At 69.8% G+C, this 55508-nt stretch carries 54 protein-coding genes (2 of these 54 running past the window's edge); 39 read left to right on the plus strand and 15 right to left on the minus strand.

Features of this window, described 5'->3' with window-relative positions; translation table 11 throughout:
- From ASF44_RS03820 to ASF44_RS03885, 14 genes are all read left to right on the plus strand, one after another.
- A protein-coding gene (locus ASF44_RS03820) for an ABC transporter substrate-binding protein (protein ID WP_056898199.1) crosses the window boundary here: on the plus strand, positions 1-139 show its end. The gene continues 869 nt to the left of window position 1, outside the view; 139 of the gene's 1008 nt are visible here — the last part of the coding sequence; its start codon lies beyond the left edge, outside the window; the stop codon is at positions 137-139.
- 5 nt (positions 140-144) lie between these two features.
- The gene (locus ASF44_RS03825; RefSeq protein ID WP_056897799.1) at positions 145-972 is read left to right on the plus strand and encodes an ABC transporter permease; all 828 of its coding nucleotides are present in this window, start codon (positions 145-147) and stop codon (positions 970-972) included.
- A gap of 82 nt (positions 973-1054) precedes the next feature.
- On the plus strand, positions 1055-1876 hold the full coding sequence (locus ASF44_RS03830; protein WP_056897800.1) for an ABC transporter ATP-binding protein: 822 nt from the start codon (positions 1055-1057) through the stop codon (positions 1874-1876).
- A gap of 19 nt (positions 1877-1895) precedes the next feature.
- Positions 1896-2099 (plus strand): DUF4089 domain-containing protein, encoded by a 204-nt coding sequence (locus ASF44_RS03835; RefSeq protein WP_056897801.1) that lies wholly within the window; start codon positions 1896-1898, stop codon positions 2097-2099.
- Positions 2100-2197: 98 nt separating this feature from the next.
- On the plus strand, positions 2198-3580 hold the full coding sequence (locus ASF44_RS03840; RefSeq protein WP_056898200.1) for an AtzE family amidohydrolase: 1383 nt from the start codon (positions 2198-2200) through the stop codon (positions 3578-3580).
- A 349-nt stretch (positions 3581-3929) separates the two neighbouring features.
- Positions 3930-4310: an oxalurate catabolism protein HpxZ gene (gene hpxZ / locus ASF44_RS03845; protein ID WP_056897802.1), complete on the plus strand. Its 381-nt coding sequence runs from the start codon at positions 3930-3932 to the stop codon at positions 4308-4310.
- Between the two features lie 126 nt (positions 4311-4436).
- Positions 4437-5540: a BMP family ABC transporter substrate-binding protein gene (locus ASF44_RS03850; RefSeq protein WP_369820900.1), complete on the plus strand. Its 1104-nt coding sequence runs from the start codon at positions 4437-4439 to the stop codon at positions 5538-5540.
- A gap of 16 nt (positions 5541-5556) precedes the next feature.
- Positions 5557-6657, plus strand: a complete 1101-nt coding sequence (locus ASF44_RS03855) for an ABC transporter permease (RefSeq protein ID WP_056898201.1) — start codon at positions 5557-5559, stop codon at positions 6655-6657.
- Complete coding sequence (locus ASF44_RS03860) at positions 6654-7574, plus strand: ABC transporter permease (protein ID WP_056897804.1); 921 nt, start codon at positions 6654-6656, stop codon at positions 7572-7574. The genes ASF44_RS03855 and ASF44_RS03860 overlap by 4 nt, the downstream gene beginning before the upstream one ends.
- A 14-nt stretch (positions 7575-7588) precedes the next feature.
- On the plus strand, positions 7589-8617 hold the full coding sequence (locus tag ASF44_RS03865; RefSeq protein ID WP_056897805.1) for a formamidase: 1029 nt from the start codon (positions 7589-7591) through the stop codon (positions 8615-8617).
- 2 nt (positions 8618-8619) lie between these two features.
- Positions 8620-9312, plus strand: coding sequence for a cysteine hydrolase family protein (locus ASF44_RS03870; protein ID WP_056897806.1), 693 nt, complete (start codon positions 8620-8622; stop codon positions 9310-9312).
- A 79-nt stretch (positions 9313-9391) separates the two neighbouring features.
- A complete protein-coding gene (locus tag ASF44_RS03875; RefSeq protein WP_056897807.1) occupies positions 9392-10972 on the plus strand; it encodes an ABC transporter ATP-binding protein in 1581 nt (526 codons plus the stop codon).
- A complete protein-coding gene (locus ASF44_RS03880; protein WP_200930550.1) occupies positions 10972-11667 on the plus strand; it encodes a cysteine hydrolase family protein in 696 nt (231 codons plus the stop codon). Before ASF44_RS03875 ends, ASF44_RS03880 begins: the two co-directional genes overlap by 1 nt.
- Positions 11668-11707: 40 nt before the next feature.
- The gene (locus tag ASF44_RS03885; protein ID WP_056897808.1) at positions 11708-12436 is read left to right on the plus strand and encodes a GntR family transcriptional regulator; all 729 of its coding nucleotides are present in this window, start codon (positions 11708-11710) and stop codon (positions 12434-12436) included.
- Here the strand turns inward: ASF44_RS03885 and ASF44_RS03890 are convergent.
- On the minus strand, positions 12421-14232 hold the full coding sequence (locus tag ASF44_RS03890) for a diguanylate cyclase domain-containing protein (protein ID WP_056897809.1): 1812 nt from the start codon (positions 14230-14232) through the stop codon (positions 12421-12423). The two genes, ASF44_RS03885 and ASF44_RS03890, sit on opposite strands and share 16 nt — an antisense overlap.
- Positions 14233-14388: 156 nt before the next feature.
- The gene (locus ASF44_RS03895) at positions 14389-15273 is read right to left on the minus strand and encodes a LysR family transcriptional regulator (protein ID WP_056897810.1); all 885 of its coding nucleotides are present in this window, start codon (positions 15271-15273) and stop codon (positions 14389-14391) included.
- Between the two features lie 77 nt (positions 15274-15350).
- Between ASF44_RS03895 and ASF44_RS03900 the strand changes: the two genes are divergently transcribed.
- On the plus strand, positions 15351-16604 hold the full coding sequence (locus ASF44_RS03900; protein ID WP_056897811.1) for an SGNH/GDSL hydrolase family protein: 1254 nt from the start codon (positions 15351-15353) through the stop codon (positions 16602-16604).
- Positions 16605-16688: 84 nt separating this feature from the next.
- Positions 16689-16841, plus strand: coding sequence for a hypothetical protein (locus tag ASF44_RS31500; RefSeq protein WP_156374338.1), 153 nt, complete (start codon positions 16689-16691; stop codon positions 16839-16841).
- 55 nt (positions 16842-16896) lie between these two features.
- Here ASF44_RS31500 and ASF44_RS03905 read toward each other — a convergent pair whose 3' ends face one another.
- Entirely contained in the window at positions 16897-17688 is a 792-nt protein-coding gene (locus tag ASF44_RS03905) for an exodeoxyribonuclease III (protein WP_056897812.1), read from the minus strand.
- 10 nt (positions 17689-17698) lie between these two features.
- Between ASF44_RS03905 and pyrE the strand changes: the two genes are divergently transcribed.
- Both pyrE and ASF44_RS03915 read left to right on the plus strand, forming a co-directional pair.
- Entirely contained in the window at positions 17699-18415 is a 717-nt protein-coding gene (gene pyrE, locus ASF44_RS03910; protein WP_056897813.1) for an orotate phosphoribosyltransferase, read from the plus strand.
- Positions 18412-19044 carry a DUF4124 domain-containing protein gene (locus ASF44_RS03915; protein WP_235579115.1) on the plus strand — a complete coding sequence of 211 codons (633 nt, stop codon included), beginning with the start codon at positions 18412-18414 and terminating at the stop codon, positions 19042-19044. The genes pyrE and ASF44_RS03915 overlap by 4 nt, the downstream gene beginning before the upstream one ends.
- 15 nt (positions 19045-19059) lie before the next feature.
- On the opposite strand, the gene gatB is transcribed toward ASF44_RS03915, so the two are convergent.
- Genes gatB through gatC form a run of 3 tightly spaced genes read right to left on the minus strand, consistent with a single transcriptional unit; the run spans position 19060 to position 22326 of the window.
- Positions 19060-20550, minus strand: coding sequence for an Asp-tRNA(Asn)/Glu-tRNA(Gln) amidotransferase subunit GatB (gene gatB / locus ASF44_RS03920; protein ID WP_056897814.1), 1491 nt, complete (start codon positions 20548-20550; stop codon positions 19060-19062).
- Between the two features lie 2 nt (positions 20551-20552).
- Positions 20553-22019, minus strand: a complete 1467-nt coding sequence (gene gatA, locus ASF44_RS03925; protein ID WP_056897815.1) for an Asp-tRNA(Asn)/Glu-tRNA(Gln) amidotransferase subunit GatA — start codon at positions 22017-22019, stop codon at positions 20553-20555.
- A 7-nt stretch (positions 22020-22026) separates the two neighbouring features.
- A complete protein-coding gene (gatC, locus tag ASF44_RS03930; RefSeq protein ID WP_056897816.1) occupies positions 22027-22326 on the minus strand; it encodes an Asp-tRNA(Asn)/Glu-tRNA(Gln) amidotransferase subunit GatC in 300 nt (99 codons plus the stop codon).
- Between the two features lie 204 nt (positions 22327-22530).
- Between gatC and ASF44_RS03935 the strand changes: the two genes are divergently transcribed.
- From ASF44_RS03935 to mrdA, 4 genes are read left to right on the plus strand one after another with little or no spacing between them, the layout of a single operon-like run.
- Positions 22531-23574, plus strand: a complete 1044-nt coding sequence (locus tag ASF44_RS03935) for a rod shape-determining protein (protein WP_056897817.1) — start codon at positions 22531-22533, stop codon at positions 23572-23574.
- A 16-nt stretch (positions 23575-23590) separates the two neighbouring features.
- Entirely contained in the window at positions 23591-24535 is a 945-nt protein-coding gene (gene mreC / locus ASF44_RS03940; protein ID WP_056897818.1) for a rod shape-determining protein MreC, read from the plus strand.
- Entirely contained in the window at positions 24532-25062 is a 531-nt protein-coding gene (gene mreD, locus ASF44_RS03945; protein ID WP_056897819.1) for a rod shape-determining protein MreD, read from the plus strand. The genes mreC and mreD overlap by 4 nt, the downstream gene beginning before the upstream one ends.
- A gap of 25 nt (positions 25063-25087) precedes the next feature.
- Positions 25088-27133 (plus strand): penicillin-binding protein 2, encoded by a 2046-nt coding sequence (gene mrdA / locus ASF44_RS03950; protein ID WP_056897820.1) that lies wholly within the window; start codon positions 25088-25090, stop codon positions 27131-27133.
- A gap of 195 nt (positions 27134-27328) precedes the next feature.
- Here mrdA and ASF44_RS03955 read toward each other — a convergent pair whose 3' ends face one another.
- Positions 27329-27784: a hypothetical protein gene (locus ASF44_RS03955; RefSeq protein WP_056897821.1), complete on the minus strand. Its 456-nt coding sequence runs from the start codon at positions 27782-27784 to the stop codon at positions 27329-27331.
- A gap of 80 nt (positions 27785-27864) precedes the next feature.
- A complete protein-coding gene (locus ASF44_RS03960) occupies positions 27865-28344 on the minus strand; it encodes an Lrp/AsnC family transcriptional regulator (RefSeq protein WP_056897822.1) in 480 nt (159 codons plus the stop codon).
- 150 nt (positions 28345-28494) lie between these two features.
- On the opposite strand from ASF44_RS03960, the gene ASF44_RS03965 reads away from it, so the two are divergent.
- The 5 genes from ASF44_RS03965 (at position 28495) to ASF44_RS03985 (ending at position 37874) form a co-directional block, all read left to right on the plus strand.
- Complete coding sequence (locus ASF44_RS03965; protein ID WP_056897823.1) at positions 28495-32103, plus strand: indolepyruvate ferredoxin oxidoreductase family protein; 3609 nt, start codon at positions 28495-28497, stop codon at positions 32101-32103.
- Between the two features lie 176 nt (positions 32104-32279).
- Positions 32280-32615 (plus strand): preprotein translocase subunit YajC, encoded by a 336-nt coding sequence (gene yajC, locus ASF44_RS03970; RefSeq protein ID WP_056897824.1) that lies wholly within the window; start codon positions 32280-32282, stop codon positions 32613-32615.
- A 42-nt stretch (positions 32616-32657) separates the two neighbouring features.
- On the plus strand, positions 32658-34541 hold the full coding sequence (gene secD / locus ASF44_RS03975) for a protein translocase subunit SecD (protein ID WP_056897825.1): 1884 nt from the start codon (positions 32658-32660) through the stop codon (positions 34539-34541).
- Positions 34542-34556: 15 nt separating this feature from the next.
- Positions 34557-35507, plus strand: coding sequence for a protein translocase subunit SecF (secF, locus tag ASF44_RS03980; RefSeq protein ID WP_056897826.1), 951 nt, complete (start codon positions 34557-34559; stop codon positions 35505-35507).
- Positions 35508-35528: 21 nt separating this feature from the next.
- Positions 35529-37874 carry a DUF1631 family protein gene (locus tag ASF44_RS03985; RefSeq protein ID WP_056897827.1) on the plus strand — a complete coding sequence of 782 codons (2346 nt, stop codon included), beginning with the start codon at positions 35529-35531 and terminating at the stop codon, positions 37872-37874.
- A 9-nt stretch (positions 37875-37883) separates the two neighbouring features.
- On the opposite strand, the gene ASF44_RS03990 is transcribed toward ASF44_RS03985, so the two are convergent.
- Genes ASF44_RS03990 through ASF44_RS04000 form a run of 3 tightly spaced genes read right to left on the minus strand, consistent with a single transcriptional unit; the run spans position 37884 to position 40731 of the window.
- Positions 37884-38333 carry a DUF494 family protein gene (locus tag ASF44_RS03990; protein ID WP_056897828.1) on the minus strand — a complete coding sequence of 150 codons (450 nt, stop codon included), beginning with the start codon at positions 38331-38333 and terminating at the stop codon, positions 37884-37886.
- Between the two features lie 30 nt (positions 38334-38363).
- Positions 38364-39506, minus strand: a complete 1143-nt coding sequence (gene dprA, locus ASF44_RS03995) for a DNA-processing protein DprA (protein ID WP_056897829.1) — start codon at positions 39504-39506, stop codon at positions 38364-38366.
- A gap of 25 nt (positions 39507-39531) precedes the next feature.
- A complete protein-coding gene (locus ASF44_RS04000) occupies positions 39532-40731 on the minus strand; it encodes a LysM peptidoglycan-binding domain-containing protein (RefSeq protein WP_200930567.1) in 1200 nt (399 codons plus the stop codon).
- A 183-nt stretch (positions 40732-40914) separates the two neighbouring features.
- Between ASF44_RS04000 and def the strand changes: the two genes are divergently transcribed.
- The 6 genes from def (at position 40915) to ASF44_RS04030 (ending at position 45229) form a co-directional block, all read left to right on the plus strand.
- Complete coding sequence (gene def, locus ASF44_RS04005) at positions 40915-41433, plus strand: peptide deformylase (RefSeq protein WP_056897831.1); 519 nt, start codon at positions 40915-40917, stop codon at positions 41431-41433.
- A gap of 5 nt (positions 41434-41438) precedes the next feature.
- Positions 41439-41909, plus strand: a complete 471-nt coding sequence (locus ASF44_RS04010; RefSeq protein WP_056897832.1) for a hypothetical protein — start codon at positions 41439-41441, stop codon at positions 41907-41909.
- 3 nt (positions 41910-41912) lie between these two features.
- On the plus strand, positions 41913-42875 hold the full coding sequence (gene fmt / locus ASF44_RS04015; RefSeq protein ID WP_056897833.1) for a methionyl-tRNA formyltransferase: 963 nt from the start codon (positions 41913-41915) through the stop codon (positions 42873-42875).
- Positions 42875-43615: an AzlC family ABC transporter permease gene (locus ASF44_RS04020; protein WP_056897834.1), complete on the plus strand. Its 741-nt coding sequence runs from the start codon at positions 42875-42877 to the stop codon at positions 43613-43615. Before fmt ends, ASF44_RS04020 begins: the two co-directional genes overlap by 1 nt.
- Positions 43612-43950 (plus strand): AzlD domain-containing protein, encoded by a 339-nt coding sequence (locus ASF44_RS04025; protein WP_056897835.1) that lies wholly within the window; start codon positions 43612-43614, stop codon positions 43948-43950. The genes ASF44_RS04020 and ASF44_RS04025 overlap by 4 nt, the downstream gene beginning before the upstream one ends.
- Before the next feature lie 85 nt (positions 43951-44035).
- On the plus strand, positions 44036-45229 hold the full coding sequence (locus tag ASF44_RS04030; protein ID WP_056897836.1) for a phosphoglycerate kinase: 1194 nt from the start codon (positions 44036-44038) through the stop codon (positions 45227-45229).
- Here ASF44_RS04030 and ASF44_RS04035 read toward each other — a convergent pair whose 3' ends face one another.
- Positions 45230-46150, minus strand: a complete 921-nt coding sequence (locus tag ASF44_RS04035; protein WP_056897837.1) for a DUF3014 domain-containing protein — start codon at positions 46148-46150, stop codon at positions 45230-45232.
- A 70-nt stretch (positions 46151-46220) separates the two neighbouring features.
- Complete coding sequence (locus ASF44_RS04040; RefSeq protein WP_056897838.1) at positions 46221-47312, minus strand: fatty acid desaturase; 1092 nt, start codon at positions 47310-47312, stop codon at positions 46221-46223.
- Between the two features lie 133 nt (positions 47313-47445).
- Between ASF44_RS04040 and pyk the strand changes: the two genes are divergently transcribed.
- Positions 47446-48894 (plus strand): pyruvate kinase, encoded by a 1449-nt coding sequence (gene pyk / locus ASF44_RS04045; protein WP_056897839.1) that lies wholly within the window; start codon positions 47446-47448, stop codon positions 48892-48894.
- Positions 48895-48907: 13 nt separating this feature from the next.
- Here the strand turns inward: pyk and ASF44_RS04050 are convergent, their stop codons facing one another.
- Positions 48908-49678, minus strand: a complete 771-nt coding sequence (locus ASF44_RS04050) for a YdiY family protein (protein WP_056897840.1) — start codon at positions 49676-49678, stop codon at positions 48908-48910.
- A 295-nt stretch (positions 49679-49973) separates the two neighbouring features.
- On the opposite strand from ASF44_RS04050, the gene ASF44_RS04055 reads away from it, so the two are divergent.
- Both ASF44_RS04055 and ASF44_RS04060 read left to right on the plus strand, forming a co-directional pair.
- On the plus strand, positions 49974-50861 hold the full coding sequence (locus ASF44_RS04055; protein ID WP_056897841.1) for a fructose bisphosphate aldolase: 888 nt from the start codon (positions 49974-49976) through the stop codon (positions 50859-50861).
- 125 nt (positions 50862-50986) lie between these two features.
- Positions 50987-51892, plus strand: coding sequence for a phosphoribosylaminoimidazolesuccinocarboxamide synthase (locus ASF44_RS04060; protein WP_056897842.1), 906 nt, complete (start codon positions 50987-50989; stop codon positions 51890-51892).
- Positions 51893-51905: 13 nt separating this feature from the next.
- Here the strand turns inward: ASF44_RS04060 and ASF44_RS04065 are convergent, their stop codons facing one another.
- The gene (locus ASF44_RS04065) at positions 51906-52874 is read right to left on the minus strand and encodes a tetratricopeptide repeat protein (RefSeq protein WP_056897843.1); all 969 of its coding nucleotides are present in this window, start codon (positions 52872-52874) and stop codon (positions 51906-51908) included.
- Between the two features lie 35 nt (positions 52875-52909).
- Between ASF44_RS04065 and purE the strand changes: the two genes are divergently transcribed.
- The 3 genes in view from purE to ASF44_RS04080 are tightly spaced (at most 2 nt apart) and all read left to right on the plus strand, a layout consistent with a single transcriptional unit that may run on beyond the window.
- Positions 52910-53401: a 5-(carboxyamino)imidazole ribonucleotide mutase gene (purE, locus tag ASF44_RS04070; protein WP_056897844.1), complete on the plus strand. Its 492-nt coding sequence runs from the start codon at positions 52910-52912 to the stop codon at positions 53399-53401.
- On the plus strand, positions 53398-54582 hold the full coding sequence (locus ASF44_RS04075; protein WP_056897845.1) for a 5-(carboxyamino)imidazole ribonucleotide synthase: 1185 nt from the start codon (positions 53398-53400) through the stop codon (positions 54580-54582). Before purE ends, ASF44_RS04075 begins: the two co-directional genes overlap by 4 nt.
- Before the next feature lie 2 nt (positions 54583-54584).
- A protein-coding gene (locus tag ASF44_RS04080) for an L-threonylcarbamoyladenylate synthase (RefSeq protein WP_056897846.1) crosses the window boundary here: on the plus strand, positions 54585-55508 show its 5' portion. The gene runs 102 nt beyond the window's last position; only the first 924 of its 1026 coding nucleotides appear in the window; the start codon lies at positions 54585-54587; its stop codon lies off the right edge, out of view.

The raw sequence follows: 55508 nt of genomic DNA on the forward strand, positions 1-55508 counted from the left end.
GCCGCTGGCCGCCTACATGATGTACGACGAATTCAAGCCGGCCGACATCGCGCACTTCCAGAAGTTCTTCGACCTGTTCAGCGAGAAGGGCATCTTCTCGTCGCGGCTCATGGTCGAGACCATGCTCTACAAGGGTTGACCGCGATGTCGGCCACCCCCTCCACCGCCAAGCCCTGGACGCCGCCGGCGGCCCAGGCCACGGCCAGCGCGCCCAGGCCTGCGGCCTGGAACAAGGCGCTGCCCTTCATCGGCCCGGTCGTGCTGTTCATCCTATGGGACCTCGCGGTGCGCACCGGCATGATCAAGGCGCTGCTGCTGCCGCCGCCGCTCGACGCGCTCGGCACGCTGGCCAAGGGCCTGTGGGGCGGGCCGCTGTTGACGGACTTCGCCGTCACCGTGTGGCGCACGTTGCAGGCCTTCCTGATCGCCGCCGTGGTCGGCATGCCGCTGGGCGTGCTGCTGGGCAGCAACGAGAAGGCCTACCGCAGCGTGGAGTTCCTGATCGACTTCTTCCGCTCCACGCCCAGCTCGGCGCTGATCCCGCTGTTCCTCATGATCTTCGGCGTCTCCGACGTCAACAAGATCGCCATCGCGGCCTTCGGCGCCTTCCTGATCGTGGTGTTCAACAGCGCCTACGGCGTGATCAACGCGCGCAAGCAGCGCGTGATGGCGGCCAAGGTCATGGGTGCCACGCGCTGGCAGGTGTTCAAGGACGTGCTGCTCTGGGAAAGCCTGCAGCCCAGCTTCGTCGGCCTGCGCTCGGCCGTGTCGATGGCGCTGGTCATCGTGATCGTGGCCGAGATGTTCATCGGCGCCGACTCGGGCCTGGGCAACCGCATCATCAACTCGCAGCAGGTCATGAACGTGCGCGACATGTACGCGTCCATCCTCGCGGCGGGTGCCCTGGGCTACGCGCTGAACATCCTGTTCCTGGTGCTGGAACGCAAGATCGTGCATTGGAGCGGACGATGACCCCCACGCTTGTCATTACGTGTACTGCGCTGCCCCCCGAGGGGCCCCAAGCCTTCTTGGGGCGGCCCGGCGGAGGCTTGTCATGAGCGCAGTCCTGAACGCCCCGGTGTTTGCCGACGTCCCCAAGCCGGCTTTCCAGCCCGGGCCGGCCGGCACCCACATCACGATCCGCGGCCTGACCAAGTACTTCGCGGGCTGGCCGCTGTACGAGAACTTCGACCTCGACATCCCCAAGCACAAGATCGTCTCGGTGTTCGGCCCCAACGGCTGCGGCAAGAGCACGCTGATCAACATGATCGCCGGGCTGATTCCCATCGATGCAGGCGAGATCCTGTTCGACGGCAAGAGCCTCAAGGACACGAAGATCGGCTACGTGTTCCAGAACTACCGCGAGGCCATGTTCCCGTGGATGCGCACCATCGACAACATCGCCTACCCGCTCAAGCTGGCCGGCAAGAGCAAGGTCGAGGTGGACCGGCGCATGGCCGAGCTGGTGGCCAGCTTCGATGTGAAGTTCGACCTGAACCGCTACCCCTACGAGATGTCGGGCGGGCAGCAGCAGACGGCCTCGATCATGCGGGCGCTGGCGCCCAACCCCGAGGTGCTGTTCCTGGACGAGCCGTTCTCGGCCCTGGACTTCGAAATGACGCTGTTCATCCGCGAGAAGCTGCAGGAGGTGTTCATGCAGACCGGCACCACCATGCTGCTGGTCTCGCACGATCTGGAAGAGGCCGTGTACCTGGCCGACGAGGTGCTGCTGCTGACCAAGCGGCCGACCAAGGTGGCAGAGATCTTGCCTTACACCGACCCGCGACCGCGCACCGTGGCCACGCTGTCGGAGCCCAGCTTCATCAGTGCCAAGAAGCTCAGTCTGGAGATTTTCCAGCGGGAAGTGCGGCGTTGATGTTGGCAAGGAGAGTTCGTTGACCCCACAGCAGATCGAAGCCTATGTGGACGCCGTGGCGCCCGCCCTGGGCCTGACCCTGGACCCCGCGCACCGCCCCGGCGTGCTGCAGTTCATGGCGCTGGCGGCCGGCATGGCCGACACCGTGGCGCGCGTGCCGCTCGCGCCGCACGACGAGACGGCGGTGCATTTCACGCCCATCGCGCCCGAGGACCTGGCATGAGCACCGCCGGGCCGCCCCAAGGTGCTCAGCACCGCAGCGCGCAGCGCGAAGCAACTCCAGTGGATGCCGCGGAATTGCTGCTGGCCGACGGCGCCACCATGGCCGCGGCCGTGCGCGCGCGCCAGGTCGGCGCTGTGGCCCTGGCCGAGGCCAGCCTCGCCCGCATCGCGGCGACCGACGGCCGCGTCAACGCCTTCACCGATCTGGTGCGCGGGCGTGCACTGGCCCGCGCTGCCGAACTCGACGCGCGCGTGGCGGCCGGCGCCGACCTGTCGGCGCTGCCGCTGCTGGGCGTGCCCTTCGCCGTCAAGAACCTGTTCGACATCGCCGGGCTGTGCACGCTCGCCGGCTCGAAGATCGAGCGCGACAGCGCACCGGCCAGTGCCGACGGCGTGCTCGTGCAGCGGCTGGAGGCGGCCGGTGCCGTGCTGGTCGGCGCGCTCAACATGGACGAGTACGCATACGGTTTCACGACCGAGAACAGCCACGAGGGGCCGTGCCGCAACCCGCACGATCTGGACTGCGTGGCCGGCGGTTCCTCGGGCGGCTCCGGCGCGGCCGTGGCGGCCGGCCAGGTGCCGATCACGCTGGGCTCGGACACGAATGGCTCGATCCGCGTGCCCGCGTCGCTGTGCGGCGTGTTCGGCTTGAAACCCACCTTCGGCCGGCTGCCACGCAGCGGCAGCTACCCCTTCATCTCCAGCCTGGACCACCTGGGCCCGTTCGCACGCTCGGCACGCGACCTGGCGCTGAGCTATGACGCCATGCAGGGCCCCGAGTCGGGCGCGCTGCGCGACCCCGGCTGCGCGCAGCGCGCGGCCGAGCCCGTCATGCTGCTGCTGGGCAAGGGTGTGGCGGGATTGCGCATCGGCGTGCTGGATGGCTGGTTCCGCGACAACGCATTGCCCGAGGCGCTGGCAGCCGTCGACCGCGTGGCCGAGGCGCTGGGCGCCAGCGCGCGCGTCGAACTGCCGCTGGTCGAGGAGGGCCGTGCGGCCGCGTTCCTGATCACCAACGCCGAGGCCGGCTCGCTGCACCTGGAAGACCTGCGTCGCCGCGCGGGCGATTTCGAGCCCCATTCGCGCGACCGTTTCCTGGCTGGCGCGCTGCTGCCGGCTGCCTGGGTGGCGCGCGCCCAGCGCGTGCGCCGGCTCTACGCCGAGGCGGTGGCGCAGGTGTTCACGCAGTACGACCTGCTGCTGGCGCCGTCCACGCCCTGTGCTGCCACGCCCGTCGGCACCGAATGGCTCACGCTGGGCGAACGCCGGCTACCGCTGCGCCCCAGCATGGGCCTGCTCACGCAACCGATCTCGTGCATCGGCCTGCCGGTGTGTGGCGTGCCGGTCTGGGACGCGCACCCGCGCATGCCCATCGGCGTGCAGCTGATCGCGGCGCCCTGGCGTGAAGACATCACGCTGCGTGCCGCTGCTGTGTTGGAAGGCCTCGGCGTGGTGCGGGCGCCTGTGGCCTCGTTGCCATGACGCTGTGTACATCTTTGGGCGCATCGGTGTGGGTGCGGGACCACGCCGACGGCGTGCTCTCCTCCGCGAATGTCCCCCGCCCCGGGCCGCAGGCGGCCCGGGGCTCCTCCTTTATTTCGCTGCGGAGAACACACCATCGACTTGGTCCATCAACGTCGCGTCACACGACCACGCACGACGCGACGTGTCCAAGGTCGAGGGTACTGGGTGGCCCCTGCAGCGAAATCAAGGAGGAGCCTGGGCCGCCTGCGGCCCTGGCGGGGGACATTCGCGGAAGGGGCCGCCCGGTGGCCTCGGCCAGGCCGCAACCGAAGCACGCACCGCCAGCAAAACACAGCCGAACAGAAACATGACCCAAGACATCAACCTCCCCGACGTACTCGCAGAAGTCACCGCCGCATTCGCGCAATACGAAGACGCCCTCGTGCACAACAAGGTCGAGGTGCTGGACGCACTGTTCTGGAACAGCCCGCACACCTTGCGCTACGGCGCGGGCGAGAACCTGTACGGGTACGACGCCATCCAGGCCTTCCGTGCCAGCCGCCCGTCGCAGGGCCTGGCCCGCACCGTCACGCGCACCGCCATCACCACCTATGGGCGTGATTTCGCCACCACCAACATCGAGTTCCAGCGTGAAGGCAGCCCGCGCATCGGCCGCCAGAGCCAGACCTGGCTGCGCCTGCCCGAGGGCTGGCGCGTGGTGTCCGCGCATGTGAGCCTGATGGCCTGACGCCCCGACCTCGCGCAGGCACGCTACTTGCACGCTTTCATGTATCCAAGTTGAAGTTCAAGACCACCGCACTGCTTTGATGCAGCCCCAGCCCCGATCGCAAATGGAGTCAGCCCCATGGACAAGATGAACCGCCGTACTTCGCTCAAGACCCTGGCCGCCGTCGGCGCCACCGGTGCACTGGGAGGCCTGCACGGCCTGGCGGCAGCGCAGGCGCCGCTCACCATCGGCGTGATCTACGTCGGCCCGCGCGACGACTACGGCTACAACCAGGCGCACGCCCAGGCAGCCGCCGAGGTCAAGAAGATGCCCGGCATCAAGGTGGTCGAGGAAGAGAACGTGCCCGAGACCGCGGCCGTGCAGAAGAGCATGACCGGCATGATTGCGCAGGACGGCGCCAAGCTGCTGTTCCCCACGTCCTTCGGCTACTACGACCCGCACCTGCTGGCGCTGGCCGCCAAGTACCCCGACGTGCGCTTCTCGCACTGCGGTGGCATGTGGACCGAAGGCAAGCACCCCAAGAACGCGGGCAGCTTCTTCGGCTACATCGACGAGGCCCAGTTTCTCAACGGCGTGGTGGCCGGCCACCTGAGCAAGAGCGGCAAGATCGCCTTCGTCGCGGCCAAGCCCATCCCGCAGGTGCTGCGTAACATCAACGCCTTCACGCTGGGTGCGCGCTCGGTCAAGCCCGGCATCACCTGCAGCGTGATCTTCACGGGGGACTGGTCCATGGCCGTCAAGGAGGCCGAGGCCACCAACAGCCTGGCCGACCAGGGCTGCGACGTGTTCACCATGCACGTGGACGGCCCCAAGGTCATCGTCGAGACCGCCGCCAAGCGCGGCAAGATGGTCTGTGGCTACCACGCCAGCCAGGCCAAGCTGGCGCCGCAGGCCTACCTCACGGGCGCCGAGTGGAACTGGATCACGGCCTACAAGACCATCATCGACGCGGCCCGCACCGGCAAGCCGCACCCGAACTTCCTGCGCGGCGGCATGAAGGAAGGCTTCGTGAAGATGTCGGCCTACGGCCCGGCGGTGACGGACGCGGCGAAGAAGCAGGCCGACGAGACCAAGGCCAGGATGCTGGCTGGCACCTTCGACATCTTCAAGGGTCCGCTCAAGGACAACAAGGGCAAGGAAGTGCTGGCCGCCGGCCAGGTGCAGAAGCAGACCGACCTGGCGTTGGAAGGCATGAACTACCTGGTCGAAGGGGTCCAGGGCTCGTTCTGAGCACCGGGGCATGGGCATGGACTCGCTAGCCAAGGACATCGGCCTGCCGGTGGCCGCCATCGCCGCGGCGCTGCTGCTGTTCGGCCTGTTCGTCGCGTTCGCCGGTGTCGACCCGGTGGAGGTCTGGACGCTGCTCTTCAAGGGCGCGTTCGGCGACTGGTTCTCGTGGCAGAACACGCTGCAGCGCGCCGCGCCGCTGATGCTCACGGCCCTGTGCGTGGCCATTCCCGCGCGCGCCGGCCTGGTCGTCATCGGCGGCGAGGGTGCCCTGGTGCTCGGCGGCCTGGGCTGCGCCGCGCTGCCCTACCTGGTGCCGTTGCCGGCCAACGCGGTCGGCACGGTGCTGGTGTGCGCGGCCGGCGCCGTCTGCGGTGCGCTGTGGATCGCGCTGGCCGGCTGGCTGCGCCAATACCGCGGCATCAACGAGACCATCAGCAGCCTGCTGCTGGCCTACGTGGCCATCGGGCTGTTCAAGCACCTCGTGGAAGGCGCGCTGCGCGATCCGGCCAGCCTGAACAAGCCATCGACCCTGCCGCTGGACGAGGGCATCCGCATCACCGGCATGCTGGGCTCGGACGTGCACTGGGGCCTGGCCATCGGCGTGGTGGCCTGCCTGGGCTTCTGGGTCTGGCTGCGCAGCACGGCCTCGGGCTTCTCGGTGCGCGTGGTGGGCGGCAACCCACGCACGGCGCAGCTGGTGGGCCTGCCGGCCTCCAGGCTGATCATCGTGGCCTGTGCGTTGGGCGGCGCCTGCGCCGGCCTGGCCGGTGCGGTGGAGGTGGCGGCCGTGCACACCAATGCCAACGCCTCCATCATCGCGGGCTACGGCTACGCCGGCATCCTGGTGGCCTTCATGGCGCGGCACAACCCGCTGGCCATCGTGCCCGTGGCCATCCTGTTCGGCGGCTTCGGCGCGGCCGGCAGCCTGCTGCAGCGCCGCGTGGGCCTGCCCGACGCCTCGGTGCTGGTGCTGCAGGGCATCGCCTTCGTGCTGATCCTGGCCAGCGAGGCGCTGCGCCATGTGGACGGCAAGGTGCTGCTGGGCAAGCTGTTCTCGCGGCCTTACGAAGAACTGGAGCCGCAGCCCGCTCCGACGCTCAGGAGTGCCAGCGCATGACCGCAGACCAATGGCTTGCCCTGTTCGCCGCCATCGTCGGCGGCGCGCTGCGGGTGGGCGTGCCGTTCCTGTTCGTGAGCCTGGGCGAATGCCTGACCGAGAAGGCCGGCCGCATCAACCTGGGGCTGGAAGGCGTGCTGGTGCTGTCGGCCATGGCGGCGTTCGGCGGCGCGTACTGGAGCGGCTCGCCCTGGGTCGGCGTGGCCATCGGCGCGTTGACGGGCGCGCTGCTGGCCACCCTGCACGGCATCCTGTGCTCGCTGCAGGGCGTCAACGACGTGGCCACCGGCATCGCGCTGATGCTGCTGGGCATGGGCCTGGCGTTCTACCTGGGCAAGCCGCTGATCCAGCCGCAGGCGCCGCAGCTGCCGGCGATCCCGCTGGGCGGCTGGAGCGACTCGCCCGTGGTGCAGGCGGCGCTGCAGATCAATGCCCTGCTGCCCATCGGCATCGCGCTGGCCGTCGTGCTGTGGTGGGCCTTCGGCCGCACGCGTGCCGGCCTCTTGGTGCGGCTGGCCGGCGATTCGGCCAACGCCACGCGGGCGCTGGGCTACTCGGTCAACGGCATCCGCATCGCGGCCACGGCCACGGGCGGCGCCATCGCCGGCCTGGGCGGCGCCTCGCTGACGCTGTTCTACCCGGGCAGCTGGAACGAGGGCATCTCCAGCGGCCAGGGCCTGATCGCCGTGGCGCTGGTGATCTTCGCGCGGTGGAGCCCGCTGCGCTGCGTGGGCGCGGCGCTGCTGTTCGGCGGGGCCGGCGCCATCGGCCCGGCCATGCAGTCCATCGGCGTGAGTTACGGCTACCACCTGTTCAACACCGTGCCCTATGTGCTGACGCTGCTCATCCTGGTGCTGACCTGCAAGCCCGGCGCGGTGGCGACGGGCAGCCCGGGCGAACTGTCGTCGGCGCGCTGAACGAAGGAGAAGACATGAGTGGTCTGGGCGGATTGAACAAGTCGAAGGCCGGCGTGGTGCTGGGCCTGGTGCAGCTGCAGCTGCCCGTGGTCGCGACGCCGGCCGACCTGGCGGCGCAGACGCGCCGCATCTGCGACATGGTGGGCAAGGCGCGGCGCAACATGGCGACCATGGACCTCGTGGTGTTCCCCGAGTACGCGCTGCACGGCCTGTCGATGGACACCAACCCCGCGATCATGTGCTCGCTGGACGGGCCCGAGGTGGCGGCCTTCCAGGCGGCCTGCGTGGAGCACCGCATCTGGGGCTGCTTCTCCATCATGGAGGCCAACCCCGGTGGCAACCCCTACAACAGCGGGATCATCATCGACGACCACGGGGCCATCCAGCTCTACTACCGCAAGCTGCACCCCTGGGTGCCGGTGGAGCCCTGGGAGCCGGGCAACCTGGGCGTGCCGGTGTGCGAGGGCCCCAACGGGGTGAAGCTGTCGCTGATCATCTGCCACGACGGCATGTTCCCCGAGATGGCGCGCGAGGCCGCGTACAAGGGGGCCGAGGTGATCCTGCGCACGGCCGGCTACACCGCCCCGATCCGCCACGCCTGGCGCATCACGAACCAGAGCAACGCCTTCCAGAACCTGGCCTACACCGCCAGCGTGTGCATGTGCGGCAGCGACGGCAGCTTCGACTCCATGGGCCAGGGCATGTTCTGCAGCTTCGACGGCACCGTCATGGTGGAGGGCGGCGGACGGCCCGACGAGATCGTCACGGCCGAGCTGCGGCCCGACCTCGTGCGCGAGGCGCGCGCCGGATGGGGTGTCGAGAACAACCCCTACCAGCTCTGGCACCGGGGCTACGTGGCGGTGCAGGGCGGCGCGCAGGACTGCCCTTACACGTTCATGCAGGACATGGTGGCGGGGCGCTACCGGCTGCCGTGGACCGACACCGTGCAAGTGACCGATGGCACATCCTGCGGCTTTGCGCCGCCCACGCGCCAGTATGGGGGCGCCGAGTCCGATCCCCTGACCCTGAGAAAGGTGGCCTAGGCATGACACCGCGCCATGTGAACGCCAACCCCTACGCCTGGCCCTACGACGGCAGCCTGCGGCCCGACAACACCGCGCTCCTCGTCATCGACATGCAGACCGACTTCTGCGGCAAGGGCGGCTATGTCGACGTGATGGGCTACGACCTGTCGCTGACCCAGGCGCCCATCGCGCCGATCAAGCGGCTGTTCGAAGTGATGCGTCCGCTGGGCTACACCATCATCCACACGCGCGAGGGCCACCGGCCCGACCTGTCCGACCTCCCGGCCAACAAGCGCTGGCGCTCGCGCCAGATCGGGCGCGACGGCCTGGGCATCGGCGACGACGGGCCCTGCGGCCGCATCCTGGTGCGCGGCGAGCCGGGCTGGGAGATCATCCCCGAGCTCGCGCCGCTGCGGGGCGAGGTGGTGATCGACAAGCCGGGCAAGGGCTCGTTCTACGCCACCGACCTGGAACTCGTGCTGCGCTCGCGCGGCATCGCCAACCTCATCCTGGCCGGCATCACCACCGACGTGTGCGTGCACACCACCATGCGCGACGCCAACGACCGCGGCTTCGAATGCCTGCTGCTGTCCGACTGCACCGCCGCCACCGACCCGGCCAACCACCAGGCTGCGCTGAACATGGTCACCATGCAGGGCGGGGTGTTCGGTGCGCACACCACGTCCACGGCGCTCATCGAGGTCCTGGCATGACCCCCACGCCCATCGCTTCGCTTGAAGCTGCACCCCAGGGGGGCGCTTCGGTGCCTTCGGGCGGCCGGGCGGCATCGACATGATCGCCCCCGTCAAGGCGGTCCCCGCGGTCGAGGGCGCGCTGGCCCTGGAGACCTACGACCTGACCAAGCGCTTCGGCGCCTTCACGGCCATGGACCATGTGTCCATGCGCGTGGAGGCCGGCAGCGTGCACGCGCTGCTGGGCGAGAACGGCGCGGGCAAGAGCACGCTGGTCAAGTGCGTGGCCGGGTTCCAGCAAGCCGAGGAAGGCTCCATCCTCATCGACGGGCGCGAGCGCGACATCGCCAACCCGATCGTTGCGCGGGCGCTGGGCATCGGCATGGTCTACCAGCACTTCACCCTGGCGCCGGGCATGACGGTGGCCGAGAACCTGCTGCTGGCGGGCGGCAACACGCCGGCCGTCATCGACTGGAAGGCCAAACGCGCAGAGCTGCAGGCCTTCCTCGCGACCACGCCGTTCCGGCTGGACCTCGATGCGCGCCCTGCAGAGCTCGCGGCCGGCGAGAAGCAGAAGCTCGAACTGCTCAAGCAGCTGTACCTCAGGCCCCGGCTGCTGATCCTGGACGAACCCACCTCGGTGCTCACGCCGCAGGAGGCCGACGAGGTGCTGGGCCACGTGCGCGCGTTCGCGCGCAGCGGCCAGTGCACCGTGCTCATCATCACGCACAAGTTCCGCGAGGTCATGGCCTACACCGACGCCGTGACCGTGCTGCGCCGGGGCAAGGCCGTGCACCACTGCCGCGTGGCCGAGACCGACCCGGCCCGGCTGGCCGCGGCCATGATGGGCAGTGATCCAACCGGGTCCACGCCGGCCGAGGTGCTGCATGCGGAGAGCGACACCGCCGCCGCGCGCGCTCCGGTGCCGGCCGGTGCGCGCGTGGCCCTGCGGCTGCAGGGCGTGTCTGCCATGGGCGACCGCGGCACGCTGGCGGTGCACGGGGTCGACCTGGCCGTCAGGAGCGGCGAGATCCTGGGCGTGGCCGGCGTCTCGGGCAATGGCCAGCGCGAACTCGTCGAGGCCTTGGTCGGGCAGCGGCCGCGCCATGCCGGCAGCGTGCACGTGATGGGCGAGCCCTACGCCGCGCGCCGCAGCGAGAACACGCGCCTGAAGCTGCGCAGCCTGCCCGAGGAGCCGCTGCGCAACGCCTGCGTGGGCGACCTCTCGGTGGCCGAGAACATGGCGCTGCGCGACTACGATGCGCCCCCCCTGTCGTCCGGCGGCTGGCTGCGCTTCGGCCAGTGGAAGAGCCGCGCGCGCGCCTGGATCAAGGAGTACGGCGTGAAGACGCAGGGCGAGGGCGCGCCGATCAAGAGCCTGTCGGGCGGCAACGTGCAGCGCGCGGTACTGGCGCGCGAGCTGGCCGGCGACATCAACGTGCTGATCGCGGCCAACCCGGTGTTCGGCCTGGACTTTGCGGCCGTGCGCGAGATCCATGGCCGCATCGTGCAGGTGGCGGGCAAAGGCGGCGCGGTGCTGCTGGTCAGCGAAGACCTGGACGAGCTGCTGGAGCTGTCCGACCGCATCGTGGTCATGAGCGAAGGCCGCATCGTCTACGAAACCCCCGCGGCCAGCGCGGAACGCCATGTGCTGGGCGCGCACATGGGAGGAGGCCACTGATGCAGAGCGACGTGCGCGAGATCCGCAGCCTGGCCGTGCAGGCGCAGCCCTTCGACTTCCCGTTCGACCTGGCCACCACGGCGCTGGTCATCATCGACATGCAGCGCGACTTCATCGAGCCCGGCGGCTTCGGCGCCAGCCTGGGCAACGACGTGTCGCTGCTCGAGGCCATCGTGCCGGCCTGCCGGCGCACGCTGCAGGCCTGGCGCGCGGCGGGCGCGCTGGTGCTGCACACGCGCGAGGCGCACCGCCCCGACCTGCGCGACTGCCCGCCCGCCAAGCGCCTGCGCGGCAACCCGAGCCTGCGCATCGGCGATGCCGGGCCCATGGGCCGTGTGCTGGTGAGCGGCGAGCCCGGCGTGGAGATCATCCCGGCCCTGGCGCCGCTGCCCGGCGAGATCGTGGTCGACAAGCCGGGCAAGGGCATGTTCCACGGCACGCCGGTGCAGAACCTGCTGCAGCAGGCCGGCATCCGCTCGTTGGTGTTCATGGGCGTGACCACCGAGGTCTGCGTGCAGACCAGCATGCGCGAGGCCAACGACCGCGGCTACGAGTGCCTGGTGCTGGAGGACTGCACCGAGAGCTACTTCCCGCAGTTCAAGGCCGCGGCGCTGGAGATGGTCCGCGCGCAGGGCGGCATCGTCGGCTGGACGGCCACCAGCGCCCAGCTGCTGGCGGCGCTGCATTCGGAGTAAGGTAGCGCCTGTCCCCACCACTGCAGGCTCCACGCGCCCCGTGCCCCCTACCGTTTCCAAGAAGCTCCCCGCCGCGCCGGCCGCGGCATTCCGCTCGCGCGCGGACGAGGTCTACGCGCAGCTCAAGCGCGACGTGGCCGACTTCCAGCTCGTGCCGGGCGACCGGTTCACCGAGAACGAGATCAGCGAGCGCCTGGGGGTCTCGCGCACGCCGGTGCGCCAGGCGCTGTTCCGGCTGCAGCAGGAGGGCTTCGTCGAGGTGCTGTTCCGCTCGGGCTGGCGTGTGCTGCCCTTCGACTTCGACCAGTTCGAGCAGCTCTACGACCTGCGCATGGTGCTGGAGACCACGGCCATCCACCGTTTGTGCGAGGACGCGGTGCGCGTGGACCACGGGCTGCTCGACGCGCTGGCCGCGATCTGGCTGGTGCCGCCGGCCGAGCGCAGCAGCGGGATGGCCGAGGTCTCGCAGTGGGATGAGGCCTTCCACTGCCAGATCGTGGCGGCCGCCGGCAACGCCGAGATGGCGCGCGTGCACCGCGAGGTGACCGAACGCATCCGCATCATCCGCCGGCTCGACTTCACGCAGCAGCTGCGCATCGACGCCACCTACGACGAGCACGCCAAGATCTTGAAGGCCGTGCAGCGCAAGCGCGGCGACCAGGCCGCGATGCTGATGCGCGCCCACATCGAGACCAGCCAGGCCGAGGTGCGCAAGATCACGCTGCACCAGGTGCACCTGGCGCGGCAGGGCGGCTACGGGCCGCGCTGAGCGGGGCCGGCCGCCTGCGCCATGGCCACGCGGCCACGGCCTTCGCTCTTGGCGCGGTAGAGCATGGTGTCGGCGCGGTGCAGCAGGTCGCTCCAGCCCCGCTCGGGATCGAGCCCCAGCGCGGTGCCCACGCTGGCGCCGATGTGTAGCGCCAGCGCGCCCACCTGGAACGGCTGGTGCGCCGCGTGCAGGATCTTGTCGGCCACCACGCGCAAGGCATCGGCGTCCCGCACGCCCACCAGCAGCACCGCGAACTCGTCGCCGCCCATGCGCACCACTGCGTCGGTGGGGCGCACCAGGCCGCGCAGGCGCTCGGCAAAGCGCTGCAGCAGCTGGTCGCCGACCGGGTGGCCGTGCTGGTCGTTGACCGGTTTGAAGCGGTCCAGGTCGATGCACAGCAGGCCGAGTTGCGCGGTGTCGCCGTGTGCCTGCTGGAAGGCCAGCCAGTCCTGCAGGCCGGCGCGGTTCAGCAGGCCGGTCAGCGCGTCGCGTTGGGACAGGTTGAGCAGGCGCCGCGCTTCCTGGCGGTGCTGCGTGATGTCCTGGCCCACCGCGACGAAGCCGTCCAGCGCGCCGCTGTCCAACCGCAGCGGGATGTAGCTGATCGCCAGGTGCTGGCCGTGGTCGCGCTCGGGAAAGTGCAGCTCGAAGCTGACGGACTCGCCGGCCAGGGCCCTGGCGATCCATGGCCGCACGGGGTCGAACTCGGGCTGGCCGAGCAGCTCGTGCATGGTGTGGCCGATGATCTGTGCGCGCTGGCGGCCGTGCCAGCGCTCGAAGGCGCCGTTGACGAAGCGGTAGCGGCCGTCTGCATCGAGCACCGCGACGATGGCCGGGATCAGCTCGGCGACGGAGCGCAGCGTGGCGGTCTGGCGCAGCAGCGCGCGCTCGGTCTCGGCGCGCGCGGTGATGTCCACGCCGGTGGTGAACATGCCCAGCACGCGGCCGTCGGCACCGCGGTGCGGGATCAGCTGGCAGTCGATGCGGCGCACCCCGCCGTCGTCCTGGCCGTCGTCGAACTCGAAGCGCTGGGGCTGGCCGGCGAGGGCGGCGTCCACCCGCGCACCCACGGCGGGGTCGGGCGCGCGCTTGACCAGCATGCTCGGGCTCTGGCCCACGACCGCACCGGGCGGCAGGTCGAAGCGCTCGGCCTGGGCACGGTTGACGAACTGGTAGCGGCGCTGGTTGTCGATGTAGCCGATGCGCACCGGCAGGCTGTCGGTGATCAGCCGCAGGAAGTCCTCGCGCTCGGCCAGGGCCTGCTCGTACCGCCCGCGCACCGCGAGCGCGCGGTCCAGCAGCTCGCGCCGCATCACCAGTGCCTGCACCGCGATGCGGCTGAGTTGCTCGAGCATGCGCGACTGCTCGGGCGTGAGCTGCTTGGCGTGGACGTCGAGCACGCACAGCGTGCCCACGCGGTCGCCATCGGGCAGCGCCAGCGGGGCGCCGGCGTAGAAGCGAATGTTGAGGTCGCCGGTGACCAGGGGGTTGTCCGCGAAGCGCGGGTCGTTGCGCGCGTCGGGCACCTGCATGACCGCGTCGTCCAGGATGGCGTGGGCGCAGAAGGCGACATCGCGCGGCGTCTCGCGCGCATCGCCAAGGCCGTAGTTGGCCTTGAACCATTGCCGTTCGGCATCGACCAGGGAGACCAGCCCGGCCGATGTGCCGCAGAACTCGGCGGCGGTGCGTGCCAGCGTGTCGAACAGCGGCTCGGGCTCGCTGTCGAGCACCAGCAGCGCGTGCAGCCGCTGCAATCGCTGCTCTTCGTTGTCGGGGAACGCGGCGGGCACGGTCATCACGTGGGTCACGGTCGGTGGGGCGTGGAGACGCGCCGACTTTAGCGTGCCCGCCGGGGATTGTCTCTCCGGTGCCAAAGGGCGCGGCCGGTCCCCGGCCCGGCCGTCGGCCCGCAACGGCGAAGTCAACGGCTGGAGTGCGCCGCCGCGCGGCCGCTACAGCGCCTGGATCTCGCGGGCCAGCAGCTCCTGCAGCACCTGCACCCGCATCGGCTGCCGGCGCCGCCGCGGGTACACGAGGTAGGCGTCCTGCGCCGGCCCGCTCCACTGCGGCAGCAGGCGCACGAGTTCCCCGCGCGCGATCAGGTCCTTGACCATCCAGCAGGGCTGGAATGCTATGCCCGCGCCGGCGCGCACCGCGTCCAGCAACGCCGCCGCATGGTTGATGCGGTAGCGCGTGGTGATCGGCAGCTCTACCGGGCCTTCGGCGCTGCGCAGGGTCACCACGTCGTCCGTCCATCCCGGGTAGCGCAGGAACGCGTGGCGGGCCAGGTCCTCCAGCGCCTGCGGCCGGCCGTGGCGTTGCACGTAGGCGGGCGAGGCGACGATGTAGCGCGGCCAGGTCGCCAACTGGCGCGCGACCAGGTCGGGCGGCAGCACGCCGCCGATGCGCACGGTCAGGTCGAAGCGTTCCTCGACGGGGTCGACGAAGCGGTCCTCCAGCATCAGGTCGATCTGCAGCTCGGGGTACTGCTGCAGCGCGCGCAGCATGAGCGGATGGAGCTTGAGCTCGCCCAGCGCCACCGGCGCGGCGATGCGCACCAGCCCGCGCGGCTCGCGGGTGCGCTGGTCGAGGTCGGTGACCGCCTCCTCGTAGTCCTCCAGCAGGCGCCGCGCACTCTCGGCGAAGCGCAGGCCCTCGTCGGTGAGCACCATGCGCGCGGGGCCGCGCTCCAGCAGGCGCACGCCGAGCGACGCCTCCAGCGCCGCGATCAGCTTGCTCACGGTGGGCTGGGTGGTGGCGAGCGAACGCGCCGCCGCCGACAGGCTGCCCAGCTCGGCCGCGCGCACGAACACCTGCATCGCGCGCAGTCGGTCCATGGCATTCCAGTTTCGAATGGAGAGGCTTCCACTTTGCCATCTTCTGCGTGCAAACGGAATGGACCACAGTGCCAGGCATGCAACATCGAACCCGGACCTGTCTTGCCATCCTGCTGGCGGCGTTGTCGATGACGACGAACGCCGCACCACCGCCCGCGCCGGAGCACTGGCAGCCGACCTGGTTCTCCGCCGCCCAGCCCGTGTGGGACGACGGCTGGGTGCTGCCGCTCGGGATGCCGACCACGCTGCGCGACGTGACCTTGCGGCAGCCGCTGCGCAGCAGCCTGGGCGGCAGGCGGCTGCGGATCGTCGTCAGCAACGCATACGGCAGCACGCCGCTGGTGTTGGGCGCCATGGCGCTGCGCAAGGCGGATGCCCCGCTTGCACGGGCGGTGCGCTTCCAGGGGCAGGACGGCGTCGTGGTGGCGCCCGGAGCGCAGGCCGTCAGCGACCCGCTCGCTCTGCCCATCGGCGCTGGCGAGCGGCTGGAGGTCGACCTGCATCTGCCCGAAGCCACGACGACCGCGGGCTTCCACTGGGACGCGCAGGAGCAGACGCTGATCCTCCAGGGCAACGCCGTGGGGCGCCGCGAGGCCACCGTGCTGCAGGCCGTGACCACCCGCGCCTTCGTGTCCGGGCTCTGGGTGGACAGCGCGCGCCCGCCGGCGACGGTGGTCGCGATCGGCGACTCCATCACCGACGGCAACGGCTCCAGCCCCGGGCTGGACCAGCGCTGGCCGGACCACCTCGCGCGCCGGCTCGCCCCGCGCGGCATCGCCGTGCTCAACGCCGGCATCGCCGGCAACCGCCTGCTGCGTGGCGGCTGGGGCGAGAGCGCGCTCGCGCGCTTCGAGCGCGACGTGCTGGGCCACCCTGGCGTGCGCGCGGTCGTCGTGCTGCTCGGCACCAACGACATCGGCTTCCCGGGCGGCCCGTTTGCGCCGGCGGAGCCGCCGGCCACGCTGGACGAACTGACGCGGGCCTTGCGGCAGCTCGTCGCGCAAGCGCACGTGCGTGGCGTGCGCGTGGTCGCCGGCACCGTGCCGCCCTTCGAGCGCGCGCTCGAGGGCACGCCGCTGCAGGGCCACTACAGCCCGCGGAAGGAGGCGCTGCGCCAGGCGCTGAACGCCTGGATCCGCAACGCGGGCGCCTTCGATGCGGTGGCCGACTTCGACGCCGTGCTGCGCGACCCCGCACACCCCGCGCGGCTCGCTCCGGCGCTCGACTCGGGCGACCACCTGCATCCGGGCGATGCCGGCTACCGGCGCATGGCCGAAGCGATCGACCTGGATGCCCCGCTGGGGGCGCCGGCAGGCGGGGCCAGGCCATGAGCAGCACGCCACGCGCTGCCCTGCCGTTGCCGCTGCGCTGGTGGCGGCGCAGCGGCGCAGCGGCGCTCCGCGGCCATCGCGCCGATGTTCAGCGGGTTGAAGCTGGCCAACGTGCTCGGCGGCTGGGCCGCCGACCGCTGGCCGGCATGTTCGATGTTCGCCATCCTCGCGGCGCTGGTGGCGGTCGAGGTGGCGCTGCACTTCAGCCTGCGGGTGCCCGCGCTCGTGGTCGCCTGAAGCGTCTGCGCTCAGCGATGGATGGATGGCGTTGGCCGTCCCGGGTCTCGCCTGCTCACAGCGTGAAGTCGTAGTCGATGGTCAGCGGCGCGTGGTCGGAAAAGCGCTGGTCCTTGAAGACCGCGGCGCCGCGCGCGTGCGCGGCCAGTGCCGGCGTGGCCAGGTGGTAGTCCAGCCGCCACCCGACGTTGTTGGCCCAGGCCTGGCCGCGGTTGCTCCACCACGTGTAGCACTCGCTGGTGGTCTCGGGGTGCAGGCGGCGGTACACGTCGACCAGGCCGGTCTCCGACAGCAGCTTGGTCATCCAGGCGCGTTCCTCGGGAAGGAAGCCGCTGTTCTTCTGGTTGCTGCGCCAGTTCTTGAGGTCGATCTGCTGGTGGGCGATGTTGATGTCGCCGCACAGGACGAACTCGCGCTCGCGCTTGAGCGCCACGAGGTAGGGGTCGAACAGGTCCAGGAAGCGGAACTTGGCGGCCTGGCGTTCCTCGCCCGAGGAGCCGCTGGGGAAGTAGCAGCTGATCACCGACAGCTTGCGGCTGGGCGTGTCGAAGCGCAGCTCGATGTAGCGGCCTTCGTCGTCGAACTCGGGCGCACCGAAACCGATCCGTACGTCGCTCGGCACATGCCGGCTGTAGATCCCCACGCCGGAGTAGCCCTTCTTCTGCGCGAAGTGGAAGTAGCCTTGCAGCCCGGCCAGTTGCTCGAACCGGCCTTGCACGTCGGGCAGCTGGGCCTTGACCTCCTGCACACAAATACAATCCGGGCCCGTTGCCGAGATCCAGGCTTCAACGCCCTTGGTCGTGGCGGAACGGATGCCGTTGAGATTCAGGCTGGTCAACTTGAACAAGGAAGCTCCCATGGTGGAACAAAGCGCCGGCGCGAAGGGCGCCGGCCAGAACGATCGACTGGCCCAGGACTTCGTGCGCTTCGCGGTCGAGGCCGGGGTGCTGCGCTTCGGGGAGTTCAAGACCAAGGCGGGCCGCATGAGCCCGTACTTCTTCAACGCGGGCCTGTTCGACGATGGCGCCAAGCTGGCCCGGCTCGCGCAATTTTATGCGTCGGCCCTGGAGGCCAGCGGCACCGAGTTCGACATGGTGTTCGGCCCCGCCTACAAGGGCATCCCGCTGGCGGCGGCGCTGGCGGTGGAGTTCGCGCGGCGCGGCCGCAACCTGCCGTTCGCCTACAACCGCAAGGAAGCCAAGGACCACGGCGAGGGCGGCACGCTGGTCGGCGCGCCGCTCAAGGGCCGCGTGCTGGTGGTGGACGACGTGATGTCGGCCGGCACCGCGGTGCGCGAGTCCATCGCCATGATCCGTGCCGCCGGTGCCACGCCGCATGCCGTGGTGATCGCGCTGGACCGCCAGGAGATGGCGACCGAGGACGGCCGCGACGTGCCGCACAGCGCCGTGCAGTACGTGCGGCGCCAGCTGGGCCTGCAGGTCTGCGCCATCGCCCGCCTGGAAGACCTGCTGCAGTACCTGGCCGATGGCAGCCAGGCCGCGCTGGCCGAGCACCATGGCCGCGTGCTGGCCTACCGGCAGCGCTACGGCGTGCAGGAAGGCGCCGGCCAGTGAGGCTGGTGCACGTCTGCGCCCTGTGGGGTGCCCTGGCCGGCCTGGCGCAGGCGCAGGGCATCTACACCTGCGTGGACGGGCAGGGCCGGCGCATCACTTCCGACCGGCCGATCAAGGAATGCATCGACCGCGCGCAGAAGGAACTCAATCCCAGCGGCAGCGTGCGGCGCGAGGTCGGCCCGTCGTTGACGGCCAGCGAGCGCGCGCAGATCGAGGCGCGCGAGCGCAAGGCGGCCGAGGAGCAGGCCCGCGCCAACGAGGAGACGCGCCGCAGCCGCGCCATGCTGTCGCGCTACCGCGACCAGGCGGCGCACGACCGGGCGCGCGCCGAGGCGCTGGCTTCCGTCGACGGGGTGCTGGCGCTGGCCCAGCAGCGCATGCAGGCGCTGGCCCAGCAGCGCCAGCTGCTGGACCGCGAGCTGGAGTTCTACCCGAACGTGCAGCCCGAGAAGCTGCCGCCCAAGCTGCGCAGCCTGCTCGACGAGCACCGGGCCAGCGTGGCCGCGCAGCAGCGCGTGATCGCCGAGCAGGAGGCCGAGCGCAAGCGCGTGAACGACCGCTACGACGACGAGCTGGCCCGCCTGCGCCAGCTGTGGGCCGAGCAGACGCTGCCCGGCCGGCCGCGCTGAGCGCGGCCCGGGCCTTCAGCCCTCCAGCTTCTTGCGCAGCAGCGCGTTGACCTGGGCCGGGTTGGCCTTGCCCTTGCTCGCCTTCATGGCCTGGCCGACCAGCGCGTTGAAGGCCTTGTCCTTGCCGGCCTTGAACTGCGCCACGTTGTCGGGGTTCGCGGCGATGACTTCGTCGAGGATCTTGTCGAGCGCGCCGTCGTCGTTCATCTGCTTGAGGCCCTTGGCCTCGATGATGGCGTCCACGTCCTGGCCGTCACCGGTCCACAGCGCGTCGAACACCTGGCGGGCGGCGTTGTTGGAGATGGTGCTGTCGGCGATGCGGCCCAGCAGCGCGGCCAGCTGGGCGGCCGAGACCGGCGCCTGGTCGATCGCCAGCTCGCCCGCGTTGAGCCGGCGCGAGATTTCGCCCATGACCCAGTTGCTGGCCAGCTTGGCCTGGCCGCTGGCCCGGGCGGCCTGCTCGAAGTAAGCGGATGTGGCCTTGCTCGCGGTCAGCTGCGCGGCGTCGTAGGCCGGCAGGCCGTAGTCGGCGACGAAGCGCTGCGCCATGGCGCGCGGCAGCTCGGGCATCTCGCTGCGCACCTGCTCCACCCATTCGGGCGCGATCACCAGCGGCGGCAGGTCCGGGTCGGGGAAGTAGCGGTAGTCGGCCGCGTCTTCCTTGGTGCGCATGGCGCGCGTCTCGCCCGTGTCGGGGTCGAACAGCACGGTGGCCTGCTGGATGGCCCGGCCGTCCTCGATCTCTTCGATCTGCCAGCGGATCTCGAAGTCGATGGCCTGCTGCATGAACTTGAAGCTGTTCAGGTTCTTGATCTCGCGCCGCGTGCCCAGCTTGGCGCCGGGCTTGCGCACGGAGACGTTGGCGTCGCAGCGGAAGCTGCCTTCCTGCATGTTGCCGTCGCAGATGCCGATCCAGGTGACGATCTTGTGCAACTCCTTGGCATAGGCCACGGCCTCGGCGGAGGAGCGGATGTCGGGCTCGGTCACGATCTCCAGCAGCGGCGTGCCGGCGCGGTTCAGGTCGATGCCCGATTGACCGATAAAGTCCTCGTGCAGCGACTTGCCGGCGTCTTCTTCCAGGTGCGCGCGCACCAGGCGCACGGTCTTGTGCTCGTCGCCCAGGTAGAAGCCGACCGTGCCGCCCTGCACGACCGGGATCTCGTACTGGCTGATCTGGTAGCCCTTGGGCAGGTCGGGGTAGAAGTAGTTCTTGCGCGCGAAGATGCTGCGCGGGGCGATCGTCGAGCCCAGCGCCAGGCCGAGCCGGATGGCGCGTTCGACCGCGCCCTTGTTCATGACGGGCAGCGTGCCGGGCAGCGCCAGGTCCACGGCGCAGGCCTGGGTGTTGGGCTCGGCGCCGAAGGCCGTGGACGCGCGGCTGAAGATCTTGCTGGCGGTGGACAGCTGGGCATGGGTCTCGAAGCCGATGATGACTTCATAGCCCTGCACCAGCGGGCCCGTCGGGCGGCCGGCCTGCGCGGCCTCGAATGCGTTGGTTTCGCTCATGGTCAGAAGCCCTCCGGCGTGCGGAGGTGGAAGTCGGTGGCCTGCTGCAAGCGGTGTGCCGCGTTGAGCAGCTTCGCCTCGGCGAAGTAGTTGCCGATCAGCTGCAGGCCCACGGGCATGTTGCCCTCGCCGAAGCCTGCCGGCAGGCTCATGCCGGGCAGGCCGGCCAGCGAGCCGGGCAGGGTGTAGATGTCGGCCAGGTAGTTGGCGACCGGGTCGTCGGCCTTGTCGCCGAGCTTCCAGGCCACGGTGGGTGCCACCGGGCCGGCGATCAGGTCGCAAGCCTGGAAGGCCTGCTGGAAGTCGTCGGCGATCATGCGGCGGATCTGCTGCGCCTTGAGGTAGTAGGCGTCGTAGTAGCCGTGGCTCAGCACATAGGTGCCGACCATGATGCGGCGCTTGACCTCGTCGCCGAAGCCCTCGGCGCGCGTCTTCTTGTACATGTCCAGCAGGTCGCCGTACTGGGCGGCGCGGTGGCCGAACTTGACGCCGTCGAAGCGGCTCAGGTTGGAGCTGGCCTCGGCCGGCGCGATGATGTAGTAGACCGGGATGGCCAGCTCGGTGCGCGGCAGCGAGATCTCGACCAGGCGGGCGCCGAGCTTCTCGTACTGCTGGAGCGCGGCATCCAGCGCGGCGCGCACGTCGGCTGCGAGGCCGTCGCCGAAGAACTCCTTGGGCACGCCGATGCGCAGGCCATCCAGGCTGTCGTTCAGGTTGCGGCTGTAGTCCTCGGCCGGGCGGTCCAGCGAGGTCGAGTCGCGGTCCAGGTCGGGGCCGCAGATGGCCGAGAGCAGCAGCGCGCAGTCTTCGGCGCTGCGTGCCATCGGGCCGGCCTGGTCCAGGCTGGAGGCGAAGGCCACCATGCCGTAGCGCGAGGCGCGGCCATAGGTCGGCTTGATGCCCGTGACACCGCAGAAGGCGGCGGGCTGGCGGATCGAGCCGCCGGTGTCGGTGCCCGTCACGGCCGGCGCCAGCCGCGCGGCCACGGCCGCGGCGCTGCCGCCCGAGGAGCCGCCCGGGATGCGCGTGGCGTCCCAGGGGTTCTGCACGGCGCCGTAGGCCGAGTTCTCGTTGGACGAGCCCATGGCGAACTCGTCGCAGTTGAGCTTGCCCAGCGTGACGGCGCCGGCCGCGGCCAGGCGCGCCACGGTGGTGGCGTCGAACGGGGAGCGGTAGCCCGCGAGCATCTTCGAGCCGGCCGTGGTCGGGAAGTCGCGCGTGACGAAGATGTCCTTGTGCGCGATGGGCACGCCGGCCAGCGGGCTGGCCGTTCCGGCGGCAATCGCCGCGTCGGCCGCGCGCGCCTGGGCCAGCGTGGCCTCGGGGTCGGTGGCGACGAAGGCGTTGAGGCCGCGGTGCTGTTCGATGCGGGCCAGGAAATGCTGGGCTGCCTCAACGGCGGAGAGTTCGCGGGACTGGATGCGGGCCGCGATGGCGGCCACGGAGGCCTGGGTCAGATCAAAAGCCATGGCGTACTTACTCGATCACCTTGGGCACGAGGAACAGGCCGTTCTCCACGGCCGGCGCGCTGCGCTGGTTGGCCTCGCGCGCATCGGGTTCGCTGACGGCGTCCTCGCGCAGGCGCAGCGTCACGTCGGACACCACGTCCGCCGGGTGCGCCAGCGGCACCACGCCGGTGGTGTCCACCGCCCGCATGCGTTCGACGATGTCGAAGAAGCCATTGATCTGGCCGAGCATGCGCGCACGCTCGGCATCGTGCAGTTCCAGCCGCGCCAGGTTGGCGATGCGCGAGATGTCGTCAGAGGTCAGTGCCATGGAAAAATTGCAAGCAGAAAGGTCGCGGAAACGGCGTGCCGCAAGGCTTTGCAGCGGGTTTTCACGGGGGGATCGGGTATTATCCCGCCTTTGCGCGAGGGCCGGTTTGACGCTGCCTGACGCGCCCATATCCACCCGATTCGACCGAAGCCGGGGCGACCGCAAGCCGATGCGCATGCCGTGCCCCCGAGAGGAATTTTTCAAATGTTTGGTGCTTTCCGTCGGTATTTCTCGACCGACCTGGCGATCGACCTTGGCACGGCCAACACCCTGATCTACGTGCGCGACAAGGGCATCGTCCTGGACGAGCCTTCGGTCGTTGCCATCCGCCACGAGGGCGGTCCCCAGGGCAAGAAGACGATCCAGGCCGTCGGCAAGGAAGCCAAGGCCATGCTGGGCAAGGTGCCCGGCAACATCGAGGCGATCCGCCCGATGAAGGACGGCGTGATCGCCGACTTCACCGTCACCGAGCAGATGCTCAAGCAGTTCATCAAGATGGTGCACCCGCGCGGCGTGCTGCGGCCCAGCCCGCGCATCATCATCTGCGTGCCCTGTGGTTCGACCCAGGTCGAGCGCCGCGCCATCCGCGAATCCGCGCTCGGCGCAGGCGCCTCGCAGGTCTACCTGATCGAGGAACCCATGGCCGCTGCCATCGGCGCCGGCCTGCCGGTGGCCGAGGCTTCGGGCTCGATGGTGGTGGACATCGGCGGCGGCACCACCGAGGTCGGCGTGATCTCGCTGGGCGGCATGGTCTACAAGGGCAGCGTGCGCGTGGGCGGCGACCGTTTCGACGACGCCATCATCAACTACATCCGCCGCAACTACGGCATGCTGATCGGCGAGCCCACGGCCGAGGCCATCAAGAAGAACATCGGCTCGGCCTTCCCGGGCTCCGAGGTCAAGGAGATGGAAGTCAAGGGCCGCAACCTGTCCGAAGGCGTGCCGCGCAGCTTCACGATCTCGTCCAACGAGATCCTGGAAGCGCTGACCGATCCGCTCAACAACATCGTCGCCTCCGTCAAGAACGCGCTCGAGATGACGCCGCCCGAACTCGGCGCCGACATCGCCGAGCGCGGCATGATGCTGACCGGCGGTGGCGCTTTGCTGCGCGACCTGGACCGCCTGCTGGCCGAGGAAACCGGCCTGCCCGTGCTGGTGGCCGAGGACCCGCTGACCTGCGTGGTGCGCGGTTGCGGCATCGCGCTGGAGCGCATGGACCGCCTCGGTTCCATCTTCACCAGCGAGTAGGTCCCAGGGGTAGGCGATGCCACTCGGTACGCTGGACAGAACCCCGCCACCGTTCTTCAAGCAGGGCCCGTCCGCGCTCACCAAGCTCATGGTGTTCAGCGCGGTGGCCCTGTTCCTGATGGTGGCCGATGCGCGCTTCGCGCTGATGCGGCCGTTGCGCGCGGCCGTCGCCACCGTGCTGTATCCCGTGCAATGGGCCGCGCTGGGGCCGGTGCGCCTGGTGCAGGGCGGGCGCGGCTACATGGACAGCCTGACCGAGGTGCAGGCCCGTGCCGATGCCGCCGAGCGGCGCATGGCAGAGCAGTCGCAGCGCGCCGGCCAGTCCGACCTGCTGCAGCTGGAGAACGCGCAGCTGCGCAGCCTGCTGGGCCTGCGCGAGCGGCTCACCACGCCGGGCCAGGCGGCCGAGGTGCTCTACGACGCGGCCGACCCCTATGTGCGCAAGGTCGTCATCGACCGCGGCCTCACGCATGGCGTGGTGGCCGGCGCGCCCGTGCTCGACGCCGGTGGCGTGCTGGGCCAGGTCACGCGCGTGCTGCCGCTGGTCAGCGAGGTCACGCTGCTGATCGACCGCGACCAGGCCATCCCCGTGCTCAACGCGCGTACCGGCGCGCGCAGCGTGGCCTATGGCAACCCGGGCTACCTGGGCGGCGTGCTGGAGCTGCGCTTCATGGCCGGCAACTCCGATGTGCAGGCCGGCGACCTGCTGACCACCAGCGGCGTCGACGGCGTCTATCCCGGCGGCCTGCGCGTGGCCGTGGTGGAGGCGGTGGAGCGCCAGGCCGATTCCACCTTCGCGCGCATCTACTGCCGGCCGCTGGCGCAGCTGACCGGCGTGCGCCATGTGATGGTGCTCGAGCCGCTGCGCCCGGCGGCCGAGGCGGCCATGGCCGACGCGCCAGCGGCCAAGGCGTCGGCGCCCGCTGCGAAAGCGCCTGCATCCAAGGGGGCCGCCAAATGATCATGCGCCCCGGCCAGCAACTGCTGCTGCCGGCCAGCCCGGTCTTCATCTGGAGCAGCCTGGTCGTCGCGCTGTTGCTCAACATGGTCCAGAACATGGGCCTGTGGGGCCGCGCAGCCTGGGTGCCCGACCTCGTGGCCGTGGTGCTGGTGTTCTGGACCGTGCACCAGCCGCTGCGCGTGGGCGTGGGCACGGCCTTCGTGTTCGGCCTGTGCATGGACGTGCACCAGGCTTCCTGGCTGGGCCAGCATGCGCTGGCCTACACGGTGCTGAGCTATCTGGCGATCGCCATCCACCGGCGGCTGCTGTGGTTCAGCGTGCCGTCGCAGGCGATGCAGGTGCTGCCGCTGTTCGTGGTCGCGCATGCCATCGAATGGGTGCTGCGCCTGCTGGGCGGCGGCATCTTCCCGGGCTGGTGGATGCTGCTGACCCCGCTGATCGAGGCGGCGCTGTGGCCCGTGGTCAGCGTGGCCTTGCTGCTGCCGCAGCGGCGCGCGCCCGATCCGGACGACAATCGTCCGCTTTGAGGCCTGTCCTCGACGCGCCACCAGCATGACCGAGTTCAAGGACGTCGAACGCGAGATCGCCGGCTTCCGCCGCCGGCTGGTCGTGATCGGCCTGCTGGTGCTGCTGGCCTTCGGCGGGCTGTTCGCGCGGCTGGTGGTGCTGCAGGTGGGGCGCCACGACGACCTGCGTGCCCAGGCCGAGCGCAACCGCACGGCCATCGTGCCGGTGGCGCCCACGCGCGGCCACATCCTGGACCGCAATGGCGTGGTGCTGGCCAGCAACTACTCGGCCTACACGCTGGAGATCACCCCGTCCAAGGTCGGCCCGCTGGACCCGGCGATCGACGCGCTGTCCGAAGTCATCGAGATCACGCCGCGCGACCGCCGGCGCTTTCGCAAGCTGCTCGACGAGTCGCGCAACTTCGAGTCGCTGCCGATCCGCACGCGGCTGTCGGACGAAGAGGTGGCGCGCTTCGCGGCCCAGCGCTACCGCTTCCCGGGGATGGACATCAAGGCGCGGCTGTTCCGCTACTACCCGCAGGGCGAGCTCGGCGCCCATGTGGTGGGCTACATCGGCCGCATCAACGCGGCCGAGAAGACGCGCCTGGAAGAGACCGACGACGAGGGCAACTACAAGGGCACGGAATACATCGGCAAGCTCGGCATCGAGCAGAGCTACGAGGCCGAGCTGCACGGCAAGACCGGAGTCGAGCAGATCGAGACCTCGGCCGGCGGCCGCGCCGTGCGGCGCCTGGCCAGCAGCAAGGCCACGCCGGGCAATACCGTGGTGCTGTCGATCGATGCGCGGCTGCAAAAGCTCGTCGAGGAGCTGTATGGCGAGCGCCGCGGCGCGCTGGTGGCGCTGGATCCCAAGACCGGCGAGGTGCTGGCCTTCGTCAGCAAGCCGACCTACGACCCCAACCTGTTCGTCGAAGGCATCGACCAGGAAAGCTGGACCGCGCTGAGCGAATCCATGGCCCGGCCGTTGCTCAACCGCGCGCTGCGCGGCACCTACCCGCCGGGATCGACCTACAAGCCCTTCATGGGCCTGGCGGCGCTGGAGACCGGCAAGCGCCGGCCGGGCGACATCACCAACGACGCCGGCTCCTGGACCTTTGGCGGCCACACCTACCGCAGCCATGGCGACGGCGGCCTGGGGGCGGTGGACATGCACCGCAGCATCGTGAAGTCCAGCAACGTGTATTACTACGCGCTGGCCAACGACATGGGCGTGGACGCCATCCACGACTTCATGGCGCCGCTGACCTTCGGCCAGACCACAGGGCTGGACCTCAACGGTGAGGTGCGCGGCGTGCTGCCCAGCCAGGCCTGGAAGCGCAAGGCCTACCGCCGGCCCGAGCACCAGAAGTGGTATGCGGGCGAGACCATCTCGCTGGGCATCGGCCAGGGCTACAACACCTTCACCATGCTGCAGCTGGCGCAGGCCACGTCCATCCTGGCCAACAACGGTGTCAAGCACCAGCCGCACCTGGCGCTGGCCGTGGAGGACAGCGTGACCGGCGAGCGGCGCCCGGTGGTGCGCGAGCCTGGCGTGAACCTCAACTACAAGCCCGAGAACGTGGCGATCATCCGGCGCGCGCTGGTCGGCGTGACGCAGGAGGGAACGGCCACGCGCGTGTTCTCGGGTGCCGCCTACCTGTCGGGCGGCAAGACCGGCACGGCGCAGGCCGTGACCATCGGCCAGAAGAGCAAGTACAACGCCGCGGCGCTGGCCGAGTACCAGCGCGACCACGCGCTGTACATGGCCTTCGCGCCGGCCGACAAGCCCACCATCGCGCTGGCGCTGATCGTCGAGAACGCAGGCTGGGGTGCCGAGGCGGCTGCGCCGATCGCGCGCCGGGTCTTCGATTTCTGGGTGGCTGGGCTGTACCCCAGCGAGGCCGACCTGGCCCATGTGCGCGCCGGCAAGGGCGGGCCGCCGGTGGGCAAGCCGCGGCCGATCGCCGAGGTGCCCGACCTGCCGGCGCCGCCGTCCGTGGGCGGGTCCATGGCCGAGGCTGCGCCAGAGTCGGCGCCAGCGCCGGGTCCGGTGCAGCTGGCGCAGACGCGCGCATCCGCCGTCGCGCGCTAGATTCCAGACGGCCAAAAAAAACGCCGCAAAAGCGGCGTCTTGAATCTGGAACATCTCGTGCGGATGTCTGAGCGATGTCTTGGAATGGTTTGAATGTCTCCTCGGACCTCTCGCGCCCGGTCGGCGCAGGCCGTCGAGCAACACAAAGGACTTTAGGACAATTTGTCGCTTGCCATCATCGGGATTTACCCTGCGTCAGTTTGCTGTCAGCGAATGCGGCAGGGTCTCCGGTCCGGTGGTGAACTGCAGCGCCTGTTCGGCCATGAAGTCGCTGAGGCTGTAGTCGTCGGCACGTTCGTGCTGGGCCGCCTCGGCATCGCGGCGCTGCGTTTGCGCCAGCAGCGACTTCAACGCCATGGCCGTGCCGGGGTCGAGTGCGCGCTCGCATTCGCGCAGGGCCTGGGCCACCTCGTCCGCCACGAGATGGGCCTTGGCGGGATTGCGGTACTCCAGCGCCCGCGTGAGACGCTGCACCACGCGGCGCGTCGGCAGGAACTTGCTGCGCGCGAATTCGGGGCTCAGCCGGCTGAGCAGCAGCGACAGGCCGCCGGCGGCGATCTGCATCTGCGTGAGCCCGGCGTCCTGGGTGATCCGGGGCAGCAGCAGGTCGGTGTTCCAGGGGCTTTCTTGTTGCAGCAGCGGCGGTTCCATGGCGGCCGATTCTAGGAATGCCGTGCCGGCCCAATCGGTCGGCAAGCGGGGAAAAGCCTGGCTTTTGCCGGCTTCGGGCGTCAGCGCGGTTGCAGGTGGCCGAGCGGCAGCGCGCTGCTTTCCTTGACCTCGCCCAGCGAAAAGCTGGTGTGCAGGTCCTTCACGTTGGGCAGGTTGATGAGCACCTCGCGCGCGAACTGCGCAAAGCTGTCCAGGTCGCGCGAGACCACCTGCAGCTCGAAGGTGCCGGCGCCGCTGATGTAGTGGCACGACACGACCTCGGGCAGCTTGCGGATCGCGTCTTCCAGCTCGCGCGTGACGTTGCCGTTGTTGCGGTCTGCGTCCAGCCGCACGAAGGCCAGCACGCCCAGGCCGATGCGGCGCCGGTCGATTTCGGCGTGGTAGCCCTTGATGAACCCGGCCTCCTCCAGCGCCTTCACGCGGCGCCAGCACGGCGCAGCCGACAGGCCCACGCGCTGCGCCAGCTCGGCATTGCTGAGCCGGCCGTTGGCCTGCAGTTCTTGCAGGATCGTCCAATCGAACCTGTCGAGTGTTTCCATGAATGCCAATTTACAGCAAGAAGCTTTCTCGCAAGGCCGAAATCAGGGAATCAAAAGAAAGGACATATCTGCGCCTTCTCAATACACTGGCCTGCAGAACCATCGCCAGCGCCCACGCCGCGCCAGCCCACTTTCCGGAGACCGTCCACGATGAACGCACCACTGCCCGAGCACATCCGCAAGGCGCTCGAGACCGTCACGCTCGACGACAAGTACAGCCTGGACCACGGCCGTGCCTTCATGAGCGGTGTGCAGGCCCTGGTCAAGCTGCCCATGCTGCAGCGCCTGCGCGATGCGCAGGCAGGCAAGAACACCGCCGGCTTCATCAGCGGCTACCGCGGCTCGCCGCTCGGGGGCTACGACCAGGCACTGTGGAAAGCCAGCAAGTTCCTCAAGGCGCAGAACATCGTGTTCCAGCCAGGGGTGAACGAAGAGCTGGCGGCCACGGCGCTGTGGGGCACGCAGCAACTGGGCTTCTCGCCGCCGGGCACCAACAAGTTCGACGGCGTGTTCGGCATCTGGTACGGAAAGGGCCCGGGTGTGGACCGGTGCTCGGACGTGTTCAAGCACGCCAACATGGCCGGCACCACCCCTTGGGGCGGCGTGATCGCGGTGGCGGGCGACGACCACGTGTCCAAGAGCTCGACCGCCGCCCACCAGAGCGACCACATCTTCAAGGCCTGCGGCCTGCCGGTGTTCTTCCCGACCAACGTGCAGGAGATCCTGGACCTGGGCATCCACGCGTTCGCAATGAGCCGCTTCTCGGGCGTGTGGGCGGGCATGAAGACGATCCAGGAGATCGTCGAGTCCAGCGCGACCGCGATGATCGACCCCGAGCGCGTGCAGGTCCGCATTCCCACCGACTTCGAGATGCCCGTGGGTGGCCTGCACATCCGCTGGCCCGACCATGCGCTCGAGCAGGAGGCCCGGCTGTTCCACTACAAGTGGTATGCCGCGCTGGCGTACATCCGCGCCAACCGGTTGAACCACAACGTGGTGGAGGGGCCGAACGACCGCTACGGCCTGATCGCCAGCGGCAAGGCCTACAACGACACGCGCCAGGCCTTGCTCGACCTGGGCCTGGACGATGCCACCTGCCGCCAGCTCGGCATCCGGCTGCACAAGGTCGGCGTGGTCTGGCCGCTGGAGGCGCAGCTCACGCGCGACTTCGCCACGGGCATGCAGGAGATCCTGGTGGTCGAGGAAAAGCGCCAGGTCATCGAGTACCAGCTCAAGGAGGAGCTCTACAACTGGCGATCGGACGTGCGGCCCAACGTGCTGGGCAAGTTCAACGAGGTGGCGGGCGACTTCTCGGGCGGCGAATGGTCCATGGCCAACCCCACGGCCAACACCTTGCTGCGGGCCAATGCCGACCTGTCTCCCGCGCTGATCGCCAAGGCGCTGGCGCAACGCCTCAAGAAGACCGGCGTGCTGGCCGCAGGCGGTGCCGACATGGTGGCGCGCGTGGACGCGCAGCTGGCCATCCTGGAGGCCAAGGAGCGCTCCATGCAGGTGCTGGAAGTCGGCGGTGTGCAGGGCGCCGACCGGCTGCCCTGGTTCTGCTCGGGCTGCCCGCACAACACGTCGACCAAGGTGCCAGAGGGCTCGCGCGCGATGGGCGGCATCGGCTGCCACTTCATGGCGACCTGGATGGACCGCAGCACCATCGGCTTCACGCAGATGGGCGGCGAGGGCGTGCCGTGGGTCGGCCAGCAGCCCTTCACGACCGACCAGCACATCTTCGCCAACCTGGGCGACGGCACCTACTTCCACAGCGGGCTGCTGGCGATCCGCCAGAGCATCGCGGCCGGCGTCAACATCACCTACAAGATCCTCTACAACGACGCGGTCGCCATGACGGGCGGTCAGCAGGTCGGCGAACGGCCCGAGGGCCACTCGGTGCTGCAGATCGCCGAGAGCCTGCACGCCGAGGGCGCCAGGAAGGTCGTGGTCGTGACCGACGAGCCCGAGAAGTACCAGGGCGTGGCAATCCCGGGTGACCACGTCACCGTGCACCACCGCGACCAGCTGGACGAGATCCAGCGCCAGTTCCGCGGGATCGCCGGCACCACGGCCATCATCTACGACCAGACCTGCGCCACCGAGAAGCGTCGCCGCCGCAAGCGCGGCACGGCGGTCGACCCGGCCAAGCGCGTGGTCATCAACGAGCTGGTCTGCGAGGGCTGCGGCGACTGCAGCGTGCAGTCCAACTGCCTGTCGGTGGAGCCGCTGGAGACCGAGTTCGGCCGCAAGCGCACCATCAACCAGAGCACCTGCAACAAGGACATGAGCTGCCTGAAGGGCTTCTGCCCGAGCTTCGTGACCATCGAAGGCGGCAAGCTCAGGGGCAAGTCCAAGGCGCAGGCGCCATCGCCATTCGCGCTCGGCGCGCTGCCCGAGCCGCAGTTGCCGGTGCTGAACGGCACCTGGGGCATCGTGGTGGCCGGTGTGGGCGGCACGGGCGTCATCACCATCGGCCAGCTGCTGGGCGTGGCCGCGCACATCGAAGGCAAGGGCATCGTCACGCAGGACGCGGCAGGCCTGGCGCAAAAGGGCGGCGCCACCTGGAGCCACGTGCTGATCGGCACGCACCAGGACGACATCCGCACCACCCGCGTGTCCATGGCCGCGGCCGACCTGGTGCTGGGCTGCGATCCGCTGGTGGCGGCCAACAAGGAGTCCACGATGCGCATGCGCGGCGGCCGCACGCATGTGGCGCTCAACCTGCACGGCGCGCCGACGGCGGCCTTCGTGAAGAACATCGCCTGGCAGAACCCGGCCGAGGCCTGCGCGGCCGAGCTCGCGCAGATCGTCGGCGAAGACGGCCTGGGCCGCTTCGATGCCGATGCCGCGGCCACCAAGCTGATGGGCGACACCATCTACGTGAATCCCATGATGCTGGGCTACGCCTGGCAGAAGGGCTGGATCCCGCTGGCCTTCGATTCGCTGATGCGCGCGATCGAACTCAATGCCGTGGCCGTGGAGCAGAACAAGACGGCCTTCGCCTGGGGCCGGCGCGCCGCCGCCGAGCCGGCCGCCGTGGAGCAGCTGGTCGCGGGCGCGGGCGGCACGGTGCAGGTCATCGATTTCAAGAAGCGCGAGACGCTGGACCAGATGGTCGCGCGCCGTGTCGAATTCCTGACCGGTTACCAGAACGCGGCCTACGCTGCCGAGTACCAGGCCTTCGTCGAGAAGGTGCGTGCGCGCGAGCAGGCCATGGGCGCGCCCAAACACCTGCCGCTCAGCGAGGCCGTGGCGCGCTACCTGTTCAAGCTCATGGCCTACAAGGACGAGTACGAGGTGGCGCGGCTGCACACCGACCCGGCCTTCCTGGCGCGCGTGCACGGCATGTTCGAGGGCGACTACACGGTCAATTACCACCTGGCGCCGCCCATGACGGCCAGGAAGAACGCCCAGGGCGAGCTGCAGAAGCGCAAGTTCGGCCCGTCCATGCTGACCGGCTTCAAGATCCTGGCCAGGCTCAAGGGCCTGCGCGGCACGGCGCTCGACCTGTTCGGCCGCACCGAGGAACGCCGGACCGAGCGCGCGCTGGTCAAAGAGTACCGCGCCAGCATCGACGAGGTGCTGGCCGGCCTGAACGCCGGCAACCACGCCACCGCATTGGACATTGCGCGCATCCCCGAGCAGATCAAGGGCTACGGCCATGTGAAGGAGCGCAACCTGGCGGCGGCGCGCCAGAAGTGGGCCCAGTTGCAGGCCGCCTTCCGCGACCCGGCCAGCCAGGCGCGCGCGGCCTGACGCCCCTGCGCCCCGCCGGCCTTACGCCGGCTGGGGCCTGTCGCACCCGGCCTGGGCCGCGGCATAGAATCCCCCGTTTTTCGCCCGCCTTGCGCATTGGCTGCGCGTTGCCCTGCGCGTCGCCTCGTGCGCATTGCGCGCTTTTCCATCTCTGCATCCTCGTCTGGAGACGCTTCGTGCTGATTTCTTCCGCTTTTGCCCAAACCGCGCCTGCTGCAGCTTCCGGTGGCGGCGACCTCATGTCGTCCCTGGGCAGCATGCTGCCGCTGCTGCTGATGTTCGTGGTGCTGTACTTCATCATGATCCGTCCGCAGATGAAGAAGCAGAAGGAACACCGCGCCATGATCGATGCCCTGGCCAAGGGCGACGAGATCGCCACCGCCGGCGGCCTCATCGGCAAGGTCACCAAGCTGGGCGAGGGTTCGCTGAGCGTGGAGATCGCCAACGGGGTGGAGGTGCAGCTGCAGCGCCACGCCGTGGTGCAGGTGCTGCCCAAGGGCACCCTCAAGTAAGTCCTGTCTGTCTAGAAGGCGCCTTGCGGCGCGCGAACGATCATGAACCGTTATCCGGTATGGAAGTACGTGACCATCGTGGTCGTGCTGCTGCTGGGGCTGATCTACGCCCTGCCCAATTTCTATGGCGAGGCGCCGGCCGTGCAGGTCTCGGCCGGCAAGGCCAGCACCAAGGTCGATGCCGCCACGCGTGAGCGTGTCGAGCAGATCCTGAAAGAGGCGGGCGCCACGCCCGACCTGGTGTCGCTGGACGGCGGCTCCGTGCGGGCGCGCTTCGCGACGCCCGACGAGCAGCTCAAGGCGCGCGATGCGCTGCAGCGTGCGCTGGTGCCCGACGCGGCCGACCCGTCCTACGTGGTCGCGCTGAACCTGGTGCCGCGCTCGCCCGCCTGGCTGGCCGCGCTGAACGCCCACCCCATGTACCTGGGACTGGACCTGCGCGGTGGCGTGGACTTCCTGCTGCAGGTCGACATGAAGGGGGCCATCGACAAGCGCGCAGAAGCCTTCGCCGGCGACCTGCGCACCGCCTTGCGCGACAAGAACATCCGCGGCGCCTCGGTCAACCGCAGCGGCCAGAACGTGGAAGTGACCTTCCGCGACGCCCAGGCGCTGGCCGCGACCCGGAACGTGATCCAGGACCAGTTCCCCGACCTGTCGTCCACCGACAGCCAGGAGGGCAATAGCTGGAAGCTGGTCGCCAGCATCAAGCCCGAGGCCGCCCGCCGCCTGCAGGACGCCGCCCTCAAGCAGAACATCACCACGCTGCACAACCGGATCAACGAGCTCGGCGTGGCCGAACCCGTGATCCAGCAGCAGGGCCTGGAGCGCATCGTGGTCCAGCTGCCCGGCGTGCAGGACACGGCCAAGGCCAAGGACATCCTGGGCCGCACGGCCACGCTGGAAGTGCGCCTGGTGGACGAGAGCACCGAGGCGCGCAGCGCCGAGACCGGCACCGGCGCCGTGCCGTTCGGCTCCGAGCGCTATCCGGACCGCGCCGGCCAGAACGTCATCGTCAAGCGCCAGGTCGTGCTGACCGGCGAGAACCTGACCGACGCCCAGCCCGGCTTCGACAGCCAGACCCAGCAGCCCACCGTCAACCTGACGCTGGACGCCAAGGGTGCCCGCATCTTCAAGGACGTCACGCGCGAGAACATCAACAAGCGCATGGCCATCATCCTGTTCGAGAAGGGCCGTGGCGAGGTCGTCACGGCGCCCGTGATCCGCACCGAGATCGCCGGCGGCCGCGTGCAGATCTCCGGCAGCATGACCACCACCGAGGCCAACGACACGGCGCTGCTGCTGCGCGCCGGCTCGCTGGCCGCGCCGATGGAGATCATCCAGGAGCGCACCATCGGCCCGAGCCTGGGCGCCGACAACATCAGCAAGGGCTTCAACAGCGTGCTGTACGGCTTCCTGGCCATCATGGTGTTCATGTGCGCCTACTACGCGCTGTTCGGCGTGTTCTCGTCGATCGCGCTGGCCTTCAACCTGCTGCTGCTGGTCGCCGTGCTGTCGATGCTGCAGGCCACGCTGACGCTGCCCGGCATCGCCGCCATGGCGCTGGCCATCGGCGTGGCGATCGATTCGAACGTGCTGATCAACGAGCGCGTGCGCGAGGAGCTGCGTGCGGGCGCCTCGCCGCAGGCCGCCATCCATGCCGGCTATGACCGTGCCTGGGGCACCATCCTCGATTCCAACGTGACCACGCTGATCGCCGGTGTCGCGCTGCTGGCCTTCGGCTCCGGCCCGATCCGCGGCTTCGCCGTGGTGCACTGCCTGGGCATCGTCACCTCGATGTTCTCTGCCGTGTTCTTCTCGCGTGCACTGGTCAACCTCTGGTATGGCCGGCAGAAGAAGCTCAAGAGCGTGTCCATCGGGACGGTCTGGCGTCCGGAGTCGGACCCGCTGGCGGTCCCCGCCAAGTAAGCGCTGGAGCAAGACATGGAATTCTTCCGCATCCGCAAGACCATCCCGTTCATGCGCCACGCGCTGGTGCTGAACGCCATTTCGTTCCTGACCTTCGCGCTGGCGGTGTTCTTCCTGTTCCACCGCGGGCTGCACCTGTCGGTGGAGTTCACGGGCGGCACCGTGATGGAGGTGGCCTACGAGCAGTCGGCCGACATCGGCAAGGTGCGCGAGACCATCGGCACGCTCGGCTACTCCGAGGTGCTGGTGCAGGCCTACGGCTCCTCGCGCGACGTGCAGATCCGCCTGCCGGCGCGCAAGGACATGAACGCCACGCAGCAGTCCGCACAGGTCGTGGACGCACTCAAGGCCGTCGATCCCGGCGTCACGCTGCGCGGGGTGGAGTTCGTCGGCCCGCAGGTCGGCGAGGAGCTGACCACCAACGGCCTGAAGGCGCTGGCCATGGTCGTGGTCGGCATCATGGTCTACCTGGCGTTCCGCTTCGAGTGGAAGTTCGCCGTGTCCACCGTGTTCGCCAACCTGCACGACGTGGTCATCATCCTGGGCTTCTTCGCGTTCTTCCAGTGGGAGTTCTCGCTGGCGGTGCTGGCGGCCGTGCTGGCCGTGCTGGGCTATTCGGTCAACGAGTCGGTCGTGATCTTCGACCGCGTGCGCGAGAACTTCCGGCGCTACCGCAAGCTGACCACGCCCGAGGTGATCGACTCGGCCATCACCAGCACCATCAGCCGGACCATCATCACCCACGGCTCGACCCAGCTGGTGGTGCTGTCCATGTTCTTCTTCGGCGGCCCCACGCTGCACTACTTCGCGCTGGCCCTGACCATCGGCATCTGCTTCGGCATCTATTCGTCGTGCTTCGTCGCGGCGGCGATCGCCATGTGGCTGGGCGTCAAGCGCGAGGATCTGGTGAAAGTCACCAAGAAGGACGAAGATCCGAACGACCCCAACGCGGGCGCCGTCGTCTAAAAGGACAGCGACCGAACGTCCATGTCCACCACCGCCACTCCCGACCATCCGCTGGCCCGGCGCACGCGCCAGCATTTCGTGGCCGAGCTCACGCGCCGCTTGGGCGAGGTCGGTGCAGCAGTGAAGGAGCGCCTGACGCAGGCGTTGGAGCAGGTCAGTTCGGTGCGCGAGATGCAGGAGCGGCGCGACGCCTGGACGCTGTTCCAGAGCCATGGCCGCGCCTGGGAAGAGGCGGTGGCCGCGGCCTGGCAGCGCGCCGCCCGCGCCGATCCGGCGGCCGTGCCGTCCAAGCCCGTCCCGCCGGTGCTGGAACTGACGCTGGTCGGTGACGACGTCGTCGAGAACAAGATCCTGGCCTCGCGCATGGCACTGGCGCTGCGCGAGCGGGTCGGCGGTCCGCTGGCCGAGCTTTGCGTGCGGGTGCAGCAACTCGACAAGAGCGACGAGCTGCCGCCGGACGACGTGCTGCGGCCCGAGACCCTGATGCTGCTGCTGGTCGAACAGTGGCTGGCAACCCGCCTGCCGCGTGCCAGCCTGCTGCTGGCGGTCGAGGCCGTGCAGCGCGAACTCGCGGCCCACCTGCTGGATGCCTGCAATTCCTGCGAAGCCCTGCTGGTCTCCGCGGGCGTGCAGACCGACGGCGAGACCAAGTACCGCGTGCGGCTGACGCAGGTGTCGCCCGCCGCCATGGGGCAGGCCCAGGCCCACCGCGACGCGCCGACCGGCCAGGACGCGCTCGACAGCATGCTGCCCGACCCGGGGCGCCGCGGCCCCAACACGGCGCAGCCGCTGGCGCAGGACGACGGGCAGCGCAACCGCCATCTCGCCGATGGCCAGATGGTGGCGGCGATGTCGCCGCTGGCACGCGCGCGCCGCCGTGCCCAGGGCGTGCTGGGCCAGCTGCGCCGCGTGCTGAGCGAGCAGACCGCCGGCATCTTCGAGTCCACCGCCAAGCAGGAGCTGACGCCGACACTGGCCGTTGCGCTGCAACGCAGCCAGAGCATGGTCGATCCGGACATGCTGATCGGCGACACCGAGTCGGGCGGCGGCGTGGCCTACACCCAGGCCAGCGTGGTCCGTGTGGCCGGCGTGCTGCGCGAACGCTCCAACGAGCTCAAGAAGAAGGCTTCGACGGATGGCGAAAAGGCCACCATCGAGATCGTTGCGCTGATGTTCCAGAGCATCCTGGCCGAGGAGCGCATCCCGGCCGCCGTGCGCGTCTGGTTCGCGCGGCTGCAGCTGCCGGTGCTGCGCGTGGCGCTGGCCGAGCCCGAGTTCTTCGGCACGCTGAACCATCCCGCGCGCCAGCTCATCGACCGCATGGGCTCGTGCGCCTTGGGCTTCGACGCCCACGCCATCGGCGGCAGCGCGCTGGAGGCCGAGATCCGGCGCGTGGTGCAGGTCATCGAGCAGTATCCGGAAACCGGCCGGCGCGTGTTCCAGCTGGTCTACGACGAGTTCCAGAAGTTCCTGTCCAAGTACCTCACCGAGAAAGGCGCGGCCTCCAAGGTGGTCAGCGTGGCGCAGCAGGTCGAGCAGAAGGAGACGCTGGCGATCCAGTACACGATCGAGCTGCGCAACATGCTCAAGGACATGCCCGTGCGCGACGAGGTGCGCGAATTCCTGTTCAAGGTTTGGGCCGAGGTGCTGGCCATGGCAGCCGTGCGCAAGGGGCCGCAGGACGAGGAAACCGTGGCGTTCAAGCGTTCCGCGGCCGACCTGGTCTGGGCCGCCAGTGCCAAGCCCAACCGGGCCGACCGCGCACGCGTGATCCAGAGCCTGCCGGCGCTGCTGCAGCGCCTGCGCCAGGGCATGACGCTGCTGGGCCTGACCTCGCCGGCGCAGGAGGTCCACATCAAGCGCATCAGCGACACGCTGGCCGATGCCTTCATGTCCAAGACTGAGGCCATTCCGCAGGCGCGCATCGACATGATGGCCCAGCGCCTGGCCAACCTGGAAGACTTCGTCAGCGACGAGAGCATGGGCGACCTGCCGCTGGACGCCGACAGCATCGAGCTCATGCTGGGCATCGATGCTTCCTCCATCGACGTGATTCCCGACGCCGGCGCCAAGCCCAGCGAGGCCATGGTCGCCTGGGCGCACGAACTGCAACTGGGCCACTGGTTCACGCTGGACCACAACCAGAAGATCAGCCAGGTGCAGCTGGCCTGGCGCAGCGAGCGCAAGCAGCTGTTCCTGTTCGCCGCCATGGACGGGCGCAGCACGCTGATCCAGGCCAAGCGCCTGGCGGCCTACCTGCAGGCCGGCCTGCTGATTCCGCAGGAAGAAGAAGCGCTCACGCTACGCGCCACGCGCCAGGCGCTGGAGAAGCTGGACGCCAACCCGGGGCGCCTGCTGGCGGTCTGAGTTGCGGCCTCAGTGCGCCACGCGCGCCGAGGTGTCCTGCGAGAGTTCGTCCAGCACCAGCGCATCGGGCTCGGTGCCACTGCTCCAGTAGACCATCAGCACGATCATCTTGAACTCCGACAGCGCCACCGGCGCGCCGGGCGCCGCCATGGCGCGGTCGACCACCAGTTCGCGCTGTGCGGCCGGCAGCACGCCCGCGCCTTCGAGCAGGTGCACGAAGCCCAGGCATTCGGCGCCCAGGTGCTCGCGTTCTGCCGCCGTGTAGACGCGCATGGCCATGCTGGGCGGCAGCGCCTCGTGCACGCCGCCGCCGCGCAGGCCGCTGAGCCAGTCCAGCGCCTGCGTGATCTCCTCGGCCTCGAAGCCCACGGCGCTGAGCTTGCGGCCCAGCTGCTGCGGTTCGGGGCAGGCGTCGCCGCGCCAGTAGTTTTCGTAGACGTAAGCGAGCACTTCAAACATGGGCCCAATATAGCGCAGGCGTCTTGCGCTTCAGGCGGCGGCGAAACGCTGGAACAGCGCACCGGGCAGGCGCACGATGTGGCCGTCCAGTTCCAGGTCGAGCAGCCGCGCCTGCAGCACCGCGGTCGGCAGGCCGGTGCGGGCCGCCAGCGCATCCAGGCCCATGGGGTCGAAGCCGATGTGGGCCAGCACGTCGTCGTCGGGCGGCGCTTCGGCGGGCGCGCGCGCCGGTGCCGCTGCGGCAGCGCCGCAAGGCCCGAACTCCTCCAGCACGTCCTCGATCTGGGTGACGAGCTTGGCGCCCTGCTGGATGAGCTGGTGGCAGCCGCGCGCCTGCGGCGCATAGATGGAGCCTGGCACCGCGAACACCTCCTTGCCTTGCTCCGCCGCCAGCCGCGCGGTGATCAGCGAGCCCGAACGCAGCGCGGCCTCCACCACCAGCGTGCCGCGGCTCAGCCCGGCGATCAGGCGGTTGCGGCGCGGGAAGTTGGCCGCCAGCGGCGGGGTGCCCAGTGGGTATTCGGACAGCAGCATGCCGCGCGCCGCGATGGCGTGGGCCAGCGCGAGGTGGACCTTGGGGTAGACGCTGTCCAGCCCGGTGCCGACCACGGCCACGGTGGCCGGCTGGCGGTGGTCGCCGGCCATGCCCTCCAGGGCGCCTTCGTGGGCCGCACCGTCCACACCCAGCGCCAGGCCGGAAACGATGGTCCAGCCGGCCGCGGCTGCCCCGCGCGCGAACTGCCGCGCATGGGCCAGGCCCTGCGGCGTCGGGTTGCGGCTGCCCACGACGGCCAGGCTGCGCCCCCCGTCGGCTGCGGCGGCGAAGGCCGGCCAGCGTGCAAAGTCGCCCACCGCGTACAGCAGCAGCGGCGGATCGGCCATGTGCAGCAGCGCGGCGGGATAGTCATCCTGCCCCGGCACCAGCACGCGGCGCTGTTCGGGCTTGCCCTGCAGCCACTGCCAGGTCTTCTCCAGCAAGGCCGCATGGCCGGGCGGTGGTTCGGACAGGTGCCGCAGCTGGCGCGCGTTCACCACCAGGGCCAGCGCGGCGGCGTCCTGCGCGAACACCGCTTGCGGCGTGCCGAAGGCGGTCAGCAGCCGGCGTGCGCTGTCATTGCCGATCTCCGGCGTGCCCAGCAGCCGGAGCCAGTCGCCAAGTTCGCTGTGTTCCATGGGCGCCGCCCCGGGATGAGGGACCTCAGCGTGGCGTGACCAGCCGGTCGCCGACCTTGACGCCGCTCTGGATGTCCAGGATCAGGCCGTACGACACGCGCTCGAAGGTGCGGAACACCATCAGCGTGCCGTTGTTCTCGTCGGGCAGCCTGAGCACGGCCTTGGCCGGATCGGTGCTGTCCGGCATGCGCCCGCCATCGCTGAGCAGCGTGAGCACATGGCCGCGCTCCACGCCGTCGCGCGTGCCCTTGTTGATGGCCACCACCTGGCTCTGTGCGGCATTCGTGTTGGTGATGCCGCTGCCGTAGATCGACACCACGCGGCCGTCGATGGGCCGGCCCGGCGCGTGCGGCACATAACGCACCAGCTCGGGCGGGGGCTCGGGCAGCAGCCGGTCGCCCACGCGGATGTCTTCCTTGGCCACCACCACGTCCATCGACGCCGGCACCACCTCCAGCGTGGTCTTGCCGTCCTTGTCGGTGATCTCGCGCGTTCCCTCGCCCTGCAGCAGCACGGCCTTGCCCAGGTAGTAGGCCTCGAAGCCCAGCACCTCGCCCGACACCGGGTCCTTCAGCGCGACGGCGTTGCGCACCACGCGGAAGGCGGCGGGCTGGGTGCCAGGGACCGGCGCCAGCGGGAACTCCGCCGAGCCGCGGGCATAGGCGCGGTCGCCCTTGGACAGCATCACCCGCTGCTCGCGCGTGGCCACGATCCGTGGGGCGTTCTGCAACGTGTTTTCTTCGACGACCAGCGATTCGGTCAGGAAGGGCTCGATCGCGCTGGGCGACAGCGTGGGCAGGGCGTTGTCGGTCAGAGAGGTCGAACGCACGCGCGGCGACACCCGTACCGTCGCCAAGCCATCGGCGCCGGGCGCGCGGGCGCTGAGCATGGCGCGGCCCCCCTCGCGGTGCAGGAAGAGTTGCTGGCCGGGGTAGATCAGGTGGGGGTTGCGGATGTCCTGCAGGTTCATGCCCCACAGTTCGGGCCAGCGCCAGGGGCGGGCCAGAAACATGCCGGAGATGCCCCACAAGGTGTCGCCGCTCTTGACCGTGTAGCTGTCGGGTGCGCTGGGCGCCAGTTCGGCCAGCGCCACGCCGCGCTGGGCCACCTGGGCGGCGGTGTCGCGCTGCGTGGGCGTGACGGGGTAGTTTTGGGCCTGCGCGGGGGCGGCCAGCAGGGCGGCCGCGGCGGCCAGCGCGGCGATCCCCAGGCTGTGGTTGGTCATGCGTTGCACCAGAAACATCCTTTGAGCGAAGCGTGATGGTGGCCGCGCCGTTCGGAAATCGCGCGAAAGATCGCAGGCAATTGTGCGCGTGAGCCCCTGATCGGACAACGATTATTGCCCCGGCCGTCCAGGCGTCCGGCCAAAAGTGGCGAAAATAGCGACAACTCCGATCTTTGCGTTCCCATGGCCCTGCTCCCCATCCTCCAATACCCCGACGCCAGGCTGAACAAGGTGGCCCAGCCCGTGGCCGCCGTGGACGCGCGCATCCAGGCGCTGGTGGCCGACATGCTGGAGACCATGTACGACGCCAAGGGCATCGGCCTGGCTGCCACGCAGGTCGACGTGCACGAGCGTGTGATCGTGATCGACGTGTCCGAAGAGCGCGACACGCCGCTGGTGCTGGTCAATCCCGAAATCACCTGGTCCAGCACCGAGCGCGAGCTCGGCGAAGAAGGCTGCCTGTCCGTGCCCGGCATCTACGACGGCGTCGAACGCGCCAGCCGCATCCGCGTGCAGGCGCTGGACGGCACCGGCCAGTCGCGCAGCATCGAGGCCGAAGGCCTGCTGGCCGTCTGCATCCAGCACGAGATGGACCACCTGCTCGGCAAGGTCTTCGTGCAATACCTGTCGCCGCTCAAGCGCAACCGCATCAAGACCAAGATGCTCAAGGCCCAGCGCGACTTGGCGCGCGACGCCGCCTGATCCCCATGCTGCGCCTGCTGGCCACCGCGCTGCCCCTGCTTCTGGCCGCCTGTGCCAGCGTGCAGAGCGGCATGGCACGCGAGGAGGTGCTAGCCGCCTGGGGCCAGCCGACGCGCAGCCTGGCCCTGCCGGACGGCCAGCGCCTGCAGTATTCACAGCAGCCGTCGGGCCAGCAGGTCTTCATGGTCGACCTGGACGCGGGCGGCAAGGTGCGCCAGGTGCGCCAGGTGATGACGCGCAGCGACTTCGCGCGCATCGCCACCGATGGCTCCTGGACACGGGCCGATGTCGAGCGCGAATTCGGTCCCGCACCGGACAACGAGCGCGTGAGCAGCTGGAACGGCCCCATCCTGACCTACCGCTGGCGCGAGGGCATGATCGACCTTTACTACTGGGTCTACCTCGACCCTGCCGGTGTCGTGCGCCGTGCCCATGAGGGCGTGGACTGGCGCAACATGCGGCACACCATCAACTGATCCATGCGCATCGTTTTTGCGGGCACACCCGAGTTCGCCCGGGTGGCCCTGGCGGCCCTGCACGCCCACGCTTTCGAGATTCCCCTCGTCCTGACCCAGCCCGACCGGCCCGCCGGCCGCGGCATGAAGCTGCAGGCCTCGCCCGTCAAGCAGTTCGCGCAGAAGCACGACTGGCCGGTGGCCCAGCCGCGCAGCCTGCGCCTGGACGGCAAGTACCCCGACGATGCCGCCGCTGCGCGCGAGGCCCTGCTGGCGGCGCGGCCGGACGCCATGGTCGTCGCCGCCTATGGCCTGATCCTGCCGCAATGGGTGCTCGACCTGCCGCGCCTGGGTTGTCTCAACATCCATGCCAGCCTGCTGCCGCGCTGGCGCGGTGCCGCACCCATCCACCGTGCCATCGAGGCCGGCGACGAGCGCACCGGCGTGACCATCATGCAGATGGACGCCGGCCTGGACACCGGCGACATGCTGGTGGAGGAGTCCCTCGCCATCGGCGAGGACAGCACCGCGCAGCTGCACGACCGCCTGGCCGCGCAGGGCGGCCGGCTCATCGTGGACGTGCTGCGCCTGGCCCAGGCGGGCCGCCTGCAGCCCCGGCCCCAGCCGGCCGAGGGCATCACCTACGCCCACAAGATCGAGAAGGCCGAGGCGCCGATCGACTGGGCGCTGCCCGCCGCCGCCATCGCGCGCCGGCTGCGCGCCTTCGACCCGTTCCCGGGTGCGACCACGCAGCTGGGCGCCGAAACGCTCAAGTGCTGGGCCGGCCACGTGCTGCAGGATGTGCTACCCGATGCCACCGGCCTGCCGCCCGGCACCGTGCTCAGGGCCGATGCTGCGGGCCTGGCCGTGGCCACGGGCGACGGCGTGCTCCTGCTGACCGAACTGCAGCGTGCCGGCGGCAAGCGCCTGCCGGCCGCGGCCGTGCTGGCGGGCTTTGCCATCCAGAGCGGCCAGGTGCTGGGCTGATGTTCTGGTCCGCGGCGGTACGGCGCAGGCCGGCGTTCGGCGAGGCGTGGCGCGAGATGCTGCCGGTGGCCATGGGCATCGGCGCCTGGGGCCTCATGACAGGCGTGGCCATGCTCAAGTCCGGACTGTCGGTGGTCGAGGCCGTGGCCATGACCTTGCTGGTCTACGCCGGCAGCTCGCAGCTGGCGGCGCTGCCCTTGCTGGTCGCCGGCGCGCCGTTCTGGGTCATCCTGGCCACGGGGTTCTGCGTGAACCTGCGCTTCGTGGTGTTCAGCCTGCACCTGCGGCCCTACCTGCTGTACATGCCGCGCTGGCGCCGGCTGCTGCACGGCTACCTGACGGCCGACATGAGCTATGCGATGTTCACGCGCCGTTTTGCCACGCCCGGGCAGACGCCGGCCGAGCGCGAGGCGCAGGAGGCCTTCCTGACCGGCGGCTACTGCGTGACCTGGATGGCCTGGATGGGCATGAGCCTCGTCGGCATCGCGCTGGCCAACTTTATCCCGACGCACTGGGGCCTGGGTTTTGCAGGCGTGTTGAGTTTGGTGGCCATCGTCTGCTCGATGGCGACGACGCGGCTGCGCATCCTCGCCGCGCTGATCGCCTCGGCCACCGCCGTGGCGGCCTACGCCTTGCCCTTGCGGCTCAACATCGTCGCCGGCATCGGCATGGCAGTGCTGGCCTGCTTCTGGCTGGAAAAGCAGCTGGGCCTCAATCCCGACGAGGAAGACGCGAAATGACCGGCACCACCGACATGTGGACCCTGGCCGTCATCGTCGGCCTGGCCGGCGTGACGATGCTCACGCGCTGCTTCTTCTTCATCCTGGACCGCCCCTGGGGCCTGCCCGACTGGGCCCACCGCGCGCTGCACTACGCGCCGGTGGCGGCCCTGGCGGCCGTCATCGCGCCCGAGATCCTCATGAGCAACGGCCACTTCGTCGCCACCTGGCAGGACGCGCGCCTGTATGCGGCCGCGGTCGGCGCGGCCTGGTACTTCTGGCGCGGCGGGGTGCTGGGCACCATGCTGGTCGGCATGGCCGTGTATTTGCCGCTGCACCTGGGGCTGGGCTGGTGAGCGCCGCAGGCCGCCAGGCCGAAGGAGCCCGGGACGTGCTTTCTACAATGACCGGCTGTCGTCCACCATCCCCCACCACCACACCATGAACGTCATCCGCTTCTCCGACCTGTGCGCCCAAGGCAAGGCCGCCGGCCAGCGCGTCTTCATCCGCGCCGACCTCAACGTGCCGCAGGACGATGCCGGCAACATCACCGAGGACACGCGCGTGCGTGCCTCCGTGCCCTGCATCCGCATGGCGCTGGACGCTGGCGCGGCCGTGATGGTCACATCGCACCTGGGCCGCCCCACCGAAGGCGCGTTCAAGCCCGAGGACTCGCTGGCCCCGGTCGCCAGGCGCCTGTCGGAACTGCTGGGCCGCGAGGTGCCGCTGGTCGCCGACTGGGTCGACGGCGTGCAGGTGCAGCCCGGCCAGGTCGTGCTGCTGGAGAACTGCCGCATCAACAAGGGCGAGAAGAAGAACGACGAGACGCTGGCGAAGAAGCTCGCCGCGCTGTGCGACATCTACGTGAACGACGCCTTCGGCACCGCCCACCGGGCCGAGGCCACGACCTACGGCATCGCCCAGTTCGCCAAGGTGGCCAGCGCCGGCCCGCTGCTGGCCGCCGAGATCGACGCCATCACCAAGGCCCTGGCCCAGCCGAAGCGCCCGCTGATCGCCATCGTGGCCGGCTCCAAGGTCAGCACCAAGCTCACCATCCTCAAGTCGCTCTCGGAGAACGTGGACGGCCTGATCGTGGGCGGCGGCATCGCCAACACCTTCCTGCTGGCCGCCGGCCTGCCGATCGGCAAGAGCCTGGCCGAAGCCGACCTCGTGGGCGAGGCCAAGGCGGTGATCGAGGCCATGAAGGCGCGTGGCGCCGAGGTGCCGATCCCCGAGGACGTGGTGGTGGCCAAGGCCTTCGCGGCCGATGCGCCGGCCACCGTCAAGGCCGCGGCCGACGTGGAGGCGGACGACCTGATCCTGGACATCGGCCCCAAGACCGCGGCACGCCTGGCGGCCCAGCTCAAGGCGGCCGGCACCATCGTGTGGAACGGGCCGGTCGGCGTGTTCGAGTTCGATGCCTTCGCCAAGGGCACCGAGGCCATCGCGCGCGCCGTGGCCGAGAGCAGCGCCTTCAGCATCGCCGGCGGCGGCGACACGCTGGCGGCGATCGCCAAGTACGGCATCGAGAAGGACGTGGGCTACATCTCCACGGGCGGCGGTGCCTTCCTCGAGGTGCTGGAAGGCAAGACGCTGCCCGCGTTCGAGATCCTGGCCCAGCGCGCCGCGGGCTGATCAGCGCGTGGCCGGGGCGGCCACGGGGGCGGTGGCCGCGCCTGCGGCCACCAGGCGGCGCAGCTTGGCCAGCAGGGTCTTGGCGCGCTTCTCGTTGGCCGCGCCCATGCGCACCAGCATCTTCTGGCCGGCCGACAACGACTGCAGCTGCGGGTCGGTGAACTCATAGCGCACCCAGGGCCGCGGGTCGGCCAGCTCGCCGCGCACCTCCAGCAGCCGCACCGCCAGCGGGCCCTGTGGTTCGGGTGCCTGCAGCAGGTGGTCCAGCGTCGCCACCAGGCGGTCGTTGAAGTAGCGGCCCGGATAGCCCAAGTCCTCGTAGGCCTGCTGGAACAGCGGGTACAGCCGGCCGTAGAGTTGCACCGCGCGCTCCAGCGGAATGGCTTCGGCGAACGACAGCAACGCGCCGTAGCGGCCCGCGTTGGTGGGGGCGATGACGGTGGCCTCGCCCTGGCCCTGCACCAGGAAACGCTGCGGCGCGGGCTGCACCGGCCACAGGCGCGCCGGCGCGCTCGCGCGGGGCAGGTTGTCCACGGTGGCGACCACGCGGCGCACGAAGCCGTCCGTCAGCAGCAGCGCCTGCACGGGGCCGCGGCCCAGCAGTTCGACCAGTGCGTCCGCGACCGGGCCATCGGCTTCGGCCAGTGCCGGCAGCGGCTGGCCCGGGGCGGGCGGGACCTCGATGGGATGCTCCGGCCCGGACGCCGCAGCCTGCGGTGGCGCGGCGCTGGCAGCAGGCGCCGCTGGCGCGGCCACGGCGGGGGCCGGTGCCGGCGGCACGGGCTCCGCGGGCCTGCCCCAGAACCACCAGGCGCCGCCTGCCGCCAGCGCCAGCACCAGCACGAAGGCCAGCAGTCCCGGCACGCGGGGCGCGCCCGATGCGCGGGGCGGGTGCAGGTCGCGGTGGTCGGGTGCGGGCATGCGTTCTCCTTTCGGTGTGTGGCCCTGTGATCCTCGCATGGCCCGGGCGTTCCCCTTGCGGGGCCTGGGGTCAAGCGGTCGCACGACCGTGGAAGTCGGTCCAGCACTGGCGTGGGAAGTCGTACAGCTTGCAGGCGCGCGCAGTCTCGAAGTACCACGTCCATGAGAAGCGCTGCACGATGATGCGTTCGGGCAGCAGCTGCTCCAGCAGGGCCTGCGCCTCCTTGAGCTTGTACAGCGGGATGCTCATGTCCACGTGGTGCGCCGTGTGCTCCATGATGTGGTGGACCAGCGCGCCGATCTGCAGCGGAAAGCGCAGGTGCACGGTGGTCGAGACGAAGGGCTGGGCGCGCTGCCAGGCCGCCCTGTCGTCGTGCCATTTCACCTTCACATGCGTGTGGTGGCCGTAGATCACGAAGCCCATCATGTGGAACCAGAACACCAGGGGCACGCCAAAGCCCAGCAGCAGCACCAGCCACACGGCCTGCCGCGTGGCCAGCGCGGTGGCCACCAGCGCGGCGATCCACAGCGCCGCGAAGCCGGTCACGAGCAGGCAGTCGCGCGTGAAGACGGGGCGGTGGCTGGTGCCCATGCTGCTGCGGCGCGGGAACATCATCTTCTTCCACCAGATCTCGACCATGTAGTACAGGCCCGGCCCCCAGCCGCTGCGGTAGATGCGCTCGCACAGCCGGCGCAGCGGTGCCATGGCGCGGTATTCGGCCTGCGTGGACGGGGCCCAGACGAAGTCCACGCCCTTGAGGTTGGTGAAGCCGTGGTGCACCACGTTGTGGCCCATGTCCCACAGGCTGTAGGCCGTGAGCGAGGGCAGGAAGGCGATGCGGCCCAGCCAGCGGTTCAGCCGCCGGTGCGACGTCAGGCTCTGGTGGCAGGCGTCGTGGCCGATGATGAACAGCCGGCCGATCACGAAGCCGGCCGCCAGCGCGCAGGCCAGCTTGAGCCACCAGGGCCGCAGCAGCGCGGCGCCGGCGATCAGCGCGGCGAACAGCAGCAGGTCGAACGCCAGCAACGCGAACGCGCGCCGCGTGCTGCGTCCGGCGATGGGCAGCAGCCAGGCGCGGATGGTCTTGCGGTGCGGCAGCGGCGCGTCGGGTGCCAGTGGCGCGGGCAGGTCCGGGCGGGCCGGAGCGAAGGAGCGGTGCATGGGAATGGGCGGTGCAATCGAACGGAAGTCCGGCACCGTAGCCCGGCCCCCGCGGCGGTGCTGTGACGCAGGTCAACGCCAGGGCGATCTGTCGCACCGCCATGTGAGAATGGCCGGCACAAGGAGACTCTGCATGAGCACGACCCGACTTCCCCGCCACGCCACCAAGATCGTCGCCACCCTGGGCCCGGCCTCCAGCACGCCCGAGATGCTGGAGCAGATGATCATCCACAAGGTCAGCGTGGTGCGCCTGAACTTCAGCCACGGCACGGCGCAGGACCACATCGCGCGCGCCGCGATGGTGCGCGAGGCGGCGCGCAAGGCCGGCCGCGAGGTGGCCATCATGGCCGACCTGCAGGGCCCCAAGATCCGCGTCGGCAAGTTCGCCGCCGGCAAGGTGCTGCTGGTACCCGGCGAGAAGTTCGTGCTGGATGCCGCACGCACCGAGCCGGGCGACATCGATGGCGTGGGCCTGGACTACAAGGACCTGCCGCGCGACGTGAAGGCCGGCGACCGGCTGCTGCTCAACGACGGCCTGATCGTGCTGGTCGTCGATGCCGTCAAGGGCGACCAGGTGCACACCACGGTCAAGCTGGGCGGCGAGCTGTCCAACAACAAGGGCATCAACAAGGAAGGCGGCGGCCTGACCGCGCCCGCGCTGACGGCCAAGGACATGGAGGACATCAAGACCGCCATGAGCTTCCAGGCCGACTACGTGGCCGTGAGCTTTCCCAAGAACGCCACCGACATGGAGATGGCGCGCCAGCTGTGCAACGTGGCGGGCGCCGAGAGCGGCCACAAGCCCGGCATGATCGCCAAGATCGAACGTGCCGAAGCCATCCCCAAGCTCGAGGAGATCCTGCGCGCCAGCGACGGCATCATGGTCGCGCGCGGCGACCTGGCGGTGGAGGTCGGCAACGCGGCCGTGCCTGCGCTGCAGAAGAAGATGATCCGCATGGCGCGCGACATGGACAAGGTGGCCATCACCGCCACGCAGATGATGGAGTCCATGATCACCAACCCCGTGCCCACCCGCGCGGAGGTCAGCGACGTGGCCAATGCCGTGCTGGACGGCACCGATGCGGTGATGCTGTCGGCCGAGACGGCGTCTGGCCGCTACCCGCTGGAGACCGTGCAGGAGATGAGCCGCATCTGCGAGGCCGCAGAAGGCGCCGAGGACAAGAACCTGGATGCCGACTTCAGCGGCCGCAACTACGCGCGCATCGACCAGTCGATCGCCATGGGTGCGCTGTTCACGGCGCACCACGTGGGCGCCAAGGCCATCGTGGCGCTGACCGATTCGGGCTCCACCATGCTCTGGATGAGCCGGCACCGCGCCCACATCGCCATGTACGCGCTGACCTCGCGCCTGGCCACGCAGCGCAAGCTGGCGCTGTACCGCAACGTGCGCCCGCTGCTGATGGACTCGCACACCGACCGCGACACCGCGCTCGAGCAGGCCGAGGCCCACCTCAAGAAGCGCGGCATCGTGCAGACGGGCGACGTCTACACCATCACCTGCGGCGAGCCCATGGGTGCCCCGGGCGGCACCAACATGCTCAAGATCTGCGTGGTGCGCTGACGGGCTTCAGCCGTCAGTCGAAGCGGAACGACACGCCGGTCACGAACATCGCGTCCGTCTTCTTCACGCCAGCGCCAGGGTCGCTGTTGTAGCGCACGCTCAGGCCGGCGGTCAGGTTCATCGACTGGGTCATGGCCACCGTGACGTTGGTGTCGAAGCTGGCGCGGTATTCGCCCGTGTCCCGCAGGTTGGGGTAGAGCGCCAGGCGCTGGCGCAGGCTGGTGGTCTGGGTCAGCTTGTGGTTGGACTCCTCGGCCAGCACCAGTTCCAGCCGGCCGTAGCCATCGCGCACGCTGCCGTCGATCTCGGTGGGCTCGATGAAGCGGTCGCGGCTGTAGCCCAGGCCGCCCGAGACGTCGAAGGTGGTCTGGTCGTTCTTGACCACGTGGTAGCCCACGCCGGAAGCCACCGACAGGCGCGAGGACAGGTTGGCCAGCTTGTCGCGCAGGCCATCCGCCGAGCCGAAGCCGAACCAGACCGGCGTGAGGTCGCGCGTGTACTGCGTGCCCAGCGCGAAGCGCTCGGTCTGCGTTTCGCCGTCGCTGTGGGCATACGCGCCCTGGCCCAGGAATGTCCACTTGTCGATCGCGCTCACGCGGGCGGCCTCGCCGGTCAGGTTCAGGCTGACCGACTCGTTGTTGCCGGTCGCGGCATTGGCGCCGGCCGTCAACAGGTAGCGCCACTTGTTGTCGGGCTTGAGCGTGACCTGGGCGGACGCCAGCAGCGGCACCGCCAGCAGGGCGGCCAGGGTGGCGTGGCGGAGCGGTAGTCGGGTCGACGGCATCGGGCAGATCCTCCAAAAGGCAAAAAAGAAGAACAAAGAAAAAGCGCTCAGGGCGCCGTGGTTGCCAATGGTGTGCGGTGCAGCAAATCCGGTTGGGGAAAATTCCTGGAACCGGCGCGAGCTCGCGCCTTTGTCCGACACGGCAGCGGCGTGCCGTCCTTCGCAGACCGTGGTTACGGGCTGGTTACCAGCCGCGGCACTCGGGTTTCACCGGATTTCGCCAGTCATCCCCCTACAATTCCGCGGTTTTGTGCATCCAGCCGCCCCCGGCCCCCATCCCAAGAAGGTGTCACCAGTGAATCAGGAACAGCTGAACAAAGTCTCCACCGGCAACGGTTTCATCGCCGCCCTGGACCAGAGCGGCGGCAGCACGCCCAAGGCGCTCAAGCTCTACGGCGTCGAGGAATCCACCTACAGCGGCGACGCGCAGATGTTCGACCTGGTGCACGCGATGCGTAACCGCATCGTTACCAGCCCGGCCTTCGACGGCCGCCGCGTGCTGGGCGCCATCCTGTTCGAGATGACCATGGACCGCCAGTTCGACGGCATGGACGCCGCCCAGTACCTGTGGGAGAAGAAGCAGGTCGTGCCGTTCCTGAAGGTCGACAAGGGCCTGGCCGACGAGGCCGACGGCGTGCAACTGATGAAGCCCATGCCCGAGCTCGACGCCCTGGTGGCGCGCGCGGTCAAGAAGGGCATCTTCGGCACCAAGATGCGCTCGGTCATCAACAGCGCCAATGCCAAGGGCATCGACGCCGTGCTGGACCAGCAGTTCGCGGTCGGACTGCAGATCCTCAAGGGCGGCCTGATGCCCATCATCGAGCCCGAGGTCAACATCAAGGCCACCGACAAGAAGGAAGCCGAGGCGTTGCTCAAGGCCGGCTTCATCAAGCGCCTGGACGCGCTGCCCGCCGACGCCAAGGTCATGCTCAAGCTGACCATCCCGACGGTCGATGGCTTCTACAGCGAACTGGTCAAGCACCCCAAGGTCGTGCGCGTCGTGGCGCTGTCGGGCGGCTACAGCCGTGCCGATTCCAATGCCATGCTGGCCAAGAACCCGGGCGTCATCGCCAGCTTCAGCCGCGCGCTGACCGAGGGCCTGACCGCCCAGCAGTCCGACGCCGAGTACAACGACGCGCTGGACGGCGCGATCGAATCGATCTACAAGGCATCGATCACCTGATCGCCGGCGTTCTCCACGCCAGCCCCGAGGCCGCGGAATCCGCGGCCTTTTTTCTGGCCGGCCGCCGTCGTGGACAATCGCCGGCGACCCGTGTTCCGAGTTTCCGATTCCTTGCGGCCTGCACCATGACCTCTGCCCTGCACACCTCTAAGCTGACCTCGCTGCCGCTGCTCGCGCGTGGCAAGGTGCGCGACAACTACGCCGTCGGCACCGACCGCATCCTGATGGTGGCCAGCGACCGGATCAGCGCCTTCGACGTGATCATGGGCGAACCCATTCCCGGCAAGGGCGCGCTGCTCACGCAGATGGCGCTGTACTGGTTCGACCAGCTGGGCCACCTGTGCCCCAACCACCTGACCGGCGAGTCGCCCGAGAGCGTGGTGGCGCCTGACGAGGTGGAGCAGGTGCGCGGCCGCGCCATGCTGGTCAAGCGCTTGAAGCCCATCCCGGTGGAGGCCGTGGTGCGCGGCTACCTGGCCGGCAGCGGCTGGAAGGAGTACCAGGAAGGCCAGGCCGTCTGCGGCGTGCCGCTGCCGGCGGGCCTGAAGAACGCGAGCCGGCTGCCCGCGCCCATCTTCACGCCGGCCTACAAGGCCGAGGCCGGCGCGCACGACGAGAACATCACGTTCGAGAAGGTGGTCGAGATCGTGGGCCCCGAGCTGGCCGCGCAGATCCGCGACACCAGCATCGCGATCTACCAGGCCGCCTGCGCCATCGCCCAGACCAAGGGCATCATCATCGCCGACACCAAGTTCGAGTTCGGCCTGGACGAGGCCGGCACGCTGCACCTGATGGACGAGGTGCTGACGCCGGATTCCTCGCGCTTCTGGCCTGCCGAAAGCTGGCAGGAAGGCAGCAACTCGCCCAGCTACGACAAGCAGTTCGTGCGCGACTGGCTCGAATCCGTGCGCATCGACGGCAAGCCCTGGGACAAGACGCCGCCTGCGCCGCGCCTGCCGCGCGAGGTCATCGAGAAGACCGCTGCCAAGTACCAGGAAGCCTGGCAGCGGCTGAACGCACCGAACGCCTGACCGGCGCCGGCCCTCAGTTCAGCGCCATGCTGAGCTTGCGGCGGTAGCTGGAGACCAGCGCCGCCTGCGGGTCTTCCGCCATGGCGGCCTTGCCGGTCAGCTCGATGCCGCCGGCGCTCTTGCCCGTGGCATCTGCCGCCGCCTTGGGCTTGGGCGGCGTCAGCAGCTCCAGGATGGCGATGTAGGTCTTGCGCGGCAGCTCCTCGCTCCACTTCTTGTCGCGCATGACGATCTCCAGCAGTTCGTCCATGGCGGCCGTGGGTTCGCCGCGCGCGAGCAGCACACGGCTCTTGGCCAGGCGCAGGTCGAAGTCGCGCTTGTTCTCGGCGATCCTGGCATCGAACTGCTCCACGCTCCAGTCGCGGCGCGGGTCGGCGGCCACCGCCTCCAGCGCCGCGCGCCATTGCGCCAGCGCCTCGAAGCGCAACTGCACCGGGATCTGCACCAGCGCCGGCTGCAGCGCCGCGCCGGCATCGTCGAAGTGGCCCGAGGAGATCAGCAGCTTCACGTAGTCGTAGCGGGCGTCGTCGTTGGCCGGGTTCACGGCCAGCGCCTCCTGCAGCTTGACGAGGGCGGCATCGGCGTCGCCGGCATCCAGCAGCTCCTGCGCGGCCTCGGCCTCGTCGGCGCTGGCCAGTTCCTCTTCGCCCGGCACGTGCTTGTCCAGGAACTCGCGGATCTGCGCCTCCGGCACGGCGCCGACGAAGCCGTCTACCGGCTGGCCGCCCGAGAACATCACGCAGAACGGGATGCTGCGCACGCCGAACATCTGGCTCAGCTGCTGCGCGATCTGGGGCACCTTGTCGGCATCGAGCTTGGCCAGCAGGAAGCGGCCGTCGTAGTCGCGCTCGAGCTTTTCCAGCACCGGGCCCAGCTGCTTGCAGGGGCCGCACCATTCGGCCCAGATGTCCAGCAACACCGGCTGCTGCAGGGAGGCTTCGATCAGGTCGGCCTGGAAATTGTCGAGGGTGATGTCAATCATCGGGAGAACCTGGGGGTGAAAAGTAAAATTGCGCGATGAGCGCAGTTCAAATTGGAATTGTCATGGGCTCCAGCAGCGACTGGGACACCATGCAGCATGCGGTGGGGATTCTCCAGCAATTCGGTATCGCACACGAAGCACGGGTGGTCTCGGCCCACCGCATGCCGGACGAGATGTTCGCCTACGCCGAGGCCGCCGCCGGCCGCGGCCTGGCGGCCATCATCGCGGGCGCGGGTGGCGCGGCCCACCTGCCCGGCATGCTGGCGGCCAAGACCACGGTGCCCGTGCTGGGCGTGCCGGTGGCCAGCAAGCACCTGCAGGGCGTCGATTCGCTGCACAGCATCGTGCAGATGCCCAAGGGCATCCCGGTGGCCACCTTCGCCATCGGTGTGGCGGGTGCGGCCAACGCGGCACTGTTTGCCGTGGCCATGCTGGCCGTGGGCGATCCGGCGCTGCGCGCGAAGCTCGATGCCTTCCGCGCCGAGCAGACCGCGGCCGCCCAGGCCATGACGCTGCCGCCCGTATGACGCAGTCCACCTTGTTGCCCGGTGCCACGCTGGGCGTGATGGGCGGCGGCCAGTTGGGCCGCATGTTCGTGCACGCGGCGCAGAGCATGGGCTACTTCACGGCCGTGCTCGATCCGGACGCCTCCAGCCCGGCGGGCCGCGTCAGCCACCACCATGTGCAGTCCGATTACCTGGACGATGGCGGCCTGGCGGAGCTCGCGCGCCTCTGCGACGCCGTGACCACCGAATTCGAGAACGTGCCTGCGCCCGCGCTCGCGCGCCTGGCCACGCAGCGGCCGGTGGCGCCCGCGGCCGAGGCCGTGGCCATCGCCCAGGACCGCAGCGCCGAGAAGGCGCACTTCACACGCATCGGCGTACCCTGCGCGCCCTATGCCGAGATCAAGGACCAGGCCTCGCTCGAGCAGGTCGATGCCCAGCTGCTGCCGGGCATCCTCAAGACCGCACGCATGGGCTACGACGGCAAGGGCCAGGCTCGCGTGCGCACGCGCGAGGAATTGGCCGCGGCCTGGGAGCGGCTGCAGCGCGTGCCCTGCGTGCTGGAGCAGATGCTGCCGCTGGCCGACGAATGCTCGGTCATCGTGGCGCGTGGCCGCGACGGCGCGATGGTGCATTTCCCGGTGCAGCACAACCTGCACCGCGACGGCATCCTGGCCGTGACCACGGTGCACGCCGGCGTGCTGCCGGCCGCCACCTGCGAGAAGGCCATCGCCGCCGCGCGCGCCGTGGCCGAGGGCCTGGACTACGTGGGCGTGCTGTGCGTGGAGTTCTTCGTGCTGCAGGACGGCCGCCTGGTCGTCAACGAAATCGCGCCGCGTCCGCACAACAGCGGCCACTACAGCATCGACGCCTGCGATGTCTCGCAGTTCGACCTGCAGGTGCGCACGCTGGCGGGCCTGCCGCTGGTCGCGCCGCGCCAGCACAGCCCCACCGTCATGCTGAACCTGCTCGGCGACCTGTGGTTCGATGCGAACGGCCAGCGTGCCCAGGCCAGCGGGGACGCGGTGGCGCCACCCTGGGACGCCGTGCTGGCCCTGCCCGGCGTGCACCTGCACCTGTACGGCAAGCTCAAGGCGGCGCGTGCGCGCAAGATGGGCCACCTGAACGTGACCGGCGCCACGCCCGAGGCAGTGCGCGCCACCGCTTTGCAGGTGGCCGCCATCCTGGGCATCGCAGCGTTCTGACCATGATCATTGCTGCAGCCGATCCCGGCGCCATCGACCGCGCCGCGCAGGCGCTGGCCGCTGGCGAACTGCTGGGCCTGCCCACCGAAACCGTCTACGGCCTTGCGGCCGATGCCGGCAACGATGCGGCCGTGGACAAGATCTACGCCGCCAAGGGCCGGCCGGCCGACCATCCGCTGATCGTCCACATCGCGCCCGGCGACGCGGGCCGGCTGCCACCGGCGCTGGCCCACTTCGCGCAGGACTGGCCGGTCTGGGCCGAGGCCTTGATCCGGCGCTTCTGGCCCGGCCCGCTGACGCTGATCCTGCCGCGGCACGCCGGCGTGGCCGCCAGGTCGGCTGGCGGGCAGGACTCCATCGGCCTGCGTTGTCCGTCTCACCCCGTCGCCCAGGCGGTGTTCCGCGCTGCCGCCGGACTGGGCGTGGCCGGCGTGGCCGCGCCCAGCGCCAACCAGTTCGGCCGCGTGAGCCCCACGACGGCCGCGCATGTGGCTTCGGAGTTCGGCGAAGACCTGCTGGTGCTCGACGGCGGTGCCTGCGACGTCGGCATCGAATCGACCATCGTCGACGCCACGCGCGGCGTGCCCGTGCTTCTGCGGCCCGGCGGCATTGGCCGCGAGCAGATCGAGGCCGTCTGCGGCCAGCCCGTGCGCGGCAAGGACGAACTGGCGGCCGACCCGCGCGCCTCGGGCACGCTGGCGGCGCACTACGCGCCGCAGGCCAGCGTGCGCCTGATGGACGCCGCCGCGCTGCAGGCGGCGTTGCAGGTGCTGGGCACCGAACTCGACGCGGGCGTGGACGCCACGCCCACCGTGGCCGTCTACGCGCGCAGTGCGCTGCGCAGCCCGTCGCGCCGCGTGCTCGTGCGGCGCATGCCGGCGGACCCGGCCGACGCTGCACGCGAGCTGTTCGCCGTGCTGCGCGAG

Source organism: Pseudorhodoferax sp. Leaf274 (genome assembly GCF_001422445.1).
Classification (GTDB): Bacteria; Pseudomonadota; Gammaproteobacteria; order Burkholderiales; family Burkholderiaceae_C; genus Pseudorhodoferax.

Excerpts from the sequence above, each read along its gene's own strand:
- ASF44_RS03830 (WP_056897800.1), top strand. The coding sequence starts at position 1,055 with ATGAGCGCAGTCCTGAACGCCCCGGTGTTTGCCGACGTCCCCAAGCCG.
- ASF44_RS03900 (WP_056897811.1), top strand. The coding sequence starts at position 15,351 with ATGCAACATCGAACCCGGACCTGTCTTGCCATCCTGCTGGCGGCGTTG.
- ASF44_RS04040 (WP_056897838.1), bottom strand. The coding sequence starts at position 47,312 with ATGCACCGCTCCTTCGCTCCGGCCCGCCCGGACCTGCCCGCGCCACTG.
- ASF44_RS04030 (WP_056897836.1), top strand. The coding sequence starts at position 44,036 with ATGAACGTCATCCGCTTCTCCGACCTGTGCGCCCAAGGCAAGGCCGCC.
- ASF44_RS03880 (WP_200930550.1), top strand. The coding sequence starts at position 10,972 with ATGCAGAGCGACGTGCGCGAGATCCGCAGCCTGGCCGTGCAGGCGCAG.
- ASF44_RS04010 (WP_056897832.1), top strand. The coding sequence starts at position 41,439 with ATGCTGCGCCTGCTGGCCACCGCGCTGCCCCTGCTTCTGGCCGCCTGT.
- dprA (WP_056897829.1), bottom strand. The coding sequence starts at position 39,506 with ATGGAACACAGCGAACTTGGCGACTGGCTCCGGCTGCTGGGCACGCCG.
- ASF44_RS03965 (WP_056897823.1), top strand. The coding sequence starts at position 28,495 with ATGAACGCACCACTGCCCGAGCACATCCGCAAGGCGCTCGAGACCGTC.
- ASF44_RS03860 (WP_056897804.1), top strand. The coding sequence starts at position 6,654 with ATGACCGCAGACCAATGGCTTGCCCTGTTCGCCGCCATCGTCGGCGGC.
- ASF44_RS03855 (WP_056898201.1), top strand. The coding sequence starts at position 5,557 with ATGGACTCGCTAGCCAAGGACATCGGCCTGCCGGTGGCCGCCATCGCC.
- ASF44_RS03825 (WP_056897799.1), top strand. The coding sequence starts at position 145 with ATGTCGGCCACCCCCTCCACCGCCAAGCCCTGGACGCCGCCGGCGGCC.
- ASF44_RS03985 (WP_056897827.1), top strand. The coding sequence starts at position 35,529 with ATGTCCACCACCGCCACTCCCGACCATCCGCTGGCCCGGCGCACGCGC.
- ASF44_RS03895 (WP_056897810.1), bottom strand. The coding sequence starts at position 15,273 with ATGGACCGACTGCGCGCGATGCAGGTGTTCGTGCGCGCGGCCGAGCTG.
- ASF44_RS31500 (WP_156374338.1), top strand. The coding sequence starts at position 16,689 with ATGTTCAGCGGGTTGAAGCTGGCCAACGTGCTCGGCGGCTGGGCCGCC.
- ASF44_RS04050 (WP_056897840.1), bottom strand. The coding sequence starts at position 49,678 with ATGCCGTCGACCCGACTACCGCTCCGCCACGCCACCCTGGCCGCCCTG.
- ASF44_RS03865 (WP_056897805.1), top strand. The coding sequence starts at position 7,589 with ATGAGTGGTCTGGGCGGATTGAACAAGTCGAAGGCCGGCGTGGTGCTG.
- def (WP_056897831.1), top strand. The coding sequence starts at position 40,915 with ATGGCCCTGCTCCCCATCCTCCAATACCCCGACGCCAGGCTGAACAAG.
- ASF44_RS04020 (WP_056897834.1), top strand. The coding sequence starts at position 42,875 with ATGTTCTGGTCCGCGGCGGTACGGCGCAGGCCGGCGTTCGGCGAGGCG.
- pyrE (WP_056897813.1), top strand. The coding sequence starts at position 17,699 with ATGGTGGAACAAAGCGCCGGCGCGAAGGGCGCCGGCCAGAACGATCGA.
- purE (WP_056897844.1), top strand. The coding sequence starts at position 52,910 with ATGAGCGCAGTTCAAATTGGAATTGTCATGGGCTCCAGCAGCGACTGG.
- ASF44_RS03890 (WP_056897809.1), bottom strand. The coding sequence starts at position 14,232 with ATGACCGTGCCCGCCGCGTTCCCCGACAACGAAGAGCAGCGATTGCAG.
- mrdA (WP_056897820.1), top strand. The coding sequence starts at position 25,088 with ATGACCGAGTTCAAGGACGTCGAACGCGAGATCGCCGGCTTCCGCCGC.
- ASF44_RS03955 (WP_056897821.1), bottom strand. The coding sequence starts at position 27,784 with ATGGAACCGCCGCTGCTGCAACAAGAAAGCCCCTGGAACACCGACCTG.
- ASF44_RS03870 (WP_056897806.1), top strand. The coding sequence starts at position 8,620 with ATGACACCGCGCCATGTGAACGCCAACCCCTACGCCTGGCCCTACGAC.
- ASF44_RS03960 (WP_056897822.1), bottom strand. The coding sequence starts at position 28,344 with ATGGAAACACTCGACAGGTTCGATTGGACGATCCTGCAAGAACTGCAG.
- ASF44_RS04060 (WP_056897842.1), top strand. The coding sequence starts at position 50,987 with ATGACCTCTGCCCTGCACACCTCTAAGCTGACCTCGCTGCCGCTGCTC.
- ASF44_RS04000 (WP_200930567.1), bottom strand. The coding sequence starts at position 40,731 with ATGACCAACCACAGCCTGGGGATCGCCGCGCTGGCCGCCGCGGCCGCC.
- secD (WP_056897825.1), top strand. The coding sequence starts at position 32,658 with ATGAACCGTTATCCGGTATGGAAGTACGTGACCATCGTGGTCGTGCTG.
- ASF44_RS03875 (WP_056897807.1), top strand. The coding sequence starts at position 9,392 with ATGATCGCCCCCGTCAAGGCGGTCCCCGCGGTCGAGGGCGCGCTGGCC.
- gatA (WP_056897815.1), bottom strand. The coding sequence starts at position 22,019 with ATGGCTTTTGATCTGACCCAGGCCTCCGTGGCCGCCATCGCGGCCCGC.
- ASF44_RS03935 (WP_056897817.1), top strand. The coding sequence starts at position 22,531 with ATGTTTGGTGCTTTCCGTCGGTATTTCTCGACCGACCTGGCGATCGAC.
- ASF44_RS04035 (WP_056897837.1), bottom strand. The coding sequence starts at position 46,150 with ATGCCCGCACCCGACCACCGCGACCTGCACCCGCCCCGCGCATCGGGC.
- ASF44_RS03990 (WP_056897828.1), bottom strand. The coding sequence starts at position 38,333 with ATGTTTGAAGTGCTCGCTTACGTCTACGAAAACTACTGGCGCGGCGAC.
- ASF44_RS03840 (WP_056898200.1), top strand. The coding sequence starts at position 2,198 with ATGGCCGCGGCCGTGCGCGCGCGCCAGGTCGGCGCTGTGGCCCTGGCC.
- ASF44_RS04075 (WP_056897845.1), top strand. The coding sequence starts at position 53,398 with ATGACGCAGTCCACCTTGTTGCCCGGTGCCACGCTGGGCGTGATGGGC.
- ASF44_RS03850 (WP_369820900.1), top strand. The coding sequence starts at position 4,437 with ATGAACCGCCGTACTTCGCTCAAGACCCTGGCCGCCGTCGGCGCCACC.
- fmt (WP_056897833.1), top strand. The coding sequence starts at position 41,913 with ATGCGCATCGTTTTTGCGGGCACACCCGAGTTCGCCCGGGTGGCCCTG.
- ASF44_RS04025 (WP_056897835.1), top strand. The coding sequence starts at position 43,612 with ATGACCGGCACCACCGACATGTGGACCCTGGCCGTCATCGTCGGCCTG.
- mreC (WP_056897818.1), top strand. The coding sequence starts at position 23,591 with ATGCCACTCGGTACGCTGGACAGAACCCCGCCACCGTTCTTCAAGCAG.
- secF (WP_056897826.1), top strand. The coding sequence starts at position 34,557 with ATGGAATTCTTCCGCATCCGCAAGACCATCCCGTTCATGCGCCACGCG.
- ASF44_RS04065 (WP_056897843.1), bottom strand. The coding sequence starts at position 52,874 with ATGATTGACATCACCCTCGACAATTTCCAGGCCGACCTGATCGAAGCC.
- gatC (WP_056897816.1), bottom strand. The coding sequence starts at position 22,326 with ATGGCACTGACCTCTGACGACATCTCGCGCATCGCCAACCTGGCGCGG.
- gatB (WP_056897814.1), bottom strand. The coding sequence starts at position 20,550 with ATGAGCGAAACCAACGCATTCGAGGCCGCGCAGGCCGGCCGCCCGACG.
- pyk (WP_056897839.1), top strand. The coding sequence starts at position 47,446 with ATGAGCACGACCCGACTTCCCCGCCACGCCACCAAGATCGTCGCCACC.
- mreD (WP_056897819.1), top strand. The coding sequence starts at position 24,532 with ATGATCATGCGCCCCGGCCAGCAACTGCTGCTGCCGGCCAGCCCGGTC.
- hpxZ (WP_056897802.1), top strand. The coding sequence starts at position 3,930 with ATGACCCAAGACATCAACCTCCCCGACGTACTCGCAGAAGTCACCGCC.